Source organism: Klebsiella sp. GG_Kp146, assembly GCF_040061975.1.
GTDB lineage: Bacteria > Pseudomonadota > Gammaproteobacteria > Enterobacterales > Enterobacteriaceae > Klebsiella > Klebsiella quasipneumoniae.
This window is the reverse complement of the sequence record NZ_JBEAHA010000041.1, coordinates 1-57,671: the sequence shown is the minus strand read 5'-3', so window position 1 is coordinate 57,671 and position 57,671 is coordinate 1. Positions and strand designations below refer to the sequence as shown.

The following is a 57,671-nucleotide window of genomic DNA, read 5'->3' as shown; positions in this document are numbered from 1 at the left end:
CATGTCGGTACGTATTGCTGGCTCGGCGGTGCCTCTCGGCCCGGTGTGGATTGGCGCAGTAAAAATGATGCATGCCCTGGAGAAACCGTTAATTCTGGTGTCGGTCTTTAAATTCATCGCCGCCAACTTCGACCACAAGCTCTCTTCAACAGTCTATTTACTGGTGCTGTTTGTCGCCTCGATCGCCACCGCCATCTACTCGCCGCTGGCAGGCTATCTGTACGATACCATTGGCTTCGCCGACACCTATCTGATCCTCGGCGGCATCGCCGGGCTCTTTACTCTGATCTCTGTCTTCACGCTGCAGGATAAGCGCGAGCCGAAAAAGCCCGGCGTCGCCCCCTCCGGAGCCGTCACCCCGGCGCAATAAGTCTCCCCCCGGCAACAACGCCGGGCATGAATCGCCGCCCGCGCGCACGGTGTGCCGGAAGCGTTTCCCGCCCCTCTGCCCCGGGGCGTGCGGGATCCGCTGTAGCGGCAGGGGCGTGAAAGGCAGGGTTGGGTGCGCTTTTTCACCATTAACCGTGACGGAGCTATACTCTTTTTCGCAAAGATCTGTAGAATTCCTGCCCTGACCATTCCAATAATTGAACACTTTTTAAGCTATGAGCAATGTCACGCACCAGCCGAAAATCGGCTTCGTCTCCCTGGGCTGCCCGAAAAACCTCGTGGACTCAGAGCGTATCCTGACCGAACTGCGCACCGAAGGTTATGACGTCGTACCTACCTACGACAACGCCGATATGGTGATCGTTAACACCTGCGGCTTTATCGACAGCGCTGTGCAGGAATCGCTGGAAGCGATCGGCGAAGCGTTGAAAGAGAACGGCAAGGTGATCGTCACCGGCTGTCTCGGCGCAAAAGAGGATCAGATCCGCGAAGTGCACCCGAAGGTGCTGGAGATCACCGGTCCGCACAGCTATGAGCAGGTGCTGGAGCACGTCCACCACTATACGCCAAAGCCGAAGCACAACCCGTTCCTGAGCCTGGTGCCGGAGCAGGGCGTGAAGCTGACGCCGCGCCACTACGCCTACTTAAAAATTTCCGAAGGCTGCAACCATCGCTGCACCTTCTGCATTATTCCGTCCATGCGCGGCGATCTGGTGAGCCGTCCGATTGGCGAAGTGCTGGCGGAAGCCAAACGCCTCGCTGACGCTGGCGTGAAAGAGCTGCTGGTGATTTCGCAGGACACCTCCGCCTACGGCGTCGACGTCAAGCACCGCACCGGTTTCCACAACGGTATGCCGGTGAAGACCAGCATGGTCAGCCTGTGCGAAGAGCTGGCGAAGCTCGGCATCTGGGTGCGCCTGCACTATGTCTACCCGTACCCGCACGTCGACGATGTGATCCCGCTGATGGCGGAAGGCAAAATTCTGCCGTACCTCGATATTCCGCTGCAGCACGCCAGCCCGCGTATCCTGAAGCTGATGAAGCGTCCAGGATCCGCGGACCGTCAGCTGGCGCGCATCAAGCAGTGGCGTGAAATCTGCCCGGATCTGACCCTGCGCTCCACCTTTATCGTGGGCTTCCCGGGCGAAACGGAAGAAGATTTCCAGATGCTGCTCGACTTCCTGAAAGAGGCGCGTCTCGACCGCGTCGGCTGCTTCAAGTACAGCCCGGTTGAAGGCGCCACCGCCAATGAGCTGGCGGACCAGGTGCCGGAAGAGGTGAAAGAGGAGCGCTGGAACCGCTTTATGCAGCTTCAGCAGCAGATCTCTGCCGAGCGTCTGCAGGAAAAAGTGGGCCGCGAAATCCTGGTGCTGGTGGATGAAGTGGATGAAGAAGGCGCCATTGGCCGCAGCATGGCCGACGCCCCGGAAATCGACGGCGCGGTCTACCTGAACGGCGAAACCCGCGTTAAGCCGGGCGACGTGGTGCGGGTGAAAGTCGAGCACGCCGACGAATACGATCTGTGGGGAACCCGGATCTAGTCCAGCTTCCCGCATTCCCCAGCCTGGGGGGGCCTCCCGTAGGCTCACCCCCCCAGGCCCGGCAAGCGCAGCATTGATTACCTTCCAGGCAACCCTGTTGCGCCGTTATTTTGCCGGGTGGCGGCTGCGCCTTACCCGGCCTGGAGGGTCCTCTCACAGGCTCATACCTCGTAGGCCCGGTAAGCGCAGCGCCACCGGGCGATGACAGCGGGCACGGAGCCGTTTTTATGCCGGGTGGCGGCTACGCCTGACCCGGCCTACGTTCTTACGACCTGTCGTTAATTTATTCACCAGCCTTGCTGAAACTGCCGGTGCTGGCGGCCTCAAAATCGCTGAGACGTTCCCGGAAGGCCGGGGCAGCCCGCATGGATGCGGGCTGAGGGCCGTGTTTTGCACGGACGCTGCCTCGGCCCGACCCGAAGCCTGCAGGGATAAGTCGAAGGGACCACGCAGTGGCGATTTTGCTGGCCGGAGCCCGGGGGTACAGGGGGCGGCGGCGACTGGCCGCACCCTGTGCGCTCCCTGCACCGTAAGAGACATAACGCAGAAAATTAACCGGGAGCGCAATGTGCGCTGACGCCACACGTGATATACGCTTTTCCCGGATGAGAAAGGGGCAACCGATGCAGCTTATCCCCCCGTCGTGCGCCAGACCGTCACCCGACGTCCCCTACCCCTTTAACTTCGGATCCAGCGCATCGCGCAGGCCATCCCCCAGCAGATTAAACGCCAGCACGGTCAAGAAAATCGCCACCGCCGGAAACAGCGCCACGTGCGGGGACATCACCATATCCGCCCGCGCCTCGTTGAGCATGGCACCCCACTCCGGCGTGGGCGGCTGCGCGCCGAGGCCGAGAAACGACAGACTGGCCGCCGAAATAATCGATACCCCAATGCGCATGGTGAAATAAACCACAATTGACGACACCGTCCCCGGCAGGATGTGGTGGAAGAGGATGGTGGCATCGCTGGCGCCAATGCTGCGCGCCGATTCAATAAAAGTCTGCTGCTTTAATACCAGGGTGTTGCCGCGCACCAGCCGGGCGAACGCCGGGATCGAGAAGATCGCCACGGCGATAATCACGTTGGCCATCCCGCTGCCCATGACGGCGACCACCGCGATCGCCAGCAGGATCCCCGGAAAGGCGAACAGCACGTCGCACAGACGCATAATCAGCCGGTCCCACCAGCCCTCATAGTAGCCGGCCAGCAGCCCAAGCACCGTGCCGATAGCCGCGCCAATCAGCACCGCCAGCACCCCGGCGGCCAGCGAGATCTGCGCGCCCACCAGCACCCGGCTGAAAATATCGCGCCCCAGCGAGTCGACGCCGAACCAGTGCACCAGCGAAGGCCCCTCGTTAAGCCGGTCATAGTCGAAATAATTTTCCGCATCGTACGGCGCTATCCATGGGGCGACGATGGCCACCGCAATCAGCAACAGCACAAAAATACCGGCGCCCATGGCCACCGGCTGACGCCGAAAGCGCCGCCAGAACTCATGCCAGGGGGTATGGATCTCGCCGGGCCTGATGCCCGGCATGGCGTTCAGCGCCGCCTGCCTTCTCCAGTTAAGCAATCGCACCTTACTTATACCTGATAGCCGGGTTTATGGCCGCGTACAGCACATCCACCACTAAATTGATAAGAATAAACTCCAGCGAAAAGAGCAGCACTTCCGCCTGAATCACCGGGTAATCGCGCATTTCTACCGAATCGACCAGCAGTCGCCCCAGCCCCGGCCAGTTGAAGACCTTCTCCACGACGATCGAGCCGCCGAGCAGAAAGCCGAACTGCAGCCCCATCATGGTGACGACCGGGATCATCGCATTGCGCAGACCATGCTTGAGCACCACCCGCGTTTCGCTCACCCCTTTCGCCCGGGCGGTACGCATATAGTCTTCATGCAGCACATCGACGAACGACGCGCGGGTAAAGCGCGCCATCACCGCCGCCACCGCCGCGCCAAGGGTCAGCGAAGGCAAAATATAGTGCCGCCAGCTGTCGGCGCCCACCGTCGGCAACCAGCCCAGCTCAACCGAAAACACCTGCATCAGCAGCATGCCGAGGGCAAAGGCCGGAAACGAAATGCCGCTCACCGCCAGCGCCATTCCCAGACGGTCAGGCCAGCGATTGCGCCACACCGCCGCCGCGATCCCCGCCGCCATGCCAAACAGCACCGCCCAGCTCATGCTGGCCAGCGTCAGCCACAGGGTGGGCATAAAGCGGCTGGCTATCTCACTGGCAACGGGACGCCGCGAGGCCATGGACATGCCAAAATCGCCGCGCAGCACGTTGGTGATGTAGTGCCAAAACTGGACGTGCAGCGGCTGGTCAAGCCCCAGCTGCTGGCGCACCATCGCCACCACCTGGGCGTCGGCTTCCGGTCCGGCAATCAGCCGCGCCGGATCGCCGGGCAGCATATGGACGAAGAGAAACACCAGCACCGCGACGATTAGCAGGGTGGGGATCAGCCCCAGCAGGCGCTTAATCACATAGTTGAGCATCGTACCTCCACCCCCCGCCCCGCGGAAAAACCGCCCTCCTCCCACCCGTGCCGGAGGGCATCATCTCGACCTTCACGGTGTTAAATCTGCCTGTTCGAAGCTAAAACCGGTGTCCGGCTGGATATAGAAGCCGGTGAGATTCTTGCTGTGGGCAGAGACCAGTTTCTCCACCACCAGCGGCACCCACGGCGACTCTTTCCAGATAATATCCTGCGCCGCCTTATAGAGTTTGGTTTTCTCTTGCGGATCGGTGGTTTTCAGCGCCTCGCTCAGCGCGCTATCCACCTGCGGGTTGCTGTAAAAGGCGGTGTTGAACAGGGTCGGCGGCCAGTTTTGGGAAGCAAACAGCGGCGACAGCGCCCAGTCGGCTTCGCCAGTGGAGGCGGACCAGCCGGTATAGAACATCCGTACCCCGCTCTCTTTCTGCCCTTTACCTTCCACTTCCGCCGCTCGCTGACCGGCGTCCATCGCCGTCACCTGCGCCTTAATGCCCACCTGCGCCAGCTGCTGCTGGGTAAACTGCAGCACTTTCTGCGCGGTGCTGTGGTTATGTGACGACCACAGCGTCGTGCTAAACCCGTTGGGGTAGCCGGCCTCTTTCAGCAGCTGGCGCGCTTTCGCCGGATCGTAAGGCCACGCGGGGTAGCTCTGGGCGTAGGCAATCGACGGCGGCACCACGCCGGTCGCCGGGGTGGCATAGCCGGCAAACGCCACCTTGACCAGCGCCTGGCGGTTGATGGCGTAGTTGATCGCTTCGCGCACCTTCGGATTATCGAACGGCTTCTGCGTCACGTTCATGCTGATGTAACGCTGCATGATCGACGGACTGGCCACCAGCTCCAGTTTGCTGTTTTTTGCCAGCAGCGGCGCCTGCTCATAGGGGATCGGGAAGGCGAACTGCGCCTCGCCGGTCTGCAGCATCGCCGCCCGGGTATTGTTATCGACCACCGGTCGCCAGGTAATGGAATCCAGCTTCGGCAGCCCCGGCTGCCAGTAGCCATCGAACTTGCTGACCTTCACGAAGTCGGTCTGGTTCCAGGTATCGAGCTTATACGGCCCGGTGCCCACCGGGTGGAAGCCGATATCTTTGCCATATTTTTTCAGCGCCGCCGGCGAAATCATCGCCGTCGCCGGATGGGCGAGAATATTAATAAACGCCGAGAACGGCTGCTTGAGGGTAATTTTCACCGTGGTCGGATCGACCGCCTCGGTGCTGGCGATATTTTTATACAGGTTATAGCGCTTAAGATGGTTTTCCGGGTTGCTGGCGCGGTCGAGGTTAGCCTTGACCGCCTCGGCGTTAAAGTCGGTGCCATCCTGGAATTTCACCCCGCTGTGCAGCTTGATGGTGTACACCAGGCCATCCGGCGACACGGTGTAGCTCTCGGCAAGGACATTTTGCAGCTTCATCTCTTTATCAAGGCCGAACAGGCCTTGATAAAAGGACTTCGCCACCGCCTGCGACAGGGTATCGTTGGCATCATAGGGGTCGAGCGTCGTGAAGTTAGACCCGACCGCCACCACCACATCTTTGGCGGCAAAAGCGGGGGCGCTCGCCAGGGCCGCCGCGATACTCAGCGCCAGCCACCATTTGCGTGAAACAGGTTGTGTCATCGTGTTCTCCTGAAAAGGTGCGTTATGTGTTGTTATGCTCTGCCCAGCACATCGGCGGCGTCGCGGGCGACGAAGTGGCCCGGCCCAACCTGCTGCAATGGCGGGCTGGCGATCTCCTCGCCCCGCTTATAAATATTGCCCGGAACGTCATCTGACAGCAGGACCCGTTGCGGATGACGGTAGGCCGGGTCGGCCACCGGTACGGCGGCCATGAGCTTACGGGTATAGGGGTGCTGCGGGTTTTCAAACACCGCGCGGCGCGGGCCGATTTCGACAATCCGGCCGCGATACATCACCGCCACGCGGTGGCTGATGCGCTCCACCACCGCCATATCATGGGAAATAAACAGAAACGCGATGCCCATTTCGCGCTGCAGGTCGAGCATCAGATTGATAATCTGCGCCCGAATGGAGACATCCAGGGCCGACACCGACTCATCGGCAATCACCACCTTCGGATTAAGCGCCAGCGCGCGGGCAATGCAGATCCGCTGCCGCTGGCCGCCGGAAAAGGCGTGGGGGTAGCGCCAGGCATGCTCCGGCTGCAGCCCCACGCGCTTTAGCAGCCAGGCGACCCGCTCGCGCGCCGCCTCCCTGTCCAGCAGGCCATGCACCCGCAGCGGCTCCATAATCGAATCGCCGACCGTCTGGCGCGGATCGAGCGAGGCGTAAGGGTCCTGAAAAATAAACTGAATATTGCGCCGCAGGGACTGCAGCTTGCTGCCGGAGAGGGTATCGATCCGCTGACCATCGAAGGTAATGGTGCCCCCCTGGGTCTCAACCAGCCTCAGCAGCGCCCGGCCGGTAGTCGACTTGCCGCAGCCGGACTCGCCCACCAGCGACAGGGTCTCTCCCGGCCAGAGATCAAAACTCACCTTCTCCACCGCATGCACTTCGCGCGTCACGCGATTGAGCAGTCCGCCGCGCACCGGGAAACGGGCCACCAGATCGCGCACCTGCAGAATAGGCTCCCCCGCCACCACCGTGTCTGGCGTGTCTGTCTCCGCCAGCGGCTGCCCCGGTAGCGGAAAGCGGCGCGGCAGATCCTGACCGCGCATCTCCCCCAGCCGGGGGACCGCCGCCAACAGCGACTGCGTATAAGGGTGCTGCGGTGAACGGAAAATCTCCTCGACGCTGCCGGTCTCCACCGCCTCGCCGCGATACATGACCAGCACCCGATCGGCGATATCGGCCACCACCCCCATGTCGTGGGTGATAAAGATCACCCCCATCGCCATCTCCTTTTGCAGGACGGCGATAAGTTGCAAAATTTGCGCCTGAATGGTGACATCCAGCGCCGTGGTCGGCTCGTCGGCAATCAGCACCGCCGGCCGACAGGAGAGCGCCATGGCGATCATCACCCGCTGGCGCATGCCGCCGGAGAGCTGGTGCGGATAGCGTGAGAGCATCTCTTCCGCCTGGGGAATACGCACCTGGTCGAGCATCTTTTTCGCCGCGCGCAGCGCCTCTTCGCGCCCCAGCCCCTGGTGCAGGCGCAGGGATTCGGCGATCTGCTCGCCGATGGTGAATACCGGGTTCAGCGAGGTCATCGGCTCCTGAAAAATCATCGCCAGATCCGCGCCGCGTACCCGGCGCATTTCGGCCTCCGATTGCTCATTGAGCGCGATCACCTGCCGGTTGCGCCGTCGCAGCCACAGCCCCTCGCTGCTCACCTCGCTGCTGGCGGCGTCAAGCAGACGCATCAGCGCCAGCGCGGTGACCGATTTTCCCGAACCGGACTCCCCGACAATCGCCAGCGTCTCGCCGCGGCGCAGGCTGAAGGAAAGCTGACGCACGGCCTGCACCTCTGGCGCATCCTGCTGGCGGAACGCCACGTTCAGGTTGCGCACCACCAGTACTTCGCAGGTATCCGTTTCGTGAGTTTGCGGCACTCTCCTCTCCCTTGTTCTATTCGCGATAAATGCCAATGGTCGGCGTATCGCCGGCATAACACCAGGCGCGGTACATGCCTTCGCTGTTAAACGGTAAAACGACGTTGCCTTCGCGATCGACGGCAATCAGCCCGCCGCTGCCGCCGAGGGCCGGCAGCTTCTCCATCACCACCCGCTCGCAGGCGGAATAGAGACTGAGCTGACCGTACTCCATCAGGGCGGCGATATCGTAGGCCGCCAGGGTACGCATAAAGACTTCGCCGGTGCCGGTGCAGGAGACCGCCACGCTGGCGTTGTTGGCGTAGCACCCCGCGCCCGGCAGCGGGCTGTCGCCGACGCGTCCGGGCAGTTTGTTGGTCATGCCGCCGGTGGAGGTCGCCGCCGCCAGATTGCCGGCCAGATCGAGCGCCACCGCCCCGACGGTGCCCATTTTCTGCCGTTCGTCGAGCGGAGCGGCGTGATGGTCAAGGATGATCTCCCCGCCCGCTTTCGCCTCCTGCAGCTGCAACAGACGCTCGGGGGTGGAAAAGAGATCGTTATCGACGCGCGCCATTCCGTGGGAGAAGGCGAAATTTTCCGCCCCCTCGCCGATCAGCAGCACGTGCGGGCTCTCCTCCAGCACCAGACGCGCCGCCAGCACCGGATTACGTAGATGTTTGACCCCGGCCACCGCCCCCGCCTGCAGGCTGTAGCCGTCCATCACGCAGGCGTCCAGCTCGTGGGTTTGATCGTGGGTAAATACCGAGCCCATCCCGGCGTTAAACAGCGGACACTCCTCCAGCAGACGGACGGCCTCGGTCACGGCATCCAGCGCACTGGCGCCTGCAGCCAACATTTTCTGCCCGCTTTCGACGATAGCCGACAGCGCCGCCACGTACTCCCGCTCCCGCTCCGGCGTCATCAGCGCGCGAGAAATCGCCCCTGCGCCGCCGTGAATTGCTATAACCGCCTTGCCCATTTCGCCAGTCCTTAACGATGAAGTGGATAGCCCCGCCCTGTCGTACCGCGTCGCGGCGCCGGTCACGTCAGGAATAAGGGTATTGATATCATTATATTGCTGAATGCCTTATACAATTTTTGAATATAGAAAGAGCGGCGGTCGATGTAAAGCCTCGTACCCAGGTGGCATACAGCCCGCGCCGCTTTTCTGCCATAATAGGCGTTTTCGCCGTTTTGCCCGCAGGAGTGACCCATGGATTTTACCGCCGGACTGATGCCGCTCGACACAGCCCTCACCCAGATGCTCGATCGTATTACGCCGCTGAGCGCGACGGAGACTGTACCGCTGTTGCAGGCCTTCGCGCGCGTCACCGCCCATGACATTATCTCCCCGCTGGATGTCCCCGGCTTTGATAACGCGGCGATGGATGGCTATGCCGTCCGGTTGAGCGACCTCAACGACGGCGCGGCCCTGCCGGTCGCCGGGAAGGCCTTTGCCGGCCAGCCGTTTCACGACGCCTGGCCCACCGGCACCTGTATCCGCATCATGACCGGCGCGCCGGTGCCTGCGGGCTGCGACGCGGTGGTCATGCAGGAAGAGACCGAACAGACCGACGCCGGCGTGCGCTTTACCGCGCCGGTGAAAGCCGGGCAGCATATTCGCCGCCGCGGGGAAGATATCGCCCACGGCGCGGTGGTCTTCCCGGCGGGAACGCCGCTGACGGTAGCCGAGCTGCCGGTGCTGGCCTCGCTGGGCATTGCCGACGTCGAGGTGGTGCGCAAGGTCCGCGTCGCGGTCTTCTCGACCGGCGATGAGCTGCAGCTGCCGGGTCAACCGCTCGGCGACGGCCAGATTTACGATACCAACCGCCTGGCGGTGCATCTGATGCTCGAACAGCTGGGCTGCGAGGTCATTAACCTCGGCATTATTCCTGACGATCCGACGCAACTGCGTGAGGCCTTTATCGCCGCCGACCAGCAGGCCGACGTGGTCATCAGCTCCGGTGGCGTCTCGGTGGGCGAAGCCGACTACACCAAAACCATTCTTGAAGAGCTGGGGGAGATCGGCTTCTGGAAGCTGGCGATCAAGCCGGGCAAACCCTTCGCCTTCGGCAAGCTCAGCAGCAGCTGGTTCTGCGGCCTGCCGGGCAACCCGGTTTCCGCCACCGTCACCTTCTGTCAGCTGGTACAGCCGCTGCTGGCGAAGCTCTCCGGTAAGCACGGTCCGCTTCAGGCGACCCGCCTGCGGGTGCGGGCCGCCGCGCGGCTGAAAAAGTCCCCGGGCCGCCTCGATTTTCAGCGCGGTATTCTGCAGCGCAACCCGGACGGCGAGCTGGTGGTGACCACCACCGGTCATCAGGGCTCGCACATTTTCAGCTCTTTCAGCCTCGGCAACTGCTTTATCGTGCTGGAGCGCGAGCGCGGCCACGTTGAAGCGGGCGAATGGGTCGACGTCGAACCGTTTAGCCATCTGTTTGGGGGGCTGTAATGGCCGTGGAGCTGAGCGATGAAGAGATGTTGCGCTATAACCGACAGATTGTTTTGCGCGGTTTTGATTTTGACGGCCAGGAGCGGCTAAAGGCCGCTCGCGTGCTGGTGGTCGGCCTCGGCGGACTTGGCTGCGCCGCCGCGCAGTATCTGGCCGCCGCCGGGGTGGGACAGCTCACCCTGCTCGATTTCGACACCGTCTCGCTCTCTAATCTGCAGCGCCAGACGCTGCACAGCGACGCCGCCATCGGCCAGCCGAAGGTGGACTCCGCCCGCGAGGCGCTGGCGCGCATTAATCCGCACGTTCATCTGACGCCGCTCAATGCCTTACTGGACGAAGCGGCGCTGGCGGGGCAGATTGCCGGGCACGATCTGGTGCTCGACTGCACCGACAACGTCGCCATCCGTAACCAGCTCAACGCCGGCTGCTTCCGCCACCAAACCCCGCTGGTTTCCGGGGCGGCGATCCGCATGGAGGGGCAGATCAGCGTCTTCACGTATCAGGAGGGCGAACCCTGCTACCGCTGCCTGAGCCGCCTGTTTGGCGAAAACGCCCTCACCTGCGTCGAAGCCGGCGTGATGGCCCCGCTGGTGGGCACTATCGGTTCCCTGCAGGCGATGGAGGCCATTAAGCTGCTGACCGGCTACGGCACGCCCGCCAGCGGGAAAATCGTGATGTACGACGCCATGACCTGCCAGTTTCGTGAAATGAAGCTGATGCGCCACCCGCAGTGCGAGGTATGCGGTAGGCGCTAACGTTCAGCCGCCGGCGAGGGTCGTCGCCGGTGAAGTTGTGACCTCTGCCGTTGTTCTATCCCCTGGCGATTATCGCCATCCCGCTTGTTGATTTGCGTCAATATAACTTTCATTTGAAAGTGTTTTTATATTCATACGCAAACAAGAGGGTAAGCCATGATCTTCAATATCCAGCGCTATTCCACCCATGACGGCCCAGGGATCCGCACCGTCGTCTTCCTGAAAGGCTGCTCGCTGGGCTGCCGCTGGTGCCAGAACCCGGAGAGCCGCGCCCGCAGCGAAGACCTGCTGTATGACCCGCGCCTGTGCCTGGCCGGCTGCGAGCTGTGCCAGCAGGCGGCGCCGGCGGTTATCACACGCACCCTCGAGGGTCTGATCATTCACCGGCAACACGTTAACGACAGCCATATCGCCGCGCTGCGCGACTGCTGCCCCACCACCGCGCTCACGGTGTGCGGCGAGGAGAAGAGCGTCGAGGAGATCATGGCGACGGTGCTGCGCGATAAACCCTTTTACGATCGCAGCGGCGGCGGCATCACCCTTTCCGGCGGCGAACCCTTTATGAACCCGGCCCTGGCGCAGGCGCTGTTGGAGGCCAGCCATCAGGCGGGTATCCATACCGCTGTGGAAACCTGCCTGCACGTCCCGTGGAAATACATTGAGCCGGCTTTACCCTTCATCGACCTGTTTCTCGCCGACCTGAAGCACGTCGACGAGGCCGTGTTCCGGCAGTGGACCGACGGCAGCGCCCGCCGGGTGCTGGACAACCTGCAGCGCCTGGCGCAGGCGGGGAAAAACATCATTATTCGCGTGCCGTTAATCCAGGGATTCAACGCCAGCGAAGCCGACATTACCGCCATCACTGATTTTGCCGCCGACCGCCTGCGGGTCAGCGAAATCCATTTCCTGCCCTACCACACGCTGGGAATGAACAAATACCAGTTACTCAGTCAGCCCTACACCGCACCGGATAAACCGCTGGATGCTCCCGAGCTGCTCGCCTTTGCGCAGGATTATGCGCGGAGCAAGGGGCTAACGGCGATCTTACGAGGATAACCCCTATGACTACCCTGAAACTCAACACCCTCAGCGCCCGTATCCAGGCCCATAAAATGGCGCTGGTGCATATCGTCAAGCCGCCGGTCTGTACCGAACGCGCCCGCCACTATACCGAGATGTATCAGCAGCATCTTGATAAGCCGATCCCGGTGCGCCGCGCCCTGGCCCTGGCTCACCACCTGGCCGAGCGCACCATCTGGATCAAGCACGATGAGCTGATCGTCGGCAACCAGGCCAGCGAAGTGCGCGCCGCGCCAATCTTCCCGGAATACACCGTCAGCTGGATCGAGAAAGAGATCGACGATCTCGCCGACCGCCCCGGCGCCGGCTTCGCGGTCAGCGAAGAGAACAAGCGCGTACTGCACGAAGTGTGCCCGTGGTGGCGCGGCCAGACCGTGCAGGACCGCTGCTACGGCATGTTTACCGATGAGCAGAAAGCGCTCCTCGCCACCGGCATTATTAAGGCCGAGGGCAACATGACCTCCGGCGACGCTCACCTGGCGGTCAACTACCCGCTGCTGCTGGAGAAAGGACTGGACGGCATGCGCGCGAAAGTCGCCGAACGCCGGTCGCGCATCAACCTGACGGTGCTGGAAGACCTGTACGGCGAACAGTTCCTGAAAGCGATTGATATTGTGCTGGCGGCGGTCAGCGACCACAGCAAACGCTTTGCCGCGCTGGCGCGCGAGATGGCGACGGCAGAATCCCGTGACGCACGCCGCGATGAGCTGCTGGCGATTGCCGAAAACTGCGACATCATCGCCCATGAGCCGCCGAAGACCTTCTGGCAGGCGCTGCAGCTGTGCTACTTCATTCAGCTGATCCTGCAGATTGAATCCAATGGCCACTCGGTCTCTTTTGGCCGCATGGACCAGTACCTCTATCCGTACTACCGCCGCGACGTTGAGCTGCAGCAATCGTTGGATCGCGAACAGGCCATTGAGCTGCTGCACAGCTGCTGGCTGAAGCTGCTGGAGGTCAACAAGATCCGCTCCGGCTCGCACTCCAAGGCCTCAGCCGGCAGCCCGCTGTATCAGAACGTCACCATCGGCGGCCAGAACCTGGTGGACGGCCAGCCGCAGGACGCGGTCAACCCGCTGTCGTACGCCATTCTGGAATCCTGCGGTCGTCTGCGCTCCACCCAGCCGAACCTCAGCGTGCGCTACCACGCCGGAATGAGCAACGACTTCCTCGACGCCTGCGTTCAGGTGATCCGCTGCGGCTTCGGCATGCCGGCGTTTAATAACGACGAGATCGTGATCCCGGAATTTATCAAGCTGGGTATCGAGCCGCAGGATGCCTACGATTATGCGGCCATCGGCTGCATCGAAACCGCGGTCGGCGGCAAGTGGGGTTATCGCTGCACCGGCATGAGCTTTATCAACTTCGCGCGGGTGATGCTGGCGACGCTGGAAGGCGGCCGCGATGCCACCAGCGGCCAGGTGTTCCTGCCGCAGGAGCACGCCCTGTCGAAAGGCAACTTCGCTAACTTCGACGAGGTGCTGGCCGACTGGGACCGCCAGATCCGCTACTACACCCGTAAGTCGATTGAGATTGAGTATGTGGTCGATACTATGCTGGAAGAGAACGTCCACGATATTCTCTGTTCGGCGCTGGTGGACGACTGCATCGAACGGGCGAAGAGCATTAAGCAGGGCGGCGCTAAGTATGACTGGGTGTCCGGCCTGCAGGTGGGCATCGCCAACCTTGGCAACAGCCTGGCGGCGGTGAAAAAGCTGGTCTTCGATCAGGGCGTTATCGACCAGCAGGAACTGGCGAAGGCGCTGGCGGAAGATTTTGACGGCCTGACCCACGAGCAGCTGCGCCAGCGGTTGATCAACGGCGCGCCGAAGTACGGTAACGATGATGACAGCGTGGACGCGTTGCTGGCGCGGGCCTACCAGACCTATATCGACGAGCTGAAGCAGTATCACAACCCGCGCTATGGCCGCGGCCCGATCGGCGGCAACTATTACGCCGGCACGTCCTCTATCTCCGCCAACGTTCCGTTCGGCGCGCAGACCATGGCGACGCCGGATGGCCGTAAAGCGCACACTCCGCTGGCGGAAGGGGCCAGCCCGGCCTCCGGAACCGACCATCTGGGGCCGACGGCGGTCATCAGTTCGGTAGGTAAACTGCCCACCGGGGCGATCCTCGGCGGCGTTCTGCTAAACCAGAAGCTGAATCCGTCCACCCTGGAAAACGCGTCCGACAAGCAGAAGCTGATGGTGCTGCTGCGCACCTTCTTCGAGGTGCATAAAGGCTGGCATATCCAGTACAACATTGTCTCGCGCGACACGCTGCTGGAGGCGAAGAAACATCCTGATCAGTACCGCGATTTGGTGGTGCGCGTCGCCGGGTACTCGGCGTTCTTTACCGCTCTGTCGCCGGATACCCAGGACGATATCATCGCCCGTACCGAGCATACGCTGTAGCCCTTCAGGCCCGCTGGCGCGACGCTTAGCGGGCCTCCCCTGTCCTGCTGGCCGGGAAAGGCAATGCCGCCTCCCGGCATTTTTCTGAATGCGTGAACTTTCATTCGAAATAAATTTGTGCTCCCCATCACATTGTAATTAGAATGTTACTGGTCGAAGTTAAGCCAGGAGCATCCCCTTATGACCGTTAAAGTTATCGTCACCGATATGGACGGAACTTTTCTCAATGACGCCAAAACCTACGACCGATCGCGGTTTATGGCGCAATTCGCCCAGCTGCAGCAGCGCGGCATTGAATTCGTTGTCGCCAGCGGCAACCAGTACTATCAGCTGATCTCCTTCTTCCCGGAGATCCGCGAGCAGATCTCGTTCGTCGCCGAAAACGGCGCGCTGGTCTTTGAGCATGGTAAGCAGCTGTTCCACGGCGAACTGACCCGCCACGAATCGCAGGTGGTGATTGGCGAATTACTCAAAGATCCGCAGCTGAACTTCGTCGCCTGCGGCCTGCACAGCGCCTACGTGAGCGATAACGCCCCGGACGCCTTCGTCGACCTGATGTCAAAGCACTACCACCGTCTGCAGCGGGTAAGCGACTATCACGCCATCGACGATACGCTGTTCAAATTCTCTCTGAACCTGCCGGACAGCGAGATCCCGCAGCTGATCGATAAACTGCACGTCTCGCTCGACGGCATTATGAAGCCGGTCACCAGCGGCTTTGGCTTTGTCGATTTGATTATTCCCGGTCTGCATAAAGCCAACGGCATCAGCCGCCTGCTCAAGCGCTGGAACCTGTCGCCGCAGCAGTGCGTGGCCATCGGCGACAGCGGCAACGACGCCGAAATGCTGAAGCTGGTGAAATACGCTTTCGCCATGGGTAATGCCGCCGACAGCATCAAAGCTATCGCCGGATACGCGACCGACGATAATAATCATGACGGCGCGCTGAACGTCATTCAGGCCGTCCTCGATAACCGCGCTCCCTTCAACGCCTGACCGCTCTCCGGGGCTGCGCGCCCCGGCTTGTCCATTTTGTGCGCCGCAGCAAGATTTTAAACTTGCATTAACTCCATTTTAACTTAAATTAACGTTTGTAAGATTTAATACTTTCGAATGAAAGATACAGCGAGGTTATTATGGCTGCTCTCCCGACCCACGAAACACTCCCCGCCGACCACAAAGCGGCGATTCGCCAGATGAAGCAGGCGCTGCGGGCGCAAATCGGCGACGTCCAGGCGGTGTTCGATAAGCTCTCAGCGCGCATCAGCGAGCGCCTGCAGGAAATTGAGACGCTGAAAGCCGCAGGCCAGGAGGTCTGGCCAACCATTCCGTTCCGCGATATCGCCGAGGGAACCGTGAGCGATGCCCAGCGCGCGGCCATTAAGCGCCGGGGCTGCGCGGTGATCAAAGGCCACTTTCCGCGCGAACAGGCGCTGGCCTGGGATACCGCGATGCTGGAATATCTGGATCTGAACCATTTCGACGAGGTCTACAAAGGGCCAGGCGACAGCTTCTTCGGTACGCTTGAGGCTTCGCGGCCGGAAATCTATCCCATCTACTGGTCGCCCTCGCAAATGCAGGCCCGCCAGAGCGATGAAATGGCGGCGGCGCAGTCCTTCCTTAACCGCCTGTGGCGCTTTGAGCAGGACGGCAAGCGCTGGTTCGATCCGGACGTCAGCGTCATTTACCCCGACCGCATTCGCCGCCGTCCGCCGGGAACCACCTCGAAAGGGCTGGGCGCGCATACCGATTCCGGTGCGCTGGAGCGCTGGCTGCTCCCCGCCTACCAGCAGGTCTTCGCCAATGTCTTTAACGGTCATGTCGACGCTTACGATCCGTGGGACGCCGCGCACCGTACTGAAGTGGAAGAGTACACTGTCGACAACACCACCAAGTGCTCGGTGTTCCGCACTTTCCAGGGCTGGACCGCGCTGTCGGATATGATCCCGGGTCAGGGACTGTTGCACGTGGTGCCGATCCCCGAGGCGATGGCCTATGTGCTGCTGCGCCCGCTGCTTGACGATGTGCCGGAAGATGAGCTGTGCGGCGTCGCGCCGGGCAGAGTGCTGCCGATCTCTGAGCAGTGGCACCCGCTGCTGATCAAAGCCCTCAGTTCGATCCCGGCGCTGAACGCTGGCGATTCCGTCTGGTGGCACTGCGACGTCATTCACTCGGTGGCGCCGGTGGAAAATCAGCAGGGCTGGGGCAATGTGATGTACATTCCGGCGGCGCCGATGTGCGAGAAGAACCTCGCCTACGCGCAGAAAGTGAAAATCGCTCTGGAAAAAGGGGCCTCGCCGGGTGATTTCCCGCGCGAGGACTATGAGGCCAGCTGGCAGGGGCGCTTCACCCTGGAGGATCTGAACATCCACGGCAAACGGGCGCTGGGTATCGCGGTTTAATCGTCATACAGCCCCTGCGGCTCCACGGCGGTATGGCCTTTGCCCGGCCGGATCCGCCGTACCGAATCACGCACCACCAGCGTGCCGTGCAGCAGCAGCGAACCGTGCGGCGCCTCCGGGCGCAGCAGGCGCTGCTGCAGGAGGTGCACCGCCTCGCTGCCCAGCTCATCCCGCGGCACATGCACCGCGGTCAGCGGCACCTCCTGGATCGCCGCCAGATTAAACCCGTCGATGCTCATCACCGAGACATCCTGCGGCACCCGCAGGCCGCGCTTTTGCAATGCGCTGACCGTGCCGGCGGCCATAAAATCACCGCCCACCAGGAAAGCGGTGGGCAACGGCCTGCCCTGTAAGCCATCAAGCCAGGCCCCCACCTGCTCTTCGGTCTCTCTGGCGCTAAAGTTGGCGACGCTGATGAGATCCCGGCTGGCGGTAAAGCGCAAATTACGCGCGCGCCACGCCTCCTGGATCCCCCCCAGCCGCAGCTCCATGGTATAGCGGCGCAGGCACATGACGTTCATCACCACGCGATGCCCCATATCAAACAGATAGCGGGCGGCGCACAGGCCAATCAGACGATGATCGGGGGCAATGGACGGCAGCCGCATCCCTTCATCCCGACAGTTGATCAATACGCAGGGTTTGCCCAGGTCCGCCGCCAGGCCATGAATATGCGGATCGTCGATCCCCAGCAGCACCGCGGCCTGGGTCTCCGCTTCGTTCATGCGGGCAAGAAACAGATTGGCGTCGCTGTCGTTCTCGTCCAGCGCGCAGTAGCGGAGGCGCACTTCATGCGCCGCCAGCGCGTTATTGATGCTCTGGATCACCCGGTAGTAGAAGATATCCGACCGCTCATCGAAGGCGCGCTGTGGGGCAAACACCAGTAGATTATTGAGCAACAGACGTCCGGCGGCCAGTCCCTGCATGACCCCCAGCTCGCGGGCGCACTCCAGCACCGCCCGGCGCGCCTTGTCGCTGGTATTCGCCTTCCCGGCCAGGACGCGCGAAACGGTACTGGCCGACAGCCCGGTGCGGGCGGCGATTTCGGCGACGCGCAGCTTTTTATCCATTTTGTGATCCAGCTCCGATTGGAAAATGAAAGAATTTTCATAATCGCCAAAGCGCTCCCTGTAAGCAAATGACAGCGCAAAATTTGAGATCCCGGTCATTTCATGAAAAAAATTGCATAAATAGCGCTTTGCCCGACGTTTTTTCTCCCTTAGCCTGAATTGGTCCAACATCTCCCATACTAGTTATACCAATGGTGTTGAGATAAAAAAATAGACTATTCAAATAGTTAACAACACTACGTGACCGCTCACGGATTGAGATCGTCACTTTCCCCCTACTAACGTCATGTGGAGTGTGCTATGAGTCAAGGCCTCAACAATGATATCGCGGTCAGCAAAACGCGCCGGGTGGTAAAAAACCTGCGCTGGTGGGTGCTGGTCCTGTTTTTACTTGGCGTCACCGTCAACTACATCACACGCAACTCGCTGGGGATTATCGCCCCGGAACTGAAAGCGACGCTCGGTATCACCACCGAACAATATTCCTGGATCGTCGGCGCGTTTCAGTTGGCTTACACGATTTTCCAACCGCTCTGTGGCTGGCTTATCGACGTCATCGGCCTGAAGCTCGGGTTTATGATCTGCGCCACCCTGTGGGCGCTGGCCTGCATCGCCCACGCCGGGGCCGGCAGCTGGCTGCACCTGGCTATATTGCGCTTCTTTATGGGCGGGGCCGAGGCGGCCGCCACCCCGGCCAACGCCAAGACCATCGGCGAGTGGTTCCCGAAGTCTGAACGGCCAATCGCCGCCGGCTGGGCTGGCGTCGGGTTCTCCATCGGCGCCATGCTCGCCCCGCCGATCATCTACTTCGCCCATGCCTCCTTCGGCTGGCAGGGGGCGTTTATGTTTACCGGCGCGCTGGCCCTGCTGTGGGTGGTGCTGTGGTGGGCCTTCTATCAGAACCCGGAAAAGCACCCCAACCTCAGCAAAAGCGAGCTCGAGTACATCAAGCAGGATAACGAAGCGCCGCCGGTGAAACAGCCCTTCTTTACCGCACTCAAAACCGTCTCGAAGAATAAACGTTTCTACGGGATCGCCATTCCCGCGTTTATGGCCGAGCCCGCCTGGGCGGTGCTGAGCTTCTGGGTACCGCTGTACCTGGCCAAAGAGCACGGTATGGATCTCAAGCAGATTGCTATGTTCGCCTGGCTGCCGTTCCTTGCCGCCGACCTCGGCAGCGTGGTCAGCGGCTACCTCACCCGCCTGTACGTTCGCTGGTTCGGCTGTACGCGAGTCAACTCGGTGATCGCCAGCTCGGTGACCGGCGCGTTTCTGATGATCTCCCTGGCCCTCGTCGCTATCACCCGCGATCCCTATATCACCATCGTCCTGATCTCCATTGGCGGCTTCGGGCATCAGATCATCTCCTGCATGCTCAGCGCGCTGGTGGTGGAGTCGTTCGACAAGGGACAAATGGCGACGGTGAACGGTATGCGCGGATCCGCGGCGTGGATCGCCAGCTTCCTGTTCTCGTTATTAATCGGGGTGACCGCCGACAAAATTGGCTTCAACCCGTTGTTCATCGCCATGGGTTTCTTTGACCTGATTGGCGCCGTTTTCCTGGTGGCATTTATTGCTGAACGTCGCGCCAAGCGCGCCTGAGAGTGGATGTAAGATATGAAGACGTTGAAACACTGGAGTTTGCATCAACAGCTGGAGCATCACGTTGAACTGACGGTCGATGGCCAGCACACCCTGTGCCTGTACGTACTGGAAGAGAATTTATTCCGCGTGCTGCTGAAACGCCAGGGCCAGCTGGCGCTGGATCGCACCTGGAGCATCGCTCCGCAGCAGGATGTGCCGTGGGAAGGCCGCGCCCGGGATGACCTCAGCGGTTTTAGTCTCCCGGCCTGGCAGCTGACCCAGGAGGGCGATACGCTAACCATCGCCACCCGCCAGCTGCGCGTCACCGTCCATCAGCCGCTGTGGCTGGAGTGGAGCTATCGCGACGATGCCGGGGAATGGCAGCAGCTTGCCAACGACCGCCCCACCAGCGCCTATCTGGCCAATGCCCACGGCGACGGCGTCGCCCACTATCTGAGCCGCCGCAAAGACGAGCGTTTCTATGGCCTGGGCGAAAAGGCCGGCGACCTGCAGCGCACCGGTAAGCGGTATGAGATGCGCAACCTTGATGCCATGGGCTACAACGCCGCCAGCACCGACCCGCTGTATAAACATATTCCGTTCACCATCACGCAACGCAGCGACGTTAGCTATGGCCTGTTTTACGACAACCTGAGCAGCTGCTGGCTGGATTTGGGTAACGAAATCGACAACTATCATACCGCCTATCGCCGCTGGCAGGCGGAAGCCGGCGATATCGATTACTACCTGTTCACCGGTAAACAGGTGCTGGATGTGACCAAAGCCTTCGTCCGTCTGACCGGTAAAACCCTGTTCGGGCCCAAATGGAGCCTCGGCTACAGCGGCTCGACCATGCACTATACCGACGCACCGGATGCGCAAAATCAGCTGATGAACTTCATCCGCCTGTGCGATGAGCACGCTATTCCGTGCGATTCGTTCCAGCTCTCTTCCGGCTATACGTCGATTAACGGCAAGCGCTACGTCTTTAACTGGAACCACGACAAGGTGCCGCAGCCGAAAGCGATGAGCCAGTCGTTCCACGACGCCGGGCTGAAGCTGGCCGCCAATATCAAACCCTGCCTGCTGCAGGACCATCCGCGCTATGGCGAGGTGGCGGAGCGCGGTCTCTTCGTGCGCGATTCGCAAACCGACGCTCCGGAGCGCTCCAGCTTCTGGGACGATGAAGGATCGCATCTCGACTTTACCAATCCGCAAACCGTGGCCTGGTGGCAGGAGGGGGTCACCAGCCAGCTGCTGGAGATGGGCATTGATTCGACCTGGAACGATAATAACGAGTATGAGGTGTGGGACGGCGAAGCGCGCTGCTACGGCTTTGGCCGCGAAATCGCCATCAAGCATATTCGCCCGGTGATGCCGCTGCTGATGATGCGCGCCTCGATGGAGGCCCAGCAGCGCTTTGCGCCGCAAAAGCGCCCGTATCTCATCTCCCGCTCCGGCTGCGCCGGGATGCAGCGCTACGTCCAGACCTGGAGCGGCGATAACCGCACCAACTGGGATACGCTGCGCTATAACATCCGCATGGGGCTGGGCATGAGCCTTTCCGGGCTGTTTAACGTCGGCCACGACGTCGGCGGTTTCTCCGGCGATAAACCTGAGCCGGAGCTGTTCGTGCGCTGGGTACAAAACGGCGTGATGCACCCGCGCTTTACTATTCATTCGTGGAATGACGACCAGACGGTCAACGAAGCCTGGATGTATCCGGCCGTCACCCCGGCCATTCGTTCCGCTATTGAGCTGCGCTACCGCCTGCTGCCCTATCTGTACACCCTGCTGTGGCAGGCGCATGCTGACGACGAGCCGATGCTGCGCCCGACCTTCCTCGATCATCAGCACGACGCGCAGACCTTCGCCGAATGCGATGACTTCCTGCTGGGCCGCGATCTGCTGGTGGCCAGCGTGGTCGAGCCTGGCGCCCGCCAGCGTGAGGTGTGGCTGCCGGATAATCAGGCCGGATGGTACGATTTCTACAGCCACCAGTGGTTCGCCGGCGGCCAGTGGGTCACCCTCGACGCGCCGCTGGAAACGCTGCCGCTGCTGGTGCGCGCCGGGGCCGGACTGCCGCTCAGCGAGCGCATCCACCATGTTGCTGCGCAACAGGACGATCGCCGCGAACTGCAGCTGTTCCCGCTGAAAGGCGTCGGAACCACTTCGGGTCTACTGTTTGAGGATGACGGCGAAAGCTGGGGCTATAAACAGGGCGATGCGCTGTGGCTGGAGTGGGAAATGGCGTGCGACAGCAGCACTATCAACCTGAAGGTCAACGCCCGCGGCAATTATCGCCCGGCGTGGAAAGCGCTGAAGCTGTCATTACCGGCGGGAGAAAAACGCAAACTGCTGGTGAATGGCGTCGAAGGAACGGAGTGGAGGCTCTGAGCATATGCCGGGCGGCGGCTTACGCCTCGCCCGGCCTGGATTTAATAATGTTCCCGGATGGCGCTACGCTAATCCGGGCTACAAACTGGTGGCCTCAAAATCCCCGGTGGCGCTACCGCTTACCGGGGCTACAGCACTGTGCGGTTTGGTAGCCCGGGTAACGGACAGTTTCAGTAACCATGGGTACAAGATAGAGCACTTAAGCTCACAATGGCACGGACCGTAGGCCGGATAAGGCGCAGCCGCCATCCGGCGCGAAAGTGGCTCTTTACACGCGGTTATTGCCCGGCGGCGCTACGCTTGCGCGGGCCTACAGATCACATGCCAGGCGTAGCCCGGGTAAGGCGTAGCCGCAACCCGGGTAACGAAGCGGGATTACTCGATACCTTTGCTGCGCAGGTAGTCTTCGTAGTTGCCGCTGAAGTCGATCACCCGTTCCGGGGTAATCTCCAGCACGCGGGTGGCCAGCGAGCTGACGAACTCACGGTCGTGGGAGACGAAGATCAGGGTACCCTGATACATCTCCAGCGCCATGTTCAGCGATTCGATGGATTCCATATCCAGGTGGTTGGTCGGTTCATCCATTATCAGGATGTTTGGCTTCTGCATCATCAGCTTACCAAACAGCATGCGGCCCTTCTCACCACCGGACAATACTTTCGCCGGCTTCTTGATGTCATCCTGGCTAAACAGCAGTCGACCAAGGATACTGCGCACCGCCTGCTCGTCGTCGCCTTCCTGTTTCCACTGGCTCATCCACTCGAAGACCGTCAGGTCGTTTTCGAACTCGTACTCATGATCCTGCGCATAGTAGCCGAGTTGCGCGTTTTCAGACCATTTCACGGTGCCGTTGTCCGGCTGCAGTTCACCCACCAGGGTTTTCAGCATCGTGGATTTACCCACGCCGTTGGCGCCCAGAATGGCAATCTTCTCGCCCACTTCCAGCAGCAGGTTGACGTTTTTGAACAGCGGACCGTCTTCAAAGCCTTTGGTGAGGGCTTCCACTTCCAGCGCGTTACGGAACAGTTTCTTATCCTGCTCGAAGCGGATAAACGGGTTCTGACGGCTGGAGGCTTTGACCTCTTCCAGCTTGATTTTGTCAATCTGACGCGCGCGCGAGGTGGCCTGACGCGATTTAGAGGCGTTGGCGCTGAAGCGGCTAACGAAGGACTGCAGGTCGGCAATCTGCGCTTTTTTCTTGGCGTTGTCCGCCAGCAGACGTTCACGCGCCTGGGTGGCCGCCGTCATGTATTCGTCGTAGTTGCCCGGATAGACGCGCAGCTCGCCGTAGTCCAGATCCGCCATGTGGGTGCAAACCATGTTCAGGAAGTGACGGTCGTGCGAGATGATAATCATGGTGCTGTCGCGGTCGTTCAGCGTCTGCTCCAGCCAGCGAATGGTGTCGATGTCCAGGTTGTTGGTCGGTTCATCGAGCAGCAGAATGTCCGGGTTAGAGAACAGCGCCTGCGCCAGCAGGACGCGCAGCTTCCAGCCTGGGGCGACTTCGCTCATCGGGCCGTAATGTTGTTCAACCGGAATGCCCACGCCCAGCAGCAGTTCGCCCGCGCGCGCTTCAGCAGAGTAGCCATCCATTTCGCCATATTTCACTTCCAGGTCGGCCACTTTATAGCCATCTTCTTCGCTCATCTCGGCGAGGGAGTAGATGCGATCGCGCTCCTGCTTCACTTCCCACAGCTCGCCGTGGCCCATAATGACCGTATCCAGCACGGTGAACGCTTCAAAGGCGAACTGATCCTGACGCAGCTTACCGATGCGCTCGTTCGGGTCGAGAGAAACGTTGCCCAGCGTCGGTTCGAGATCGCCGCCGAGGATCTTCATAAAGGTCGATTTACCGCTGCCGTTGGCGCCGATCAGACCATAACGGTTGCCGCCGCCAAATTTAACGGAGATATTTTCGAACAGCGGCTTACTGCCAAACTGCATGGTAACGTTGCTGGATACTAGCACGGGGATATCCTGAAAAAAGAGTATGAGGGGTGTGATACAGCAGACATTATGCCAGTAAATGACGCACTTTTCACGGTCTGCGGTAAATTCCGCCGCGGCGCTTGTGCTAAGGTCTTTGTCAGATGCGCCAGAGACCTGCGCGCAAACCGTTATTCTGTACGTGATGATGAGGAGCCCCATGACCACCAGCCAACCGCGACATCCGGCCTTTTTATCCCTGCAGGGCGGCATTAATTTTCGCGACCTGGGCGGCCAGCGCGCCGCCGACGGACGCCGGGTACGCAGCGGCAAGCTGCTACGCTCCGGTGCGCTAAACCGGCTAACGGCAGAGGATCTCGACCACCTGGATACCCTGCCGCTCAGCCGGGTGCTCGACTACCGCGACCCCGGTGAAGTACAGCGCACGCCGGACAAACTGAGCCCGCTCACCCACTATCTCAACGCGCCGGCCAATCCGCCGATCGGCGAGGTCAACGCGAAGGTCACCGAGCTGAATGCCGCCACCCTTAATGCGCTGAACGGCGAGCAGTTTATGCTGCAACTCTATCGCCAGCTGCCGTTTAACAATCCGGCCTATCGCCAGCTCGCCGCATGGCTGACGACCCCTTTCGACGGCGCCTTGCTGCAACACTGCGCGGTCGGTAAAGATCGCACCGGCGTCGGCTGCGCGTTAACCCTGTTCGCCGTCGGATGCGACAGCGAGACGGTGATGGAGGAGTATCTCCTTACCCATGGCATGCTGACGCAGGTGGAGGCCTGGATGCTGGAGATGCTCGGCAACGACCTGACGGCCCAGGGGCGCCAGAGCCTGGCGGACATCCTGACGGTGAAAGAGTCCTATCTCGCCGCCGCGCTGTCGGCTATTCAGCAGCGCTATGGCAATGTCGACGCCTGGCTGGCGGAAGAGTACCAACTGACCGCCCCGGTCCGCGCGGCGCTGCAGGCCCGGCTGCTGGAAGACTAACCCTCGTCGCCCCGAACGCCAGGGCGCGGCAGCCGAGGCGACAGGGAAAAAAATGTGATTTCGTACACATCTGATTTACCTGTTCAGCGGAATGCACATATAATGCGCTCCCATCTACTGTCTCAATCATTAACAAAGGCCTGTGTGGCGTTGATTTCGCACACGACATTAAAAACTATGAAATTATCTACACTCTTAGCGGCAGCCTTCGCCATCGTAGGCTTTTGCAATACAGCGTCTGCTGTCACCTATCCTTTGCCAACCGATGGCAGCCGTTTGGTTGGTCAGAACCAGGTCATCACCATTCCGGATGATAACAAGCAGCCGCTGGAATACTTCGCGGCGAAATATCAGATGGGGCTTTCCAACATGCTGGAAGCCAACCCGGGGGTGGATACCTATCTGCCGAAGGGCGGTAGCGTCCTGAACATCCCTCAGCAGCTGATCCTGCCGGATACCGTCCATGAAGGGATCATCATCAACAGCGCCGAAATGCGTCTGTACTACTACCCGAAAGGCACTAACACCGTGATTGTTCTGCCGATCGGTATCGGCCAGTTAGGCAAAGACACGCCAATCAACTGGACCACCAAAGTCGAACGTAAGAAGGCTGGCCCGACCTGGACGCCGACCGCCAAGATGCATGCAGAATACGCTGCCGCCGGCAACCCGCTGCCAGCCGTCGTACCGGCCGGTCCGGATAACCCGATGGGCCTGTACGCGCTGTATATCGGCCGTCTGTACGCCATCCACGGTACCAACGCTAACTTCGGTATCGGCCTGCGCGTGAGCCATGGCTGCGTACGTCTGCGCAACGATGACATCAAATTCCTGTTTGAGAACGTGCCGGTCGGCACCCGCGTGCAGTTTATCGATGAGCCGGTAAAAGCCACCACCGAGCCGGACGGCAGCCGTTACATCGAGGTTCACAACCCGCTGTCGACCACCGAAGCGCAGTTCCAGGGCGGCGAGATCGTGCCGATCACCCTGACTCAGCCGGTACAGGCGATCACCAGCCAGTCTGATGTCGATCAGAACGTGGTCGAGCAGGCTATCCAGAACCGCTCCGGTATGCCGGTGCGTCTGAACTAAGTTCTGCATGACAAGAAAAACGGCGGGCCTGATGCCCGCCGTTTTTTTTATCGGTGTTGTGCCGGGCTGCGGCTGACGCCTTGCCTGGCGACTGAACCTGACAACACCCTGGCTCTGCTAAGCGCTGCGCCAACCGGGGCCCCCGGTCTAGCCGTTATTCACCAGAATAATCCCGCCGTGGTCGTAGCGATAGTGGCAGTGGGCGTACTCCAGCGGCGTGCCGTCTTCCAGATAGATAACCTGCTCCACCTCCAGCACCGGATCGGTGGGCTCGCAGTGAAGATGCTGTTTATCCAGTTCATCCGGCTTCATCGCCCGCACCACGCGGTAAGATCCCATCAGCTTCAGCCCCAGCGTCTCCTGGATATAGCGAAACACCGAGCTTTCCAGATGGCTTTTATTGAGCCCCGGCACCAGCCCCACCGGCATGACCGTCAGATCCAGCGACACCGGTTCCCCGTTGAGCAACCGCAGGCGAACAAAGTCATACACCGGGGCATCAGCGTCGATCAGCAGCGAACTCTGCTCCTTGTCAGTGGGAAAACGCACCTCAAAGCGCACCACTTCGCTTTGTACCTCGCCAAGATGCTCCCAGGTTTTGGTGGCGCCGAAATAGTCGCTGCCGGGCAGCTCCCACTGCGACAGCTGAAGGAAATTTTTCCGCACAAAGGTGCCCTGCCCTTTGCGGGTATAGATCAGCCCTTCGACGATTAACTGGCGCATCGCCTGCTGGATGGTCATCCGGCTGGTGCTGAACTCTGCCGCCAGCGCAAACTGGTCAGGTAACGGCGCGCTGGCAGGATACTGCTGGCTGATGATCCGTTTTTTTATTTCCCGCGCGATTTGCAGATACTTCGCCGTCATTCCCCGGTCCTTATACATTCAGTGAGTGGCTGGCGGGCAGGATCCACGGCCTGACCGCCAGAACACCATTACATCACGTCGCCATTGCTGTGGATCACCTGCTTCAGCCACGCATAGCTCTTCTTCGGCACCCGCCGCAGATCCTTGAGGTCATGGTTCTCGCGATTGACGTAGACCACGCCGTAGCGCTTACGCATATCGCCCTGCGAGCTGAGGATGTCGATTAATCCCCAGCCGAGATAGCCGATCACCTGCGCCCCATCCTCAAACATGGCCGCTTTCATGGCGTTGATATGGTCGCGATGGTAGGCGATGCGGTAATCGTCGGCAACCGGATGTTCACCGTCCCACGACTCAATCACCCCGATGCCGTTTTCAATCGGGAAAACCGGCAGGCGCCAGTCGTTATAATAGCGGGTGATGATGGTCCGGAAGCCCAGCGGATCGATCTGCCAGTTCCATTCTGTCGCGTTCAGGAACGGGTTATCCTGATTGCCAAACAGCATGTAGTTGTTAACCGCCGTTCCCGGCGGGATCGCGTCGCTGTTCAGCGTCCGGCTGGCGTAATAGCTGAACGCCAGATAATCGACCTTCACCGTCGCCATCAGCGCGAGATCCTCCGGACGATAGATATCATCGAACCCTTCGGTGGCGACAAAATGCATCACTTCCGGGCTATAGCCCTCCCCGGCGTAAGCCCGCAGCAGGTTCTGGTTTAAAAACTCGTCCAGCTGCTGGGCGCACAGGATATCGCGTGGTTTGCAGGTCGCCGGATAAACCAGGGCGTGGGCCAGCATCCCGCCCATCAGACACTGCGGCTTCGTCTGATGCAGGTGATCGGTCAGATGGACGTGCGCCATCATCACATGATGCTGGATCAGGTACAGCTCGCGCAGGGTCTTCTCCCCCTGCAGGTAGCCGGAAATCAGAAACGCTTCCGGCGAATGGTACAGATTCTGTTCATTAAAGGTGAGCCAGTATTTCACCTTGTCGCCATAGCAGGCGATCATCTTCTGGCCATAGCGAATAAAGGCGTCCATCACCCGGCGGTCGGTAAATCCGTTGTAGCGCTCCGCCAGCGAGAGCGGCATATCGAAGTGGTACAGGCAGATCATCGGCTCGATGCCGCGGGCGATCAGTTCATCAATAAACTGATGGTAGAAGGCGATTCCCTCTTCATTGAACTCGCCGTCTCCCTCAGGGCACACCCGGCTCCAGGCGATCTGAAAACGGTAGCAGTTCATGCCCAGATCCTGCATCAGATCGAAATCTTCCCTAAAGCGATGATAGGAGTCGGTCGCCACCTTCCAGTCGGAAGCGAATTCTGCCGGTTGCCGGATATCGTACACCGACATCCCCTTGCCGCCCTCGTTCCACGCCCCCTCCGTCTGCATGCTGGAGACGGAATTACCCCATAAGAAATCTGCCGGTAGTCTGTTGTTCATCCTGCGCCTCGATATATGACTAGTCATTTAAATTTCATGACTAGTCATATATCGAAAAGCGAACGGATGCGCAAAGCCAGGGATCGTTTTCTGTGAGCCGGGCAAAAAAAAGATCGCCCCGGAGGGCGATCCTGTCGAACGACGTGGAGGGCGGCAGACTGCTGCGGAAATCAGGCGCAGAGTTTGAAGAGCCAATAGCCGGTGAGAGCCGCCCACAGCAGCATGGGAATGGAGTAGAGATGGAAACGCCACCAGATCCGCCGATCGCCAGCCATGCGCAGGGCGATGATATTGGCCAGCGAGCCCGGCAGCAGACCAAAGCCCCCCACGTTAACCGCCCAGGCGAGCAGGATCGAAGGTGGGACATAGTTGAGCAGCAGAATAGTCGAGGGCACATTGCTGATCACCTGCGACAGGCCGATGGCGGTCAGCCACAGCCCACCGCCGGAGAGCGTCCCGACCCCGCTCAGCACCTGGTGCAGCGCCGGAAGCTGGGTCAGCAGATGGACGTCGATAAACATCACCATAAACACCAGCAGCAGCGACCAGTCAACATGGACGATCACCGCCCGGGCCAGCGCCAGAAAGCCCAGCAGCACCAGCGCCAGTCCCCACAGCGCCTGATCCATCTCCAGCGCCGTCAGGAACACCAGATAGAGCCCCAGACAGCTCCAGACGAGCTTAGGCTGCCACGATGGCGCCATATCGCTGCTCTGGTAGGTAAGCCGCTTTGCCGGGAAACAGAACCAGCACAGCGCCAGCAGGGTCAGCATCATTGCCGCCGCCAGGGGCAGCATCTGGCCGATAAACCCAGGGAAAGAGAGACCGGAGCGTCCCCACAGCAAGATGTTCTGCGGGTTGCCGATCGGCGTCAGCAGCGACCCGGCGTTCACCGCCAGCGCTTCGAAAATAATCAGCCGGTTTACCGGGATGGCGCACCACTTCTTCAGGGTCAGGGTCAGGGGCACCACAATAAACAGCGCGACGTCGTTGGTGAGGAAGGTGGACAGCAGCGCCGCCGCCAGCACCATAAACATAGCCAGCTGACGCTCGGTGACAAAGCGGCGGGCCATTTTACGCCCCAGCACGTCAAAATAGCCGCTCAGTTCAATCCCCTTGGTCAACAGCATCAGGCCGCTGAGGGTGATGATGGTATGCCAGTCAATGGCCGCCGGCCAGCTTGCCGGGACAAACGGCACCATCACGCTGAGCACGCAGGCGATAATCAGCAGCAGATGGAGAAAACGATCGCGCAGCAGCGACTGGACGAAGGGAAGAGTCATGCTTCCTGAGATCCCTGTGTTTGGGTAAATTTCAGGAACATCGCCAGCGTCTCTTCGCTCACGTGATGCTCCATCCCTTCGGCATCACGACGGGCGATCTCCGGACTGACGCCGATCGCCAGCAGGAAGTTCTCCACGATTTGATGGCGCTCGCGGCTCTCCTGGGCCAGCTTCTCACCCTCCGCGGTCAAGAATATGCCGCGCCACGGGATCTGTTCGATAAGGCCGACGCTGGCCAGCCGTTTGAGCATCTTGGCGACGGTGGGCTGCGAGACTCCCAGCCGGGCGGCCATATCCACCTGACGCGCCTCGCCCACCTCGCGGATGAGGTCGGAAATCAGTTCAACATAGTCGTCAATCAGCTCGCGCCGATGCGCTTCCCGCACCTGGCGGAACCCTTCAACGTGCTCTTCAACATTTACTAACTGCGTCACTTTTTTTGTTATTGGCTTACCTGCGCGACGGTTCATTGTGCTTCCTCATTCGTGTGACGCGTCAAGCATCATATAAAAAGATCCACATTGTAATGGATTGCGCCAAGAGCACAAAAATTTAACGTTTTAGCCATAGCTATAAAATATAGCCTGTGCTATATCTGTATATAATGCAAACATCCATCAGGGAGTGATGGAGCGAACAGGCAGGAGGAGAGCAGATGAACGAATTCAAGAGGTGCTTAAACGTGTTCAGCCATTCACCCTTTAAAGTACGCTTAATGCTGCTCGGTATGCTGTGCGAAATGATCAACGGTAAACCGCAGCAGGACAAACCCCATCGCTAAGGCGGCGTCGCGGTACGCCGCTTCATTTTTCCGTCATCATCTGCCGCTAAACTGACCGGTTTATCCCGTTTCCCCCACCTTTTTTCAAGTTTTGTAAGCGTCCTCGCAAAACAATCTGTTATGTCTGGTTGACCTTACCATTTACAAGCCCTATCTTTGCACAGCCCTGCCACATTCGCGGCTCGCAGAGACCCTCTTCACGCACTGTCCAGCAGGTTTTACCCCTTGAAGCCAGGGGATGCGCATGGCCTCTTTTTGATTGTTTACTATGAATGTCACCACCCTGAAAGATACGCTGGTCGCCCGCCGACTGGCACTGAACCCATGGACAGGATTCTACTTTTTACAATCGCTGTTGATTAACCTGGCGCTGGGCTATGAATTTAGCCTGCTCTATACCGTGGCATTTACCTGCGTGTTACATCTTCTGTGGCGTGCCTTTCCGCGCGTGCAGAAAGGAGTGGTCGGCGCTTATTCACTGCTGGCGGCCCTCTACTACCCGTTTGGCCAGGCTTACGGCGCGCCCAACTTCAATACCTTGCTGGCGCTGCACGCCACCAACATGGAAGAGTCCACGGAAATCCTCACCATCTTCCCGTGGTACAACTATCTGCTGGCGGTATTTATCTTCGCGCTGGGGATCATCGCGGTCCGCCGCAAGATCGTCGAGCAGACCCGCTGGGGAAAAATGGAGACCCTGGGCCTGCTGTTCAGCATCGGGATCTTTTTTCTCCAGCCGGTGCAAAATCTCGCCTGGGGCGGTGTATTCAAGGTAATCGATACTGGTTACCCGGCCTTCCGTTTTGTCAAAGACGTGGTGGTGAATAATAACGAGGTGCTGGACGAGCAGGCGCGGATGGCACAGCTGGCCGGCATGAAAGATAGCTGGCACGTGCTGGCGGTGAAGCCGAAGTACCATCTCTATGTGGTGGTGATCGGTGAAAGCGCCCGCCGCGACGCCCTCGGCGCCTTCGGTGGCCACTGGGACAACACGCCGTTTGCCAGCTCGGTGAACGGGTATCTGTTTAACAACTACGTCGCCGCCAGCGGCTCGACGCAAAAATCCCTCGGCCTGACCCTTAACCGGGTGGTCGATGGCAAACCGCAGTTTCAGGATAACTTTGTCACCCTCGCCAACCGCGCCGGTTTCCAGACCTGGTGGTTCTCCAACCAGGGGCAGATCGGCGAGTACGACACCGCTATCGCCAGTATCGCCAAACGGGCGGATGAAGTGCAGTTCCTGAAAAACGGCGATTTCGAAGCCAATAAAAACACCCAGGACGAGCAGTTACTGAAGCTGACCGAGCAGGTGCTCTCCACCCAGCGCACCCAGCCGCAGCTGATTGTTCTGCATCTGATGGGCTCGCACCCGCAGGCCTGCGACCGGACCAAAGGCAAATATACGGTTTTCGTCCAGTCGAAAGAGACCTCCTGCTATCTCTACAGCATGACGCAAACCGATACCCTGCTGGCTAAGCTCTACAGCCAGTTGCAAAATTCCGGCGACACCTTTTCCCTGACCTACTTTTCCGATCATGGTCTGGCGTTCAAGGAGCGAGGCAAAGAGGTGCAGTATCTGGCGCACGACGATAAGTTCCAGCAGAACTTCCAGGTGCCGTTTATGGTGCTCTCCAGCGATGACAAAGCGCATAAAGTCATTAAGGCGCAGCGCTCGGCGAATGATTTCCTCAGCTTCTTCTCGCAATGGACCGGCATCAAGGCGGCGGAAATCGCCCCGCGCTATCGGTTTATCTCTGAGCAGAAGGCCGGCCCGGTGTATATCACCAACTTCCAGCTGCAGAAGGTGGACTATTCACACCTCGGCAGCGATGAGTTCACCATCAACTAAAACGACGCGGTCAGCGCCGGCCAACCGGCCGGGCTGGCGGTCAGCAGGCAAAAAAAAATCCGCCCCAGGAGGCGGATTTTTTATATCACCGGAGTGATTAGAAGCGGTAACCCACGCCAGCGATCCAGGTGCCGACGTCAACGTTACGAATACGAGACTGCTCGTAGGAGAAGTCCAGGGCAACGTTTTCGATCGGGTTGAACTGCAGACCAGCACCGTAGGAGAAACCGTAGTCGCTCATATCGGATTTATTAGGGAAGTTGTTGTTCTGGAATTTACCGTAACCAACACCCACTACGCCGTAGATGCTTGCCCAGTCGTTCAGACGGTAAGCCGGACCAGCGGTGATGCCGTAGTACTGACCTTTGTTGTAAGTACCGTTGCTGTTATTATCCTTTTCGGTGTAGGTGAAGGAACCGATAACGCCCAGCGGGTTGTTATCTTGCTCGTAACGGTATTTCAGGTTGAAACCGCCAGCTTTGTTCGCTTTACCCTGCATGTCGCTCTGCGCGTAACCGCCGGTTACGGTAGAAGTTGCAGCAAATGCAGTGGTACCTACGGATGCAGCCAGAACAACGGCCAGTGCTGAAAGACGTGCAATTTTATTCATAACCACCTCAAATGTGTTTCTAATAAGTCCTAAGCCTTAAATATATCAAAAACTTTTGGGAAACTCTTTGGAGTTTACATTGTCTAACATACTTTTTCATGTAACCAAAAGTTTCCATATTTCTATAACAATATGGAAAACAAGAGTTTTTGGCGTTAACTTACAGTTTAACGCTCATTAAGAAATTCGCAAGCATCCAGATTAATCCTAATCACCTGGTGAATTTCTCAGCAACTTTCGCCATTGTACTGTTTTTGCCCCTGTTTTTTTCAACATTAGCTCAACCGCCAGCAGCTAATTCCAGTACACTGGAACTTTTACCCCTTTTGACAAAAATTGACAGGAGAAAGGATGCCCGGTCCATCCCGAAAAGCGGCGGCATGGTTGCCGATAGTGGTGATTTTAATCGCTATGACCTCGATTCAGAGCGGCGCATCGCTCGCCAAATCGCTGTTCCCGGTGGTCGGCGCCCCGGGGGTTACCGCCCTGCGCCTGGCGCTCGGGACGCTGATCCTGGTGGTGGTGTTCAAGCCCTGGCGGCTACGTTTCTCTCCGGCGCAGCGCGTGCCGCTGCTGCTGTACGGCCTGGCGCTCGGGGCGATGAACTATCTGTTTTATTTATCCCTGCAGCGTATTCCGCTCGGCGTGGCGGTGGCCCTCGAGTTTACCGGCCCGCTGGCGGTGGCGCTTTTCGGCTCGCGCCGCCCCCTGGATTTTGTCTGGGTGGCGCTGGCGATCCTCGGGCTGTGGTATCTCCTGCCGCTGGGGCAGAACGTGGCGCAGGTGGATTTAACCGGCGCGCTGTTCGCTCTCGGCGCCGGGGCCTGTTGGGCGGTCTATATTCTGACCGGCCAGCGCGCGGGCGAGGAGCATGGTCCAGCCACGGTGGCGATGGGGTCGCTTATCGCCTCGCTGGTCTTTGTCCCGTTAGGTATGGCGCAAGCCACCGATACGCTGTGGCAATGGTCGCTGCTGCCCCTGGGGCTGGGGATTGCCATTCTCTCCACCGCACTCCCCTACTCTCTGGAGATGATGGCCCTGACGCGCCTGCCGACGCGCACCTTCGGTACGCTGATGAGCCTCGAGCCGGCGCTAGCCGCCCTGTCCGGTATGATCTTCCTTGGCGAAACCCTGAACCTCTCCCAGACCCTGGCGCTGGGCGCCATTATCATCGCCTCAATGGGCGCCACGCTGACCATGCAGCGGCAGAGCAAAATCAAGCAAGTCGATATCAATTAACATTCTGTTACGGCGGCGGCCCGCGCCAGTTGCGGGCCTGCCAGCCTTCGCTAACCTTCTGATTGGACTTGTTTTTTCAAATAGCCAACCACTTTGCGCTATCGGAGTGATATGGCCTGCCGATGCCTCATACTTTAAAACCCTTGCTATACTTAGTCCCGAAGTTACCTGGGACAACGCTCCACATCATTCAGTTTTGAAGTGTGACGAGCATCAATATCAAGAGGATATGAAACGATGAGTACCGCTAAACTGGTTAAATCAAAAGCATCTAATCTGGTCTATACCCGCAACGATGTCGCTGACAGCGAAAAGAAAGCGACCATTGAGCTGTTGAATCGCCAGGTGATCCAGTTCATTGACCTGTCCCTTATCACCAAGCAGGCACACTGGAATATGCGCGGTGCGAACTTTATCGCCGTGCACGAAATGCTGGACGGTTTCCGTACTGCGCTCACTGAGCATCTGGATACCATGGCGGAGCGCGCCGTGCAGCTGGGCGGCGTCGCCCTGGGCACCACTCAGGTGATCAACAGCAAAACCCCGCTGCAGAGCTACCCACTGGATATCCATCATGTTCAGGATCACCTGAAAGCGCTGGCTGACCGCTACGCGGTAGTGGCTAACGATGTGCGCAAAGCGATCGGCGAAGCTAAAGACGAAGATACTGCAGATATCTTCACCGCCGCTTCCCGCGACCTGGATAAATTCCTGTGGTTTATTGAAGCGAATATCGAGTAAGGCTTTGCCGTCGGCCGCAGCGCGGTCGACGGCGCCTTTGCTTTTTCTACCCAGCCCTTGTTGTTTTCCCCTCCTCCTTTTTCCCTCACCCGCTGGCCTTGCACCATTTCAGGGCGTCAAATTGATGAAAATGCGCACAAAAGTAAAACAATTGTAATAATCACCTCACACAATCGTTACGGCGAGATTGTTTTCCCATCAGGGTTTGCGCTAAAAATGGGCTCGTAATTCAGCGACCTCAGGATGCACCAAAATAACGCCCCGTTATGGTGCACTCTTTGCCTGAAACGATCGATATTGTGCAACGGCTACCGCTTCGTTTGTTGAAAAACAACAGCTTGTAAAAGTGGCACGATTTTTTCATTAGGCTAGTCGTTCTCGCAGGGGATCGTCCCGTGGATATAAAAGGAAATGCTATGAAGTCTGTATTTAAAGTTTCACTGGCTGCACTGACCCTGGCTTTTGCGGTTTCTTCCCATGCCGCCAATAAGACCCTGGTTGTCGCCACCGATACGGCGTTCGTCCCGTTCGAATTTAAGCAAGGCGATAAGTATGTGGGTTTTGACGTTGACCTGTGGGCGGCCATCGCCAAAGAGCTGAAGCTCGACTACACCCTGAAGCCAATGGACTTCAGCGGCATTATCCCGGCGCTGCAAACCAAAAATATCGATCTGGCGCTGGCGGGGATCACCATTACCGACGAGCGTAAAAAAGCCATCGACTTCTCTGACGGCTACTACAAGAGCGGCCTGCTGGTGATGGTCAACGCCAATAATAACGACATCAAAGATGTGAAAGATCTGAACGGCAAAGTGGTCGCGGTGAAGAGCGGCACCGGCTCCGTTGACTACGCGAAAGCCAATATCAAAACCAAAGATCTGCGTCAGTTCCCGAATATCGATAACGCCTACATGGAGCTGGGTACCGGCCGCGCGGATGCGGTCCTGCACGATACGCCGAACATCCTCTACTTCATCAAAACCGCGGGCAACGGCAAATTCAAAGCGGTAGGTGAATCACTGGAAGCGCAAAACTACGGTATCGCCTTCCCGAAAGGCAGCGACGAGCTGCGTGAGAAAGTGAACGGTGCGCTGAAAACGCTGCGCGAGAACGGCACCTACAACGAAATTTATAAAAAATGGTTCGGCACTGAACCAAAATAATAAAAACGTACATCGCCGGGCGCAGTCCCGGCGACTTCACAACGGTCTTCCGGCACAGACGTTGCGGGAGACAGTATTTTGGCGGAGGCTTTCCTCTGCTCTCGACACGGTAACAGGAACGTATTATGCAGTTTGACTGGAGTGCCATCTGGCCCGCCATTCCGATTTTGTTGGAAGGCGCCAAAATGACGCTGTGGATTTCCGTCCTCGGCCTGGCCGGCGGCCTGATCATCGGTCTGGTGGCCGGTTTCGCCCGCTGTTTCGGCGGCTGGATCGCCAACCACATCGCGCTGGTGTTTATTGAAATCATTCGCGGCACCCCGATTGTGGTGCAGGTTATGTTCATCTACTTTGCGCTGCCGATGGCCTTTAGCGACCTGCGCATCGACCCCTTCTCCGCAGCGGTAGTGACCATCATGATTAACTCGGGCGCCTATATCGCGGAAATTACCCGCGGCGCGGTGCTCTCCATTCATAAAGGCTTCCGCGAAGCGGGCCTGGCGCTGGGCCTGTCGCGTCGCGAAACCATTCGCCACGTGATCCTGCCGCTGGCGCTGCGCCGCATGCTGCCGCCGCTGGGCAACCAGTGGATCATCAGCATCAAGGACACCTCGCTGTTCATCGTCATCGGCGTCGCCGAACTGACCCGTCAGGGACAGGAGATCATCGCCGGCAACTTCCGCGCGCTGGAAATCTGGAGCGCCGTTGCCGTGATCTACCTGATCATCACCCTGGTCCTGAGCTTTATTTTGCGTCGTCTTGAAAGAAGGATGAAAATCCTGTGATTGAATTTAAAAACGTCTCCAAGCACTTTGGCCCGACCCAGGTGCTGCACGATATCTCTCTGAAAATCAATCAGGGTGAAGTGGTGGTCATTATCGGCCCGTCCGGCTCCGGTAAATCGACGATGCTGCGCTGCATCAATAAACTGGAAGAGATCACCAGCGGCGATCTGATTGTCGATGGCCTGAAGGTCAACGATCCGAAGGTGGACGAACGTCTGATTCGTCAGGAAGCCGGGATGGTGTTCCAGCAGTTTTACCTGTTCCCGCACCTCACAGCGCTGGAAAACGTGATGTTTGGCCCGCTACGGGTACGCGGCGCCAGCAAGCAGGCGGCGGAGAAGCTGGCGAAAGATCTGCTGGCGAAAGTCGGTCTGGCAGAGCGCGCGCATCACTATCCGTCTGAACTCTCCGGTGGCCAGCAGCAGCGTGTGGCCATCGCCCGCGCGCTGGCGGTGAAGCCGAAGATGATGCTGTTTGATGAGCCCACCTCCGCGCTCGACCCGGAACTGCGTCATGAAGTGCTCAAGGTGATGCAGGATCTGGCGGAAGAGGGCATGACGATGGTGATTGTGACCCACGAAATCGGCTTTGCCGAAAAAGTGGCCTCGCGCCTGATCTTTATCGACAAGGGACGAATTGCCGAAGACGGCAACCCACAGGAGCTGGTGAACAACCCGCCAAGCCCGCGTCTGCGGGAATTCCTGCAGCACGTCGCCTGACCCACAACGGCTCTCTCCGTCGCGGAGAGAGCCGCTTTCCAGATTCCTCTTCCCTCCTCTTCCGCCATCGGCTTCTATACTTACCCGTTTACGTTGCAACGGAGGTGCCCATGCCGTGGATCCTGCTTTTGCTCGCTGCGCTGTTTATTCCCCCGCTTTCCGCCGCCGCCCTGCCCGGCGTGCCGACCGCTAATGCCGATAAAACCAGCGCCAGCGAACCCGATGTAGAACAGAAAAGAGCGGCCTATGCCGCGCTGGCCGACGTGCTGGCCAACGACTCCGCCCGCCAGGAGCTCATTGACCAGCTGCGTAAAGCGGCCGCCACGCCGCCGCCCGACAGCACCCCGACGCTGACGCCGCCGGCGGTGAAAGAAGAGACCACGGTGCTGGAGAACGTCACGCAGATCAGCCGGGAATATGGCGATGCGCTCTCATCGCGCTTCTCCCAGCTGTGGCGCAATATTACCGGCTCGCCGCATAAGCCCTTTAATCCGCAAACCTTTACCAGCGCCGCCTGGCATTTTTTACTGCTGGCCGGGCTGGTGTTTGCCTTCTGGTGGCTGGTACGCCTCGCGGCGCTGCCGCTGTATCGTAAAATGGGCGAATGGGGACGGCATAAAAACCGCGATCGCGGAAACTGGCTCCAGCTGCCGTTGACCATCGCCGGGGCGTTTATCATCGATCTGCTGCTGCTGGCGCTGACCCTGTTTATCGGTCAGCTGTTGAGCGATCGCCTGAATGGCGACAATCCTACTATCGCCTTCCAGCAGAGCCTTTTCCTCAACGCCTTCGCGCTGATCGAATTCTTTAAAGCCATCCTGCGGCTCATTTTCTGCCCGCGCATCCCGGCGCTCAGGCCCTTTAACCTCAGCGACGAGGCCGCCTCCTACTGGAGCCTGCGCCTGAGCGCCCTCAGCAGCCTGATCGGCTACGGCCTGATCGTCGCGGTGCCGATTATCTCCAACCAGGTGAATGTTCAGGTCGGCGCGCTGGCTAACGTCGTCATCATGCTGTGCATTACGCTGTGGGCGCTGTATCTGATTTTCCATAACAAAGCGGTGATTACGCAGGGGCTGATCCATCTGGCTGACCGCTCGCTCTCCTTCTTTAGCCTGTTTATCCGCGCCTTCGCTCTGATCTGGCACTGGCTGGCCTGCGCCTACTTTGTGGTGCTCTTTTTCTTTTCCCTGTTCGACCCGGGCAACAGCCTGAAATTTATGATGGGCGCCACCCTGCGCAGCCTGGCGATTATCGGCGGCGCGGCGCTGGTGTCCGGCATCCTGTCGCGCTGGATAGCCAAAACCATCACCCTCTCCCCTGCCACTCAGCGCAACTATCCTGAGCTGCAAAAGCGGCTGAACGGCTGGATCTCCGCGTCGCTGAAGGCAGCGCGTATTCTCACCGTCTGCGTCGCCATCATGCTGCTCCTGAGCGCCTGGGGGCTGTTTGACTTCCGCGAATGGCTGCACAACGATGCCGGGCAAAAAACGGTGGATGTGCTGATCCGTATCGCCCTTATCCTCTTCTTCTCCGCTATCGGCTGGACGGTGCTGGCCAGCCTGATCGAAAACCGGCTGGCCTCGGATATCCATGGCCGCCCGCTGCCCAGCGCACGGGCCCGGACGCTGCTGACGCTGTTTCGCAACGCGCTGGCGGTGGTGATCAGCACCATCACGGTGATGATTTTGCTCTCGGAGATTGGGGTCAATATCGCGCCGCTGCTGGCGGGCGCCGGGGCGTTGGGGCTGGCCATCTCGTTTGGCGCGCAAACCCTGGTCAAAGACATTATCACCGGCATTTTTATCCAGTTTGAGAACGGGATGAATACCGGCGACCTGGTCACCATCGGTCCCTTGACCGGCACGGTGGAACGGATGTCGATTCGCTCAGTGGGGGTGCGCCAGGATACCGGCGCTTATCACATTATCCCCTGGTCCTCGATCACCACCTTTGCCAACTTCGTGCGCGGCATTGGCTCGGTGGTGGCCAACTATGACGTCGACCGCCATGAGGATCTGGATAAAGCCAGTCAGGCGCTGAAGGCGGCGGTGGACGATCTGCTGGCCCAGGAGGAGATCCGCGGCCTGATCATTGGCGAACCGTCGTTCGCCGGGCTGGTGGGGCTGAGCAATACCGCCTTTACGCTGCGCGTCAACTTCACCACCCTGCCGCTGAAGCAGTGGACGGTGCGTTTTGCCCTCGACACCCAGGTGAAAAAGCACTTCGACCGCGCCGGGGTTCGCGCCCCGGTACAAACCTGGCAGCAGCTGCCGATGCCGGGCTCAGACAGCCCGGCCGCGGAGTAGCGTTAGAACGGACGGCGGCGTTTGGCGTCGTCCATAAAGCTCCAGGCGATAAAGCGGCTCTGCTTTTGCCCCTGGGCCATCTCTTTTTTCACCACTTTCACGGCCCCAACCTCGGTCAGCAGGCGGTAGAGCGGCGGCAGATTGTCGCCGCGCGACACCAGCGAGGTAAACCATTTCACCTGGCGGGCGAAGGCCTGACTTTCGCGGATCATCTGCGAGATAAAGGCCACTTCGCCTCCTTCGCACCACAGCTCCTGCTGCTGACCGCCAAAGTTAAGCCCGCTGTCGGCGCCGAGTCCGAGATTGCGGCGCTTGCGCTCACCGCCCGCCCGGGCGCTCTCTGCGGAGTCATGGAACGGCGGATTACACAGCGTGGCGTCATAGGTCTCGTTTTTGTGGATCACGCCGTGGAAGATAGCCTGGCTCTCTTTTTGCCGACGCAGACGGATCTGCCGGGTCAACCCCGGGTTGCCATTGACAATCGCCTGGGCGCTGGCGAAGGCTTCCGGACTGATTTCGCTGCCGGTAAAGCGCCAGCCGTACTCGTGAACGCCGATCAGGGGATAAATGAGGTTGGCGCCGGTGCCAATATCAAGGATCGTGGCTTGCTTCGGCACTTCGCCGCTGTCCCCGGCCAGCAGATCCGCCAGATGATGAATATAATCGGCCCGCCCGGGCACCGGCGGACAGAGAAAACCATCAGGAATGTCCCAGTGTTTGACCGCGTAGAAATGCGCCAGCAGCGCTTTATTCAACGCCTTTACCGCCTGCGGATTGGCAAAATCAATGGTCTGCTCACCCAGCGGATTGAGCGTAATGTATGCCTGCAGGTCAGGATGCGCCTGGCAGAGCGCGGGCAGGTCGTAGCGTTGATGGTGGCGGTTACGCGGGTGTAACCCCGGTTTCTGGGCTTTCATGACAATCTCCTTTGAACAGCCGCGTAAGATACCCGTTGACGGCCGCTCGGTAAATAAGGGAGTCTGGATATCTCCTTTATCCGTGACAGGTGCAGCATGTACTTTTATCAACCTTCGCAGGGCCACGGCCTGCCGCATGACCCGCTCAACGCAATAATCGGGCCTCGCCCGATAGGCTGGATCGCCTCGCAGGACGCCGAGGGCCAGCGTAATCTGGCGCCATACAGCTTTTTTAACTGCTTTAACTATCGCCCGCCGATCATTGGTTTCGCCAGCAGCGGCTGGAAAGACAGCGTGCGAAATATCGTCGAAACGAAGGAGTTCGTCTGGAACCTGGCGACGCGCCCGCTGGCCGCCGCGATGAACGAAACCTCCGCCTCGATCCCGCACCATGAGGATGAATTCGTGCGCGCCGGACTCACCGCCGCCGCCAGCCGCCTGGTCAAGACCCCCCGGGTGGCGGAGAGCCCGGTGAACTTTGAGTGCCGCCTGTCGCAATGTATTCAGCTCACCACCGCCGACGGCAACCTTGTCGATACATGGCTGGTGCTCGGCGAAGTGGTCGCCGTGCATATCGATGAATCACTGCTGGAGAACGGCATCTATCAAACCGCCCGCGCTCAGCCGATCCTGCGTGCCGGGGGGCCGAGCGCCTATTACAGTATTGATGACAGCCTGCGTTTTGACATGATCCGCCCGGATGCCCGCTAAATAATATCCCTGGCGCGGGGACCGCTACCCTGCGCCGGTTGCGGGCGAAACGCCTTGTTTTTGCATAAAAAATTCCCTACCGCGCGGGCTGGAAAGGCCTACACTTAAGCTATGTCCCATGCTGTTTATGAGGATATGCTGATGAAAATCACCTCGCTGCTGTTCGCCGCTGCGCTTGCCGCTCAGGCCGACGCGGCCTCTTCCCTGCCGCCGCCCCCCGTACTGCCCTATGACGGGCCGCTGCGTCCTGTCGGCACCGTCTCCGCCTCCGGGGCCCGCACCCTTGACGACCTGGTGGCCGCCCTCGCGGATAAGGCCCACCGTCGTGGGGCGATAGCCTGGCGGGTCAATGCCGCCAGCAGCGGTAACCGGCTGTACGGTTCAGCTATAATTTATCAATAACCTTTTTACAGGAGGCAGACAATGGCATCAGGTTGGGCAGGCGACGGCGCCGTACAGGATCAGATCGACAGCACCATTGACGATGCGGTGGCTCGCGCCCGCCGCGAGCTTCCGCACGGCGAAAGCAACAAATTTTGTGATGAATGCGGAGAGCCGATTCCGGAGGCGCGCCGACAGGCGATACCCGGGGTGAGATACTGCGTGAAGTGCCAGCAGGATAAAGATTTACATAACAATACATTTTCAGGATATAATCGTCGCGGTTCTAAGGATAGCCAGCTACGCTGACTTTCCTTTACCGTTCATGACAGCCTTTCGCATTATCTTTTCGCGCACACTTTTTGGCGATAAATGTCGCAATATGTGCCCTTAAGCGTGCCGGTCTCCCTCGCTCCGCCATCAGACAAAAAGAATGAGAAATAATTTATTAATAATCAGTAAATTATTAATCATTCAAAAAATTAGATGAAGACTGTGAATTTCCTTCGATTTTATCTCCCGCAAAAAAGCGTGATACTTATCACATCGACGGAACATCGTCCCCTGAACAGAACAACCTGCGAGAGATTAACTATGAAAAACATCAAATATGCTGCCGCTGCCATCGCTCTGACCGCCCTTTCCTTCGGCGCCTTTGCCGCCGAGCCGGTTACCCCCGCTCAGGCTGAAAGCATGAATAAGATCGGCGTGGTGTCTGCGCAAGGCGCAACCACGTTAGATGGTCTGGAAGCGAAACTGGCTGCTAAAGCCGAAGCCGCTGGCGCAACCGGCTATAGCATCACTTCCGCTAACACCAACAACAAACTGAGCGGTACCGCGGTTATCTATAAATAATCGCAGCTCAACCCTGTAAGCCACTGAATTAACCCTGAAAAGACCTTTAATACCCTTGCCTTGCCCGTCCGAGCCACCGGACGGGCTTTTTTTTATTCTGCCGAGCCAATCACCAGCAGTCGTTGACGCGGCTGAGCCCCTGCTCCAGGGTTGAGACCTCCCCGCAGGCCAGCAGACAGCAGGCAAGCTGGATCTTCAGCGAGTGGGGTACCGGTTCGACGCCGGCGACGCAGCGCTCGATCCAGCGCGCGGTCACTTCGGGATCTTTCGAGGCCGGCAGAATGACTTCCTCCGCCGCGGCCTCGGTCTGACGATCGCACAGCGCCCGCACGCCCTGGTCATCGATCAGGCTGATCTGCGGGCAGCGCTGCGGGTTGGCGTACACTTCGCCTTCGGTACCGTGCATCAGCAGCGCGCGGCCACCGGTCTCGCGAAAGAAGCTCGCCACCCTGGGAACATATTCCGGATGCGATACGCTGGAGAGACGTAACGCCTCCCCTTCGCCAAACGGCGTGGCCAGTTTGGCCAACGTATGGGCGCTGTTGCGCACGCCCATCCGCCAGCGCATCGCCAGCTGTTTCTCCAGCGGCGGGCAGAAGGCCCCCACCGGGATATATACCGGTTCATGCCCCTCCAGCTGCGCCTGAGCCTGGCCGGCATGCCGGGTAGCCGGAATGTCCAGCAGGGTAAAAATGGTCTCGGTCAGCACCCGGGTCGGATCGTGACTGACGCCGTGAACCACGACCGGAAACCCCAGCTTGTGCAGGAGCATCGCCAGCAGCGGCGTCAGGTTCGCCTGTTTGCGCGCGCCGTTGTAGCTGGGGATAACGATCGGCATCGGCTTGCCTGCCGGCGGGGTCAGGCGCAGAGTATGCTGCTGCATCGCGGCGTAAAAGCCTTTCATCTCCGCTTCGCCTTCGCCTTTGATGCGCAGGGCGATTAATATTCCCCCCAGCTCCAGCTCCGGCACCTCGCCGTTCAGCATCCGCGCGTAGAGCGCACGGGCGGTCTCTTCATCCAGGTCGCGGGCATGATTCTTACCGCGGCCCACCTCTTTTATAATTTTGCTGTACTCCATGGCTCCCCCTGTTGCGTCACGCGCCGGCGTCAACGACGTTTGCGGCCTGTCTGTTTTGCTGTCTGTTTTGCTTTACGTTTTACTATAACCTCCGGGACGCCCGGCTGCTCTATGGGAAAAACAGGTAACGCGTTCAGTAGACGCGCGCCGTAGTTTTTGGTCAACAGACGCTTATCGTAAATCACCACCTCTCCCCAGCAGTGATGGCTACGGATCAGACGCCCCACCTGCTGAATAAGATTAAAGGAGGCGCTGGGCAAACTCTGTACCTCGAAGGGATAACGATTGAGGCTTTTCAGCCATTCGCCTTCGGTGATCACTACCGGGCTGTCGATGGGCGGAAAGGCGATTTTATGGATATGCACCTGGCTTAACAGATCGCCTTTTAAATCGAGACCTTCGGCGAAGGACTGCAGGCCCACGAGCACGCTGCGCTCGCCGCTTTCCACCCGTTTGCGATGCAGCTCCACCAGCCGGTAGCGCGGCTGGTCGCCCTGCACCAGCAGCATCAGGCGCAGATCGGTCACATGCTCCAGGAAGCGATTCATTGCTCGCCCGCTGGCGAACAGCACCAGCATCCCGAGATGTTTCTTGCTCTCCACCTGCTGGCGAAAATAGGCCGCCATCTCGGCGATGTGCTGCTCTTCGTTATCCATCAGCGGTTCATAGCGCATTTGAGGAATAATAATTTTCCCCTGCTCTACGTGGTTGAACGGCGAATCCAGCGCCACGAAGCGGTCGCCCGCTTTCTCCTTCAGGCCGCTCATCTCCTGCAGGCGCGAGAAGCTGTTTAGAGAGCGCAGCGTCGCTGACGTCACCACGATATGCGGCACGCTGCGCCACAGCAGTCGTTCCAGCTGATCGCTGACGCGGATGCCGACGCAGTGGAACCAGACGTGGATCTGGCCGTCGCGCACCACCCGCGTCGCCCATTTGGTCACCGGCGCGCCAGAGGACTGCGCCAGCGACGCCAGACGCCACAGCTTGCTTTGGCTTTCAAACATGCCGAGGGCGCGGTTCATCTGCAGCAGCACCCGATGCAGGCGCACCACGTCATGGCTGCCGGTCTTTTCGCTGAGATCGTTAAGGAACAGCTCCGCCAGCCCGCGCAGCGTCTCGGTGAGCTTCGCCAGCCGCTGGCAGATCTCCATCACCTCCTGCGGCAGTTCGCCCATCGGGAAGCGATGCTCCGCTTCCTGACCGGCGGGCATATAGAGATTGAGAATATTATTCAACGACGCAATCAGCTCGAACAGCTCTTCGCAATGGCCGGCGAGCCGCTCCGCGTTGGCCAGCGGCGGCGTGGTTTTCGGGCGGAACTGCTCCATACAGGTAGCCACCAGCTTGCAGAACAGATCCAGCTGCAGGCGAAACCAGGGGGCGGTGATCTCGGCGCTCATCTCCAGCGCATCGCGGGCGACGTCCGGCAGATGATGGCCTTCGTCGAGGACCAGCAGCAGGTTTTTCGGCTCCGGCAGCACCGCCTCGCTCTCCATCGCCGCCATCACCAGCGCATGGTTGGCCACCACCACTTCCGCCTCCTGAATTTCCCGCCGCGCCACAAAGAACGGACACTCCCGATAGTAGTGGCAGTTGCGGTTCAGGCAGCTGGCCTTATCGGTGCTCAGCCGGCTCCACAGCCCATCGTCGATGGCTTTGTCGGTATGGTCGCGCAGCCCGTCCCAGCGGTAGCTGTCGAGATCCTGCTTCAGCGTCGCGCACAGCTTCTGCTCGGCCTGGTTGTTCGGGGTGAGATCGTCGTCGAGGAAGGCCAGCAGATCCTGCTGCGTCGGCTCGGTGCTGGCCAGCGCCGTCAGATTGCGCGGGCAGACGTAGCGTCCGCGACCGAAGGCGGCGGTGAAGCGCAGGTCGGGGATAATCTTGCGCAGCAGCGGCAGGTCTTTACTGTAGATTTGATCCTGCAGGGCGACGTTGGCGGTGCTGACCACCAGCGTTTTTTGTTCCTCACGGGCGATGGCAATGCCGGGGATCAGATATGACAGCGTTTTACCCACGCCGGTCGGCGCTTCGATAGCCAGATGCCGGCCCTCATCCCCGGCGAGGGTTTTCGCCACATCAGCGATCATCTGCCGCTGCGGGGGGCGGGGAATAAAGTCCGGGATCTGTTCCTGAAGCGCCTTATACCAGGCGGCGATTTGCGCTTTCAGCGCAGCGGTCAAAGCCATGAGAAAACCTGAATACTGTATAAACAGCCACTATTGTGCCATTTTTGCCCGCCCGGAGGTATTGCTTTCTGCTCAGTGTGGAAGCGTGCTCGACAAATAGTGTAATGGAAAGAAAAAGGCCCGCCGCCGCGTAGCGGACAGACGGGCCTGAGCCGTGCTTAACCGCATTCTCGCGGTCCGGGCATCAGCCTGTTATTCGCCAGCCGGTTTACGCGGGCGACGGCGGCGCGGCGGTTTGCCGTCCTGAGTGCGCGCTTTCGGCGCCTCGCCGTCCTGACGACGCGGGGCGCTGCTCTGGCTGCGCGGCTGTCCGCTGCGCCCCTGGCCCTGGCCGCCGCGTCCCTGACCCTGACCACGACCGCCGCCGCGCTGCTGGCGACCGTTCTGGATAGGCTCGGCTTTAATGGACGGATCCGGCTCATAGCCGGCAATCGCGATGCGCGGGATCTCTTTCTTCAGCAGGCGCTCGATATCGCGCAGCAGCTTGTGCTCATCCACACACACCAGCGACAAGGCTTCGCCGGTTGCCGCGGCGCGACCGGTACGGCCGATACGGTGGACATAATCTTCCGGCACGTTCGGCAGCTCGTAGTTCACCACGTGCGGCAGCTCTTCGATATCCAGACCGCGGGCGGCGATATCGGTCGCCACCAGCACGCGAATGCCGCCGGATTTAAAGTCGGCCAGCGCGCGGGTACGCGCCCCCTGGCTCTTGTTGCCATGGATCGCCGCGCTGCGGATGCCGTCTTTGTTGAGCTGCTCCGCGAGGTGGTTGGCGCCATGCTTGGTGCGGGTAAAGACCAGCACCTGCTGCCAGTTGCCTTCGCCGATAAGCTGCGACAGCAGCTCGCGCTTACGGTTTTTGTCAACAAAATGGACGTGCTGGGTGATCTGCTCGGAGGCCGTGTTGCGACGCGCCACTTCCACTTCCAGCGGGTTGTGCAGCAGTTTCTCAGCCAGGCCTTTGATCTCGTCGGAGAAGGTCGCCGAGAACAGCAGGTTCTGCCGACGCGGCGGCAGTTTAGCCAGTACGCGGCGGATGTCATGGATAAAGCCCATATCCAGCATGCGGTCCGCTTCATCCAGTACGAGGATTTCCACTTTATCGAGGCTGACGGCGTTCTGGTGTTCCAGGTCCAGCAGACGGCCCGGGGTGGCGACGAGGATATCGACGCCGCCGCGCAGCTTCATCATCTGCGGGTTGATGCTCACGCCGCCGAACACCACCAGCGAGCGAACATTCAGATATTTGCTGTAATCCCGCACGTTCTCGCCCACCTGCGCCGCCAGCTCGCGGGTCGGGGTCAGGATCAGCGCGCGCACCGGACGACGACCCTTCGCGTGCGGCTCGTTCTGGATCAGGCGCTGCAGCAGCGGCAGAGTAAAGCCCGCCGTTTTACCGGTGCCGGTCTGGGCGCTGGCCATCAGGTCGCGGCCCTGCAGTACCGCCGGGATCGCCTGCTGCTGGATAGGGGTCGGCTCAACGTAGCCCTGCTCAGCGACAGCGCGCAGGATATCGGGATTCAGGCCAAGGGAATCAAAAGACATAACAACTCCGAACCGCCCCGGCCCGGTGAAGGGCGTAGTTTTCAGGGAGATTATTGCGATAAGAGATGGCAAAAACCACAATGCCATGAAGGGGCGCAGTCTAGCAGATTTTGTGACAGGCCGCATAAAATCTGCAAAAGAATGCCGCGCCTGGCTGGCGGGGGGAAGAAGGCCGCTGAGGGCGCTCAGCGGCCAGGCGGGTCGCCGCAGCGCGGTTAACGCAGACGATACTTAATTTTTTCAACGATCTTCGCGGTGGAGATGCCGTAGCGATCGTGGAATTCGCGCCCCGGAAGATCTGCTGGCCTGCGATCTGATCCATTCCGACAGCACCTTAATTAACTGGAGCAACTGGCTGTCGTGGCACAAGGTCCGCGGCTGGCACAAAAACTTTATCTTTAATTTCGACCGGTCGTACATGAGCATCGAGGCGGCCCGGATGGGGATGGGGTTGATCCTGGAAAGCAATCTGCTGGCCGGCGGCCACGTGCGTCAGGGGCAGCTGACGCCGGTGTTTGCCGACGAGCGGAGTATGCCGGTCGGCGCGCACCACTTCGTCCTTCCCCACGCCAATGAACAGAAGGAAAAGGTCCAGCGCTTCTTCGCCTGGGTCGCCGGGGAGCTACAGGAAGACGGTTTTCATATTTAGTCCCGGCAAGTGGACAAACCGCCAGTCGGCGCCTAAAGTTAATCAATCGATTGATTAACTTTTTCAGAGCGCGATGACCAGTAAAGGCGAACAGGCAAAAAGCCAGCTTATCGCGGCCGCTATCGCCCAGTTTGGCGAGTACGGCCAGCATGCCACCACCCGCGATATTGCCGCCCAGGCCGGGCAGAATATCGCGGCTATCACCTACTATTTTGGCTCGAAAGACGACCTGTATCTCGCCTGCGGCCAGTGGATCGCCGATTTTATCGGTGACAATTTTCGCCCGCACGCCGAAGCGGCGGAGGCCCTGCTCGCCGGAGAGTCGCCGGATCGCCAGGCGATCCGCGCCCTCATCCTCAGCGCATGCCATAACATGATCCTGCTGCTGACCCAGGATGATACGGTCAACTTGAGCAAATTTATTTCCCGGGAACAGCTGGCGCCCACCGCCGCGTACCATCTGATCCACCAGCAGGTGATCGCCCCCCTGCACCACTATCTCACCCGGCTGATCGCCGCCTGGACGGGTCGCGATGCCGGTGATACGCAAATGATCCTTCATACCCACGCCCTGCTGGGCGAGGTGCTCGCTTTCCGTCTCGGGCGTGAAACCATCCTGCTGCGCACCGGCTGGACGCAGTTTGACGCGCAAAAAACCGAACAGATTTTTGAGGTCATTACCTGTCATATCGATTTCATCCTGCATGGGTTATCGCAAAGGAGTTTGGGCTGATGAAAAAACCCGTCGTTGTCATTCTGCTGATCGTGATTCTTCTCGCCGCGCTGGGCGGCGGCTGGTGGTGGTACCAGAGCAGCCGGCAGCAGCCGCTGACTCTGTATGGCAATGTCGATATCCGCACCGTCAATATGAGCTTCCGCGTCGGCGGCAGACTGGCCTCGCTGACCGTCGACGAAGGCGACAGCATCCGCGCCGGGCAAACCCTCGGCGAGCTTGACCGTGCCCCCTATGAAAACGCCCTGCTGCAGGCGCAGGCCAACGTCTCCACCGCCCAGGCGCAGTATGACCTGATGATGGCCGGCTACCGCTCGGAAGAGATTGCCCAGGCCGCGGCGGCAGTGAATCAGGCGCAGGCCGCTTACGACTACGCGCAAAACTTTTATCAGCGCCAGCTGGGTTTACGCGCCAGTAGCGCCATTTCCGCCAACGATCTGGAGAACGCCCGCTCCTCGCGCGACCAGGCGCAGGCAACGCTAAAGTCAGCGCAGGATAAACTACGTCAATACCGCGCCGGCAATCGTCCACAGGAGATAGCCCAGGCCAAAGCCAGCCTCGAACAGGCGCAGGCGGCGCTGGCCCAGGCTAAACTGGACCTGCACGATACCGTGCTGACCGCCCCTTCCGACGGCACGCTGATGACCCGCGCCGTCGAGCCCGGCACCATGCTCAACGCCGGCGGCACCGTGCTAACCCTCTCCCTGACCCATCCAGTATGGGTCCGCGCCTACGTTGACGAGAAAAACCTCGGCCAGGCACAGCCGGGACAAGCAGTGCTGCTCTATACCGACAGCCGGCCGGATAAACCCTATCACGGCAAAATCGGCTTTGTCTCGCCGAGCGCTGAGTTCACGCCGAAGACTGTCGAGACACCGGACCTGCGCACCGATCTGGTCTACCGTCTGCGCATCGTGGTAAACGACGCCGACGGCGCGCTGCGCCAGGGGATGCCGGTGACCGTCTCCTTTGACAACGGGAACGGACATGAGTGAGGCCGTCATCGCCTTAAACGGCCTGAGCCGCCGTTTCCCCGGGATGGACAGGCCAGCGGTGGCCCCGCTGACCTGTACGATCCGCGCCGGCTACGTCACGGGGCTGGTAGGCCCCGACGGCGCAGGGAAAACCACTCTGATGCGGATGCTCGCCGGGTTGCTCAAGCCTGATGAAGGCAGCGCCAGGGTGATTGGCTTTGACCCGCTGAAAGACGACAGCGCTCTGCACGCGGTGCTCGGCTATATGCCGCAGAAGTTCGGCCTGTATGAAGATCTGACGGTGATGGAAAACCTCACCCTGTACGCCGATCTGCGCAGCGTCACCGGCGAGGCGCGGAAAAAAATTTTCGACCGCCTGCTGGAATTCACCGCCCTTGGCCCGTTCACCGGGCGGCTGGCGGGCAAGCTCTCCGGGGGCATGAAGCAAAAGCTGGGGCTCGCCTGTACCCTGGTGGGTGACCCGAAGGTGCTGCTGCTGGATGAGCCCGGCGTCGGCGTCGACCCGATCTCCCGCCGCGAGCTATGGCAGATGGTGCACGAGCTGGCCGGCGACGGCATGCTGATCCTGTGGAGCACCTCTTATCTCGATGAAGCCGAGCAGTGTCGCGATGTGCTGCTGATGAACGAAGGCAAACTGCTCTATCAAGGGGAGCCGACGGCCCTGACGCAAACCATGGCCGGGCGCAGCTTTCTGGTCTCCAGCCCGCAGGAGAACAACCGCCGCCTGCTGCAGCGGGCGCTGAAGCTGCCGCAGGTTAGCGACGGCGTGATTCAGGGCAAATCGGTGCGTCTGATCCTGAAAAAGGAGGCGCGCATCGATGAGGTTCAGCAACATGACGATATGCCGTCGCTGCAGGTGACCGACACCGCGCCGCGCTTTGAAGACGCCTTTATCGACCTGCTCGGCGGCGCCGGGACCGCCGAATCGCCGCTGGGGGCGATTATCCATCGCGTTGACGGCAGCAAAGACGAAACGGTGATTGAGGCGCAGTCGCTGACTAAAAAATTTGGCGATTTCGCCGCCACCGACCACGTCGATTTCCAGGTCAAGCGCGGCGAGATCTTCGGCCTGCTCGGCCCCAACGGCGCAGGGAAATCCACCACCTTCAAAATGATGTGCGGCCTGCTGGTGCCCACCTCCGGCAAAGCGCTGGTGCTGGGGATGGATCTCAAGGTCAGCTCCGGCAAGGCGCGTCAGCATCTGGGCTATATGGCGCAAAAATTTTCGCTGTACGGCAACCTCAGCGTCGAGCAGAACCTGCGCTTTTTCTCAGGGGTCTACGGCCTGCGTGGCCGGGCGCAAAATGACAAAATTGCCCGCATGAGCGATGCCTTCGGTCTGAACAGCATCGCCCGCCACGCCGCCGACGAGCTGCCGCTCGGCTATAAGCAGCGGCTGGCGCTGGCCTGCTCCTTGATGCATGAACCCGACATTCTTTTTCTCGACGAACCCACCTCCGGGGTCGATCCCCTCACCCGTCGCGAGTTCTGGCTGCATATCAACAGTATGGTGGATAAAGGCGTGACGGTGATGGTCACCACTCACTTTATGGATGAGGCGGAGTATTGCGACCGCATTGGGCTGGTCTATCACGGCAAGCTTATCGCCAGCGGCACCCCGGACGCACTGAAGGCCCAGGCGGCGGATGACAACCAGACGGACCCGACCATGGAGCAGGCGTTTATTACCCTGATTAACCGTTGGGATAAGGAGAATGGCCATGAGCAGTAATCTCCTCTCCTGGCGGCGGGTCCGCGCCCTGTGCGTCAAAGAGACCCGGCAGATCGTCCGCGATCCCAGCAGCTGGCTGATTGCGGTGGTGATCCCTCTGCTGCTGCTGTTTATCTTCGGCTACGGCATTAATCTCGACTCCAGTAAGCTGCGGGTGGGGGTTCTGCTGGAGCAGCAGAGCGAAGAGGCGCTGGACTTCGTCCATACCATGACCGGCTCGCCTTATATCGACGCCACCGTCAGTGACAATCGCCAGCGGCTAATTGAGCTGATGCAGGCCGGTCGCATCCGCGCGATGGTGGTTATTCCGGTGGACTTCGACCGCCAGATGGCCCGCCCCGGCGCCACTGCGCCGCTCCAGCTCATCACCGACGGCAGCGAGCCCAATACCGCTAACTTCGCCCAGGGCTACGTGGAGGGTATCTGGCAGATCTGGCAGCAGCAGCGGGCGGAAGACCGCGGCGAGACCTTTGAACCGCTGATCGACGTGCAGATGCGCTACTGGTTTAACCCGGCGGCCATCAGCCAGCACTTTATTATCCCCGGGGCGATCACCATTATCATGACCGTGGTCGGCGCGATACTGACCTCGCTGGTGGTGGCCCGCGAATGGGAGCGCGGCACCATGGAGGCGCTGCTGTCGACGGAGATCACCCGCGCTGAACTGCTGCTGTGCAAGCTCATCCCCTATTACTTCCTCGGCATGCTGGCAATGCTGCTGTGTATGCTGGTGTCGGTGTTTATTCTCGGCGTGCCCTATCGCGGTTCGCTGCCGATCCTGTTTGTCATCACCAGTCTGTTTTTGCTCAGTACCCTGGGGATGGGACTGCTGATCTCGACGATCACCCGCAACCAGTTTAACGCCGCGCAGGTGGCGCTGAACGCCGCCTTTTTACCGTCGATAATGCTGTCCGGGTTTATTTTCCAGATAGACAGCATGCCGGCGGTGATCCGCGCGGTGACCTATGTGATCCCGGCGCGTTATTTCGTCAACACCCTGCAAAGCCTGTTTCTGGCGGGCAATATTCCGGTGGTGCTGCTGGTGAATGTGCTGTTTTTGATTGCTTCGGCGGTGATGTTTATCGGCCTGACGTGGCTGAAAACCAAACGGCGTCTGGATTAGGTTTTGCCCGGTGGCGCTGCGCTGACCGGGCCTACGGTTTAACCAACATCGATTATACGGTTCGCCGAACCCGTACGCCGGGCGAACGCAGTACCGCCCGGCGTTGTTGAATGGGCCAAAGGAGCTAATATGTTTCACCGTTTATGGACATTGATCCGCAAAGAGCTGCAGTCGCTGCTGCGCGAACCGCAGACGCGGGCGATTTTAATCATGCCGGTGCTGATTCAGGTGCTGCTGTTTCCCTTTGCCGCGACGCTGGAGGTGACCAACGCCACCATCGCCATCTATAACGAGGACAGCGGTCGCCACGCGGTGGAACTCACTCAGCGCTTTGCCCGCGCCAAAGCCTTTACCCACGTCCTGCTGCTGAAAAGCCCGCAGGCGATCCAGCCGACCATCGATGAACAAAAAGCCCTGCTGGTGGTGCGCTTCCCGGCGGATTTCTCACGCAACCTCGACAACTATCAAACCGCCCCGCTGCAGCTCCTGCTCGACGGGCGCAACTCCAACAGCGCGCAAATCGCCGCCAACTATCTGCAGCAGGTCGTGAAAAATTACCAGCAGGAACTGCTGGAGGACAAAGCGAAGCCGAACAATAGCGAACTGGTGGTGCGCAACTGGTATAACCCGAATCTCGACTACAAGTGGTTCGTGGTGCCGTCGCTCATCGCCATGATCACCACCATCGGGGTGATGATCGTCACCTCGCTGTCGGTGGCCCGCGAGCGCGAGCAGGGCACCCTCGATCAGCTGCTGGTCTCGCCTCTCGCCACCTGGCAAATCTTTGTCGGTAAAGCGGTGCCGGCGCTGATCGTCGCCACCCTGCAGGCGACTATCGTGCTGGCGATTGGTATCTGGGCCTATCAGATCCCGTTTGCCGGCTCGCTGCTGCTGTTCTATTTCACCATGGTGATTTACGGTCTATCGCTGGTGGGCTTTGGCTTATTGATCTCATCGCTGTGCGCCACGCAGCAGCAGGCGTTTATCGGCGTGTTCGTCTTTATGATGCCGGCGATTCTTCTCTCCGGCTACGTTTCACCGGTGGAAAACATGCCGCAGTGGCTGCAGGATCTGACGTGGATAAACCCGATCCGCCACTTTACCGATATCACCAAGCAAATTTATCTGAAGGATGCGAGTCTGGAGATTGTGTGGGGAAGTTTGTGGCCGCTACTGGTCATAGCGGCCACCACCGGCTCAGCGGCGTATGCGATGTTCCGAAGAAAGATTGCGTAATTTTTTATCTTTCGCCAGCAGCGAGACCACCGCCGGGCCTGCCAGTATCACCAGCCCGGCGAGGGCCAGCAGCAGGTTGTTGTGCAGCACGCGCGACAGCAGCCACAGCGCTATCATGGCGGCGCCGAAGTACCAGGTGGTGGTGAGCTCCTCAAGGAAGTCTCCCACATCGCGCCAGCGCGCCTCGTGATGACGCTGCAGAAACAGCATCGCCAGCAGCGTGACGCTGTAGAGGACGCACAGCCCTAATCCGACGCGCACCAGCGCGCCGCTCATCCATCCCATCACCAGCACTGCCACGACCAGTAGATGCAACATAATCTGCCAGCAACTAAGACCTGTTGCGACGCGTACACGTTGTTGCCACTTCATGGCTTCTCTCCTGAAGGATTTTTCTCTGCTACTCAGAGTACCGCACTTTACGGAAAATTCCGTAACACCGCATCTTTTTGTGACGTCTACTACACTATTTTATTCAGGAAAGTGACATTTACTGGAGAATTATGGCTGAGCCAACGTCGGGATTTTCGTTGAACGTGCTGACAATTAACACCCATAAAGGCTTTACGGCGTTTAATCGGCGTTTTATTTTGCCCGAGCTGCGCGAAGCCGTTCGCAGCGTCAGCGCTGACATAGTTTGCCTGCAGGAAGTGATGGGCGCTCACGAAGTTCACCCGCTGCATATCGAAAACTGGCCAGATACGACCCATTACGAATTTCTCGCCGACACCATGTGGAGCGACTACGCCTATGGGCGCAACGCGGTCTATCCGGAAGGTCACCATGGCAATGCCGTGCTGTCGCGCTTCCCGATTGAATACTATGAGAATCGCGATATCTCGGTCGGCAACGGGGAGAAACGCGGCCTGCTGTACTGCCGCATCGTGCCGCCTCAGAGCGGCGTCACGATTCACGTCATTTGCGTCCATCTCGGACTGCGTGCCGACCAGCGGCAGGCGCAGCTGGGGATGCTGACGGAATGGGTCAACACCCTGCCCGCCGGCGAGCCGGTGGTGGTGGCCGGGGATTTTAACGACTGGCGTCAGCAGGCTAACCAGCCGTTAAAAGCCCAGGCGGGGCTGGAAGAGATTTTTACCCGCGCCCGCGGACGCCCGGCGCGCACCTTTCCGGTCAGTTTTCCGCTGCTGCGCCTCGATCGCATTTACGTCAAGAACGCCCACGCCAGCCGCCCGAAGGCGCTGGCCCTCAAACAGTGGCGGCATCTGTCCGATCATGCACCCCTTAGCGTGGAGATTCATTTGTGAAATGTCGTTGGCAGGAAGGCAACCGCATTACGCTACTGGAGAACGGCGACCAGTACTATCCGGCGCTGTTTGCGGCCATCGGTCGCGCCAGCCGGCGGGTGATCCTCGAATCCTTTATCTGGTTTGAAGATGAGGTCGGCCGACAGCTGCACGCGGTTCTGCTGAAGGCCGCCCGCCGCGGCATCCAGGTGGAAGTGCTGCTTGACGGCTACGGCTCGCCGGATCTTAGCGATGAGTTTGTCGGCGAACTGACCGCCGCCGGGGTGATTTTCCGCTATTACGACCCGCGCCCTAAGCTGATGGGAATGCGCACTAACCTGTTCCGTCGCATGCACCGTAAAATCGTGGTGATCGACGACACCACCGCCTTTGTCGGCGGCATCAACTACTCCGCCGAACATATGAGCGACTATGGCCCGGAGGCGAAGCAGGATTACACGGTCCAGGTTGAGGGGCCGGTGGTGCTCGATATTCTGCAGTTCGAACTGGAGAATCTGCCCAACAGCGAAACCGCCCGCCGCTGGTGGCGCCGTCGTCGCCATCAGCCGGAGATCAACCAGACCCCCGGCGAGGCGCAGGCGCTGTTCGTCTGGCGCGATAATCAGGATCACCGCGACGATATCGAACGCCACTACCTGAAGATGCTGACCAGCGCCCGCCGGGAGGTGATAATCGCGAACGCCTATTTTTTCCCCGGCTACCGTCTGCTGCATGCGATGCGCAATGCCGCGCGGCGCGGGGTGCGGGTGAAGCTGATCGTCCAGGGCGAACCGGATATTCCAATTGTGAAATTTGGCGCCCACCTGCTCTATCACTACCTCGTCAAAGGCGGCGTGCAGATCTACGAATATCGCCGCCGTCCGCTGCATGGCAAAGTCGCCCTGGCGGACGACCACTGGGCCACCGTCGGGTCGAGCAACCTGGACCCGCTCAGCCTGTCGCTGAATCTGGAAGCCAATCTGATCATCCACGACAGGGTGTTTAACCAGACGCTGCGCGATAACCTTAACGGGCTTATCGCCCGGGATTGCCAGCGGATCGATAAAGCAATGCTGCCGAAACGCAACTGGTGGCGGCTGGGGGTGAGCGTGATGGCCTTCCACTTTCTGCGCCACTTTCCGGCGTGGGTCGGCTGGCTGCCGGCCCATACTCCGCGGCTGGCCAGGGTTAGCCCGCCGGTGCAACCGGAAATTGAAACGCAGGATCGCGTCGAGTCACCTACCAGGGATAATCCACTATGAGCAAATCGCACCCGCGCTGGCGGATGGCAAAAAGAGTGCTGACCGTGCTCTTTTTTATCGCCGTGACCGTCCTGCTGGTGATTTACGCGCAGAAGGTCGACTGGCAGGAAGTGTGGAAGGTGATCCGCGGCTACGATCGGCTGGCCTTGTTCAGCGCCATTGCGCTGGTCATCGTCAGCTATCTGATCTACGGCTGCTACGATCTGCTTGGCCGCGCCTGGTGCGGACACAAGCTGGCGAAACGCCAGGTAATGCTGGTGTCGTTTATCTGCTATGCCTTCAACCTGACCCTCAGCACCTGGGTCGGCGGCATCGGCATGCGCTACCGGCTGTACTCCCGGCTGGGGCTGAACAATAGCACCATCACCCGTATTTTTTCCTTAAGCATCACCACCAACTGGCTGGGCTATATCCTGCTCGGTGGGGTGATCTTTACGGCGGATCTGGTGAAGCTGCCGTCGCACTGGTACATCAGCCAGACCACCCTGCGGATTATCGGCGGAGCGATGCTATTTCTCACGCTGTGCTATCTCTTCGGCTGCGCGTTCGCCAAACGCCGTCACCTGACGATCAAAGGCCAGCGGCTGGTGCTGCCCTCCTGGCGATTCGCGCTGCTGCAGATGGGGGTCTCGGCGGCGAACTGGATGGCGATGGGGGCGATCATCTGGCTGCTGTTGGGCAGCGAGATTAACTATTTCCTGGTATTGGGAGTACTGCTGGTGAGCAGTATCGCCGGGGTGATTATCCACATCCCGGCCGGGATTGGCGTGCTGGAGGCGGTGTTTATCGCCATGCTCTCCGGGGAAGAGATTTCGAAGGGGGCGATCATCGCCGCCCTCCTCGCCTGGCGCGCGCTCTATTATTTCCTGCCGCTGCTGCTGGCGACGGTGGCCTATCTGCTGCTGGAGAGTCGGGCGAAAAAGCTGCGGCAAAAGAACCAGCGCAAGCTGGCCCGCGAGTGAAATCGCCCGGCGGCGCTGCGCTTGCGCGGGCCTACGAGGTGTGAGCCTGTGAGAGGGTCCTCCAGGCCGGGTAAGGCACAGCCGTCATCCGGCAACTTCACGGGTACTGCGCCTGGCGTCTCGCCCGGCGGCGCTGCGCTTGCGCGGGCCTACGGGGTGTGAGCCTGTGAGAGGAACTT

At 59.7% G+C, this 57,671-nt stretch carries 48 protein-coding genes and 2 pseudogenes (1 of these 50 running past the window's edge); 33 read left to right on the top strand and 17 right to left on the bottom strand.

The annotated features are described in order from the left end of the window. Positions 1-370, top strand: the 3' portion of a protein-coding gene (locus ABLU95_RS23730; RefSeq protein WP_023288971.1) for an oligosaccharide MFS transporter. 872 nt of this gene lie to the left of the window's left edge; only the last 370 of its 1,242 coding nucleotides appear in the window; the start codon falls outside the window, past its left edge; the stop codon is at positions 368-370. A gap of 235 nt (positions 371-605) precedes the next feature. Next, entirely contained in the window at positions 606-1,931 is a 1,326-nt protein-coding gene (gene rimO / locus ABLU95_RS23725) for a 30S ribosomal protein S12 methylthiotransferase RimO (protein ID WP_023288970.1), read from the top strand. Positions 1,932-2,601: 670 nt separating this feature from the next. Here rimO and gsiD read toward each other — a convergent pair. The 5 genes from gsiD to iaaA all read right to left on the bottom strand — a co-directional run bounded on the left by gsiD (position 2,602) and on the right by iaaA (position 8,899). Continuing rightward, entirely contained in the window at positions 2,602-3,513 is a 912-nt protein-coding gene (gene gsiD, locus ABLU95_RS23720; RefSeq protein ID WP_023288969.1) for a glutathione ABC transporter permease GsiD, read from the bottom strand. A 1-nt stretch (position 3,514) separates the two neighbouring features. After that, the gene (gsiC, locus tag ABLU95_RS23715) at positions 3,515-4,435 is read right to left on the bottom strand and encodes a glutathione ABC transporter permease GsiC (RefSeq protein ID WP_004886274.1); all 921 of its coding nucleotides are present in this window, start codon (positions 4,433-4,435) and stop codon (positions 3,515-3,517) included. A gap of 72 nt (positions 4,436-4,507) precedes the next feature. Next, positions 4,508-6,049, bottom strand: a complete 1,542-nt coding sequence (gsiB, locus tag ABLU95_RS23710) for a glutathione ABC transporter substrate-binding protein GsiB (RefSeq protein ID WP_023288968.1) — start codon at positions 6,047-6,049, stop codon at positions 4,508-4,510. 32 nt (positions 6,050-6,081) lie between these two features. After that, positions 6,082-7,941: a glutathione ABC transporter ATP-binding protein GsiA gene (gene gsiA / locus ABLU95_RS23705; RefSeq protein WP_023288967.1), complete on the bottom strand. Its 1,860-nt coding sequence runs from the start codon at positions 7,939-7,941 to the stop codon at positions 6,082-6,084. 16 nt (positions 7,942-7,957) lie between these two features. Continuing rightward, positions 7,958-8,899 (bottom strand): beta-aspartyl-peptidase, encoded by a 942-nt coding sequence (gene iaaA, locus ABLU95_RS23700; RefSeq protein ID WP_348880441.1) that lies wholly within the window; start codon positions 8,897-8,899, stop codon positions 7,958-7,960. A gap of 234 nt (positions 8,900-9,133) precedes the next feature. Between iaaA and moeA the strand changes: the two genes are divergently transcribed. From moeA to ABLU95_RS23670, 6 genes are all read left to right on the top strand, one after another. Next, the gene (moeA, locus tag ABLU95_RS23695; protein ID WP_023288965.1) at positions 9,134-10,369 is read left to right on the top strand and encodes a molybdopterin molybdotransferase MoeA; all 1,236 of its coding nucleotides are present in this window, start codon (positions 9,134-9,136) and stop codon (positions 10,367-10,369) included. Next, complete coding sequence (moeB, locus tag ABLU95_RS23690; protein ID WP_086075811.1) at positions 10,369-11,124, top strand: molybdopterin-synthase adenylyltransferase MoeB; 756 nt, start codon at positions 10,369-10,371, stop codon at positions 11,122-11,124. The genes moeA and moeB overlap by 1 nt, the downstream gene beginning before the upstream one ends. A 156-nt stretch (positions 11,125-11,280) precedes the next feature. Further along, positions 11,281-12,180, top strand: coding sequence for a glycyl-radical enzyme activating protein (locus ABLU95_RS23685; RefSeq protein ID WP_032455231.1), 900 nt, complete (start codon positions 11,281-11,283; stop codon positions 12,178-12,180). Positions 12,181-12,185: 5 nt separating this feature from the next. Further along, entirely contained in the window at positions 12,186-14,618 is a 2,433-nt protein-coding gene (locus tag ABLU95_RS23680) for a formate C-acetyltransferase/glycerol dehydratase family glycyl radical enzyme (protein ID WP_348880440.1), read from the top strand. 180 nt (positions 14,619-14,798) lie between these two features. Beyond that, positions 14,799-15,614 carry a Cof-type HAD-IIB family hydrolase gene (locus tag ABLU95_RS23675; RefSeq protein WP_065881889.1) on the top strand — a complete coding sequence of 272 codons (816 nt, stop codon included), beginning with the start codon at positions 14,799-14,801 and terminating at the stop codon, positions 15,612-15,614. A 140-nt stretch (positions 15,615-15,754) separates the two neighbouring features. Then, positions 15,755-17,020 (top strand): DUF1479 domain-containing protein, encoded by a 1,266-nt coding sequence (locus ABLU95_RS23670; RefSeq protein WP_044521849.1) that lies wholly within the window; start codon positions 15,755-15,757, stop codon positions 17,018-17,020. Here the strand turns inward: ABLU95_RS23670 and ABLU95_RS23665 are convergent. Then, positions 17,017-18,090: a LacI family DNA-binding transcriptional regulator gene (locus ABLU95_RS23665; protein ID WP_032429114.1), complete on the bottom strand. Its 1,074-nt coding sequence runs from the start codon at positions 18,088-18,090 to the stop codon at positions 17,017-17,019. The two genes, ABLU95_RS23670 and ABLU95_RS23665, sit on opposite strands and share 4 nt — an antisense overlap. A gap of 300 nt (positions 18,091-18,390) precedes the next feature. On the opposite strand from ABLU95_RS23665, the gene ABLU95_RS23660 reads away from it, so the two are divergent. Together ABLU95_RS23660 and ABLU95_RS23655 are read left to right on the top strand one after the other, a co-directional pair. Then, complete coding sequence (locus tag ABLU95_RS23660) at positions 18,391-19,692, top strand: MFS transporter (RefSeq protein WP_004886240.1); 1,302 nt, start codon at positions 18,391-18,393, stop codon at positions 19,690-19,692. A 15-nt stretch (positions 19,693-19,707) separates the two neighbouring features. Then, positions 19,708-22,071 carry a glycoside hydrolase family 31 protein gene (locus ABLU95_RS23655; RefSeq protein WP_348880439.1) on the top strand — a complete coding sequence of 788 codons (2,364 nt, stop codon included), beginning with the start codon at positions 19,708-19,710 and terminating at the stop codon, positions 22,069-22,071. Between the two features lie 375 nt (positions 22,072-22,446). Here ABLU95_RS23655 and ABLU95_RS23650 read toward each other — a convergent pair whose 3' ends face one another. Further along, complete coding sequence (locus ABLU95_RS23650) at positions 22,447-24,039, bottom strand: ABC-F family ATPase (protein WP_023288955.1); 1,593 nt, start codon at positions 24,037-24,039, stop codon at positions 22,447-22,449. A gap of 48 nt (positions 24,040-24,087) precedes the next feature. Between ABLU95_RS23650 and ABLU95_RS23645 the strand changes: the two are divergent. Together ABLU95_RS23645 and ldtB are read left to right on the top strand one after the other, a co-directional pair. After that, a pseudogene (locus tag ABLU95_RS23645) lies at positions 24,088-25,003 on the top strand (tyrosine-protein phosphatase). Between the two features lie 177 nt (positions 25,004-25,180). After that, positions 25,181-26,095, top strand: a complete 915-nt coding sequence (ldtB, locus tag ABLU95_RS23640) for a L,D-transpeptidase (RefSeq protein WP_032428696.1) — start codon at positions 25,181-25,183, stop codon at positions 26,093-26,095. A gap of 147 nt (positions 26,096-26,242) precedes the next feature. Here ldtB and ABLU95_RS23635 read toward each other — a convergent pair whose 3' ends face one another. The 4 genes from ABLU95_RS23635 to mntR all read right to left on the bottom strand — a co-directional run bounded on the left by ABLU95_RS23635 (position 26,243) and on the right by mntR (position 30,157). After that, positions 26,243-26,959, bottom strand: a complete 717-nt coding sequence (locus ABLU95_RS23635) for a GntR family transcriptional regulator (RefSeq protein WP_044521840.1) — start codon at positions 26,957-26,959, stop codon at positions 26,243-26,245. 68 nt (positions 26,960-27,027) lie between these two features. Next, positions 27,028-28,404: a glycoside hydrolase family 1 protein gene (locus ABLU95_RS23630; RefSeq protein WP_044521837.1), complete on the bottom strand. Its 1,377-nt coding sequence runs from the start codon at positions 28,402-28,404 to the stop codon at positions 27,028-27,030. A gap of 170 nt (positions 28,405-28,574) precedes the next feature. Next, positions 28,575-29,687: an anion transporter gene (locus ABLU95_RS23625; RefSeq protein ID WP_032455222.1), complete on the bottom strand. Its 1,113-nt coding sequence runs from the start codon at positions 29,685-29,687 to the stop codon at positions 28,575-28,577. Continuing rightward, entirely contained in the window at positions 29,684-30,157 is a 474-nt protein-coding gene (gene mntR / locus ABLU95_RS23620; protein WP_004886216.1) for a manganese-binding transcriptional regulator MntR, read from the bottom strand. The genes ABLU95_RS23625 and mntR overlap by 4 nt, the downstream gene beginning before the upstream one ends. Positions 30,158-30,342: 185 nt before the next feature. Between mntR and mntS the strand changes: the two genes are divergently transcribed. Together mntS and ABLU95_RS23610 are read left to right on the top strand one after the other, a co-directional pair. After that, positions 30,343-30,468, top strand: a complete 126-nt coding sequence (gene mntS, locus ABLU95_RS23615; protein WP_023288948.1) for a manganase accumulation protein MntS — start codon at positions 30,343-30,345, stop codon at positions 30,466-30,468. Between the two features lie 268 nt (positions 30,469-30,736). Then, complete coding sequence (locus ABLU95_RS23610) at positions 30,737-32,317, top strand: phosphoethanolamine transferase (RefSeq protein WP_348880438.1); 1,581 nt, start codon at positions 30,737-30,739, stop codon at positions 32,315-32,317. Between the two features lie 97 nt (positions 32,318-32,414). Here the strand turns inward: ABLU95_RS23610 and ompX are convergent, their stop codons facing one another. Then, positions 32,415-32,927, bottom strand: a complete 513-nt coding sequence (gene ompX / locus ABLU95_RS23605) for an outer membrane protein OmpX (RefSeq protein WP_004886207.1) — start codon at positions 32,925-32,927, stop codon at positions 32,415-32,417. 351 nt (positions 32,928-33,278) lie between these two features. Here ompX and rhtA point away from each other — a divergent pair, with 351 nt between their 5' ends. The 6 genes from rhtA (at position 33,279) to ybiO (ending at position 39,880) form a co-directional block, all read left to right on the top strand. After that, positions 33,279-34,166, top strand: a complete 888-nt coding sequence (rhtA, locus tag ABLU95_RS23600; RefSeq protein WP_023288946.1) for a threonine/homoserine exporter RhtA — start codon at positions 33,279-33,281, stop codon at positions 34,164-34,166. 237 nt (positions 34,167-34,403) lie between these two features. Beyond that, positions 34,404-34,907: a DNA starvation/stationary phase protection protein Dps gene (gene dps, locus ABLU95_RS23595; RefSeq protein WP_004886200.1), complete on the top strand. Its 504-nt coding sequence runs from the start codon at positions 34,404-34,406 to the stop codon at positions 34,905-34,907. Between the two features lie 416 nt (positions 34,908-35,323). Further along, on the top strand, positions 35,324-36,070 hold the full coding sequence (gene glnH, locus ABLU95_RS23590; protein WP_004886198.1) for a glutamine ABC transporter substrate-binding protein GlnH: 747 nt from the start codon (positions 35,324-35,326) through the stop codon (positions 36,068-36,070). A 125-nt stretch (positions 36,071-36,195) separates the two neighbouring features. Beyond that, entirely contained in the window at positions 36,196-36,855 is a 660-nt protein-coding gene (glnP, locus tag ABLU95_RS23585; RefSeq protein ID WP_002895837.1) for a glutamine ABC transporter permease GlnP, read from the top strand. Further along, a complete protein-coding gene (gene glnQ / locus ABLU95_RS23580; protein ID WP_004212183.1) occupies positions 36,852-37,574 on the top strand; it encodes a glutamine ABC transporter ATP-binding protein GlnQ in 723 nt (240 codons plus the stop codon). The genes glnP and glnQ overlap by 4 nt, the downstream gene beginning before the upstream one ends. A gap of 110 nt (positions 37,575-37,684) precedes the next feature. After that, the gene (ybiO, locus tag ABLU95_RS23575) at positions 37,685-39,880 is read left to right on the top strand and encodes a mechanosensitive channel protein (RefSeq protein WP_348880437.1); all 2,196 of its coding nucleotides are present in this window, start codon (positions 37,685-37,687) and stop codon (positions 39,878-39,880) included. Between the two features lie 2 nt (positions 39,881-39,882). Here ybiO and rlmF read toward each other — a convergent pair whose 3' ends face one another. After that, positions 39,883-40,797 carry a 23S rRNA (adenine(1618)-N(6))-methyltransferase RlmF gene (gene rlmF, locus ABLU95_RS23570; RefSeq protein WP_023288944.1) on the bottom strand — a complete coding sequence of 305 codons (915 nt, stop codon included), beginning with the start codon at positions 40,795-40,797 and terminating at the stop codon, positions 39,883-39,885. Between the two features lie 96 nt (positions 40,798-40,893). Between rlmF and ABLU95_RS23565 the strand changes: the two genes are divergently transcribed. The 4 genes from ABLU95_RS23565 (at position 40,894) to ybiJ (ending at position 42,744) form a co-directional block, all read left to right on the top strand. After that, complete coding sequence (locus tag ABLU95_RS23565; RefSeq protein WP_348880436.1) at positions 40,894-41,508, top strand: flavin reductase family protein; 615 nt, start codon at positions 40,894-40,896, stop codon at positions 41,506-41,508. 141 nt (positions 41,509-41,649) lie between these two features. Then, positions 41,650-41,910 (top strand): DUF1471 domain-containing protein, encoded by a 261-nt coding sequence (locus ABLU95_RS23560; RefSeq protein ID WP_032455234.1) that lies wholly within the window; start codon positions 41,650-41,652, stop codon positions 41,908-41,910. A gap of 21 nt (positions 41,911-41,931) precedes the next feature. Further along, the gene (locus ABLU95_RS23555; protein WP_085550622.1) at positions 41,932-42,198 is read left to right on the top strand and encodes a DksA/TraR family C4-type zinc finger protein; all 267 of its coding nucleotides are present in this window, start codon (positions 41,932-41,934) and stop codon (positions 42,196-42,198) included. Positions 42,199-42,483: 285 nt separating this feature from the next. Then, positions 42,484-42,744, top strand: coding sequence for a DUF1471 family protein YbiJ (gene ybiJ / locus ABLU95_RS23550; RefSeq protein WP_004176772.1), 261 nt, complete (start codon positions 42,484-42,486; stop codon positions 42,742-42,744). Positions 42,745-42,853: 109 nt separating this feature from the next. Here the strand turns inward: ybiJ and ybiB are convergent, their stop codons facing one another. The 3 genes from ybiB to rhlE form a co-directional block, all read right to left on the bottom strand. Further along, positions 42,854-43,822 (bottom strand): DNA-binding protein YbiB, encoded by a 969-nt coding sequence (gene ybiB, locus ABLU95_RS23545; protein ID WP_032455217.1) that lies wholly within the window; start codon positions 43,820-43,822, stop codon positions 42,854-42,856. A 29-nt stretch (positions 43,823-43,851) separates the two neighbouring features. Then, positions 43,852-46,008 (bottom strand): ATP-dependent DNA helicase DinG, encoded by a 2,157-nt coding sequence (gene dinG, locus ABLU95_RS23540; RefSeq protein WP_048334490.1) that lies wholly within the window; start codon positions 46,006-46,008, stop codon positions 43,852-43,854. A gap of 192 nt (positions 46,009-46,200) precedes the next feature. Further along, positions 46,201-47,556 (bottom strand): ATP-dependent RNA helicase RhlE, encoded by a 1,356-nt coding sequence (gene rhlE, locus ABLU95_RS23535; protein ID WP_044521817.1) that lies wholly within the window; start codon positions 47,554-47,556, stop codon positions 46,201-46,203. Positions 47,557-47,848: 292 nt separating this feature from the next. Between rhlE and ABLU95_RS23530 the strand changes: the two are divergent. From ABLU95_RS23530 to ABLU95_RS23505, 6 genes and pseudogenes are all read left to right on the top strand, one after another. After that, positions 47,849-48,205: pseudogene (locus ABLU95_RS23530) on the top strand (LysR substrate-binding domain-containing protein); the annotation flags it as partial. A gap of 73 nt (positions 48,206-48,278) precedes the next feature. Next, the gene (cecR, locus tag ABLU95_RS23525; RefSeq protein WP_023288932.1) at positions 48,279-48,938 is read left to right on the top strand and encodes a transcriptional regulator CecR; all 660 of its coding nucleotides are present in this window, start codon (positions 48,279-48,281) and stop codon (positions 48,936-48,938) included. Continuing rightward, complete coding sequence (gene hlyD, locus ABLU95_RS23520) at positions 48,938-49,933, top strand: secretion protein HlyD (protein ID WP_072421342.1); 996 nt, start codon at positions 48,938-48,940, stop codon at positions 49,931-49,933. Before cecR ends, hlyD begins: the two co-directional genes overlap by 1 nt. Then, entirely contained in the window at positions 49,926-51,665 is a 1,740-nt protein-coding gene (locus tag ABLU95_RS23515; RefSeq protein ID WP_023288930.1) for an ATP-binding cassette domain-containing protein, read from the top strand. Before hlyD ends, ABLU95_RS23515 begins: the two co-directional genes overlap by 8 nt. Next, positions 51,655-52,788, top strand: coding sequence for an ABC transporter permease (locus ABLU95_RS23510; protein WP_023288929.1), 1,134 nt, complete (start codon positions 51,655-51,657; stop codon positions 52,786-52,788). Before ABLU95_RS23515 ends, ABLU95_RS23510 begins: the two co-directional genes overlap by 11 nt. Before the next feature lie 129 nt (positions 52,789-52,917). Next, positions 52,918-54,024, top strand: a complete 1,107-nt coding sequence (locus ABLU95_RS23505) for an ABC transporter permease (RefSeq protein WP_023288928.1) — start codon at positions 52,918-52,920, stop codon at positions 54,022-54,024. Here ABLU95_RS23505 and ABLU95_RS23500 read toward each other — a convergent pair. After that, positions 53,986-54,396, bottom strand: coding sequence for a YbhQ family protein (locus ABLU95_RS23500; protein WP_012542390.1), 411 nt, complete (start codon positions 54,394-54,396; stop codon positions 53,986-53,988). The genes ABLU95_RS23505 and ABLU95_RS23500 overlap by 39 nt on opposite strands. Before the next feature lie 131 nt (positions 54,397-54,527). On the opposite strand from ABLU95_RS23500, the gene ABLU95_RS23495 reads away from it, so the two are divergent. From ABLU95_RS23495 to ABLU95_RS23485, 3 genes are read left to right on the top strand one after another with little or no spacing between them, the layout of a single operon-like run. After that, positions 54,528-55,289 (top strand): endonuclease/exonuclease/phosphatase family protein, encoded by a 762-nt coding sequence (locus ABLU95_RS23495; RefSeq protein ID WP_023288927.1) that lies wholly within the window; start codon positions 54,528-54,530, stop codon positions 55,287-55,289. Beyond that, positions 55,286-56,530 (top strand): cardiolipin synthase ClsB, encoded by a 1,245-nt coding sequence (gene clsB / locus ABLU95_RS23490; protein ID WP_023288926.1) that lies wholly within the window; start codon positions 55,286-55,288, stop codon positions 56,528-56,530. Before ABLU95_RS23495 ends, clsB begins: the two co-directional genes overlap by 4 nt. After that, positions 56,527-57,492, top strand: coding sequence for a lysylphosphatidylglycerol synthase domain-containing protein (locus ABLU95_RS23485; RefSeq protein ID WP_348880435.1), 966 nt, complete (start codon positions 56,527-56,529; stop codon positions 57,490-57,492). The genes clsB and ABLU95_RS23485 overlap by 4 nt, the downstream gene beginning before the upstream one ends. Positions 57,493-57,671: the final 179 nt, after the last annotated feature.

What these genes read in the sequence shown, in the direction of transcription:
- rimO (WP_023288970.1), top strand. Translation starts at nt 606, where the DNA reads ATGAGCAATGTCACGCACCAGCCGAAAATCGGCTTCGTCTCCCTGGGC.
- gsiC (WP_004886274.1), bottom strand. Translation starts at nt 4,435, where the DNA reads ATGCTCAACTATGTGATTAAGCGCCTGCTGGGGCTGATCCCCACCCTG.
- gsiB (WP_023288968.1), bottom strand. Translation starts at nt 6,049, where the DNA reads ATGACACAACCTGTTTCACGCAAATGGTGGCTGGCGCTGAGTATCGCG.
- iaaA (WP_348880441.1), bottom strand. Translation starts at nt 8,899, where the DNA reads ATGGGCAAGGCGGTTATAGCAATTCACGGCGGCGCAGGGGCGATTTCT.
- moeA (WP_023288965.1), top strand. Translation starts at nt 9,134, where the DNA reads ATGGATTTTACCGCCGGACTGATGCCGCTCGACACAGCCCTCACCCAG.
- moeB (WP_086075811.1), top strand. Translation starts at nt 10,369, where the DNA reads ATGGCCGTGGAGCTGAGCGATGAAGAGATGTTGCGCTATAACCGACAG.
- ABLU95_RS23685 (WP_032455231.1), top strand. Translation starts at nt 11,281, where the DNA reads ATGATCTTCAATATCCAGCGCTATTCCACCCATGACGGCCCAGGGATC.
- ABLU95_RS23680 (WP_348880440.1), top strand. Translation starts at nt 12,186, where the DNA reads ATGACTACCCTGAAACTCAACACCCTCAGCGCCCGTATCCAGGCCCAT.
- ABLU95_RS23675 (WP_065881889.1), top strand. Translation starts at nt 14,799, where the DNA reads ATGACCGTTAAAGTTATCGTCACCGATATGGACGGAACTTTTCTCAAT.
- ABLU95_RS23670 (WP_044521849.1), top strand. Translation starts at nt 15,755, where the DNA reads ATGGCTGCTCTCCCGACCCACGAAACACTCCCCGCCGACCACAAAGCG.
- ABLU95_RS23665 (WP_032429114.1), bottom strand. Translation starts at nt 18,090, where the DNA reads ATGGATAAAAAGCTGCGCGTCGCCGAAATCGCCGCCCGCACCGGGCTG.
- ABLU95_RS23660 (WP_004886240.1), top strand. Translation starts at nt 18,391, where the DNA reads ATGAGTCAAGGCCTCAACAATGATATCGCGGTCAGCAAAACGCGCCGG.
- ABLU95_RS23655 (WP_348880439.1), top strand. Translation starts at nt 19,708, where the DNA reads ATGAAGACGTTGAAACACTGGAGTTTGCATCAACAGCTGGAGCATCAC.
- ldtB (WP_032428696.1), top strand. Translation starts at nt 25,181, where the DNA reads ATGAAATTATCTACACTCTTAGCGGCAGCCTTCGCCATCGTAGGCTTT.
- ABLU95_RS23635 (WP_044521840.1), bottom strand. Translation starts at nt 26,959, where the DNA reads ATGACGGCGAAGTATCTGCAAATCGCGCGGGAAATAAAAAAACGGATC.
- ABLU95_RS23630 (WP_044521837.1), bottom strand. Translation starts at nt 28,404, where the DNA reads ATGAACAACAGACTACCGGCAGATTTCTTATGGGGTAATTCCGTCTCC.
- ABLU95_RS23625 (WP_032455222.1), bottom strand. Translation starts at nt 29,687, where the DNA reads ATGACTCTTCCCTTCGTCCAGTCGCTGCTGCGCGATCGTTTTCTCCAT.
- mntR (WP_004886216.1), bottom strand. Translation starts at nt 30,157, where the DNA reads ATGAACCGTCGCGCAGGTAAGCCAATAACAAAAAAAGTGACGCAGTTA.
- mntS (WP_023288948.1), top strand. Translation starts at nt 30,343, where the DNA reads ATGAACGAATTCAAGAGGTGCTTAAACGTGTTCAGCCATTCACCCTTT.
- ABLU95_RS23610 (WP_348880438.1), top strand. Translation starts at nt 30,737, where the DNA reads ATGAATGTCACCACCCTGAAAGATACGCTGGTCGCCCGCCGACTGGCA.
- ompX (WP_004886207.1), bottom strand. Translation starts at nt 32,927, where the DNA reads ATGAATAAAATTGCACGTCTTTCAGCACTGGCCGTTGTTCTGGCTGCA.
- rhtA (WP_023288946.1), top strand. Translation starts at nt 33,279, where the DNA reads ATGCCCGGTCCATCCCGAAAAGCGGCGGCATGGTTGCCGATAGTGGTG.
- dps (WP_004886200.1), top strand. Translation starts at nt 34,404, where the DNA reads ATGAGTACCGCTAAACTGGTTAAATCAAAAGCATCTAATCTGGTCTAT.
- glnH (WP_004886198.1), top strand. Translation starts at nt 35,324, where the DNA reads ATGAAGTCTGTATTTAAAGTTTCACTGGCTGCACTGACCCTGGCTTTT.
- glnP (WP_002895837.1), top strand. Translation starts at nt 36,196, where the DNA reads ATGCAGTTTGACTGGAGTGCCATCTGGCCCGCCATTCCGATTTTGTTG.
- ybiO (WP_348880437.1), top strand. Translation starts at nt 37,685, where the DNA reads ATGCCGTGGATCCTGCTTTTGCTCGCTGCGCTGTTTATTCCCCCGCTT.
- rlmF (WP_023288944.1), bottom strand. Translation starts at nt 40,797, where the DNA reads ATGAAAGCCCAGAAACCGGGGTTACACCCGCGTAACCGCCACCATCAA.
- ABLU95_RS23565 (WP_348880436.1), top strand. Translation starts at nt 40,894, where the DNA reads ATGTACTTTTATCAACCTTCGCAGGGCCACGGCCTGCCGCATGACCCG.
- ABLU95_RS23560 (WP_032455234.1), top strand. Translation starts at nt 41,650, where the DNA reads ATGAAAATCACCTCGCTGCTGTTCGCCGCTGCGCTTGCCGCTCAGGCC.
- ABLU95_RS23555 (WP_085550622.1), top strand. Translation starts at nt 41,932, where the DNA reads ATGGCATCAGGTTGGGCAGGCGACGGCGCCGTACAGGATCAGATCGAC.
- ybiJ (WP_004176772.1), top strand. Translation starts at nt 42,484, where the DNA reads ATGAAAAACATCAAATATGCTGCCGCTGCCATCGCTCTGACCGCCCTT.
- ybiB (WP_032455217.1), bottom strand. Translation starts at nt 43,822, where the DNA reads ATGGAGTACAGCAAAATTATAAAAGAGGTGGGCCGCGGTAAGAATCAT.
- dinG (WP_048334490.1), bottom strand. Translation starts at nt 46,008, where the DNA reads ATGGCTTTGACCGCTGCGCTGAAAGCGCAAATCGCCGCCTGGTATAAG.
- rhlE (WP_044521817.1), bottom strand. Translation starts at nt 47,556, where the DNA reads ATGTCTTTTGATTCCCTTGGCCTGAATCCCGATATCCTGCGCGCTGTC.
- cecR (WP_023288932.1), top strand. Translation starts at nt 48,279, where the DNA reads ATGACCAGTAAAGGCGAACAGGCAAAAAGCCAGCTTATCGCGGCCGCT.
- hlyD (WP_072421342.1), top strand. Translation starts at nt 48,938, where the DNA reads ATGAAAAAACCCGTCGTTGTCATTCTGCTGATCGTGATTCTTCTCGCC.
- ABLU95_RS23515 (WP_023288930.1), top strand. Translation starts at nt 49,926, where the DNA reads ATGAGTGAGGCCGTCATCGCCTTAAACGGCCTGAGCCGCCGTTTCCCC.
- ABLU95_RS23510 (WP_023288929.1), top strand. Translation starts at nt 51,655, where the DNA reads ATGAGCAGTAATCTCCTCTCCTGGCGGCGGGTCCGCGCCCTGTGCGTC.
- ABLU95_RS23505 (WP_023288928.1), top strand. Translation starts at nt 52,918, where the DNA reads ATGTTTCACCGTTTATGGACATTGATCCGCAAAGAGCTGCAGTCGCTG.
- ABLU95_RS23500 (WP_012542390.1), bottom strand. Translation starts at nt 54,396, where the DNA reads ATGAAGTGGCAACAACGTGTACGCGTCGCAACAGGTCTTAGTTGCTGG.
- ABLU95_RS23495 (WP_023288927.1), top strand. Translation starts at nt 54,528, where the DNA reads ATGGCTGAGCCAACGTCGGGATTTTCGTTGAACGTGCTGACAATTAAC.
- ABLU95_RS23485 (WP_348880435.1), top strand. Translation starts at nt 56,527, where the DNA reads ATGAGCAAATCGCACCCGCGCTGGCGGATGGCAAAAAGAGTGCTGACC.